The organism is Synechococcus sp. CS-1329 (genome assembly GCF_025128055.1).
GTDB lineage: Bacteria > Cyanobacteriota > Cyanobacteriia > PCC-6307 > Cyanobiaceae > Regnicoccus_A.
The window spans coordinates 1-54,732 of the sequence record NZ_JAHLYS010000022.1 but is presented as its reverse complement, the minus strand read 5'-3'; the positions used below and the strand labels follow the sequence as shown (position 1 = coordinate 54,732).

The window sequence follows — 54,732 nt, the reverse complement described above, 5'->3', positions numbered from 1 at the left end:
GGTTGGCGAGGGTGTACTCATGGGCGCACCAGACGCGGGTGGGTCCCGGCAGGGCCCCCAGCCGCTGCAGCGACTGGTGCATCTGTGCGGGGCTGCCTTCAAACAGGCGGCCGCAGCCGCCGGCGAACAGGGTGTCGCCGCAGAACAGCTCGCCCTGGCCGCCGGCCCGGGGCGGCAGATGGAAGGCCAGGTGCCAGCGGGTGTGCCCGGGCACCGCCAGCACCTGCACAACGCGCCCCAGCAGCTCCAGCTGGTCCCCGTCCCGCAGGGCCACGGTCTGCAGCGGGATGCGCTGGCGGTCGTCGCCCGAGGCCAGCACCGCCGCCGCGGGCCAGCGGCTCAGCAGCCCCGGCGTGCCATCGATGTGGTCCCAGTGGTGATGGGTCTGCAGCACCGCCACCAGCTCCAGCCCGCGCCGCTCCAACCAGCTGACCACCGGCTCCGCCACGCCGGGATCCACCACCACCGCCCGGGCTCCGTCGTGGAGCACCATCACGTAGTTGTCGCGCAGCACCGGGATCAGCTCCACCTCGCTGTGGCTCGCGTCCATCGGTACAGTCCAGGTTGCGGTGCAAGTCCATGATCACCGTCGCTCTGGCCAAAGGGGCCCTGCTGAAAGATTCGGTGCGCTGCTTCGCCGCCGCCGGCCTTGATTTCAGTGCCCTGCTCGATGCCGACAATCGCCAGCTGATGGTGCCCAGCCCCTGCGGCCGGGCCCGGGCCCTACTGGTGCGCAATGGCGATGTGCCTGTCTATGTGGCCTATGGCCAGGCCCAGCTGGGCGTGGTGGGCGACGACGTGCTGCGGGAGCACCAGCTGCCGGTGGCGCCGCTGCTGGATCTGGGCTTCGGTGGCTGCCGCATGGCCGTGGCGGTGAAGGAAAACAGTGGCTACAGCCGGGCGGCGGAGCTGCCGGCCCACTGCCGCGTGGCCAGCAAGTTTGTGCGCTGTGCCGAAACCTTTTTTGCCGGACTGGACCTGCCCGTGGAGCTGATCCATCTCACCGGCTCGGTGGAGCTCGGTCCGATCACCGGCATGTCCGAGGCGATCGTCGACCTGGTGGCCACCGGCCGCACCCTGCGCGAGAACGGCCTGGTGGCCCTCGATGAACTCTTCCACAGCACGGCCCGTCTGATCGGCAATCCCCTGGCCCTGCGCTTTGATCTCGGCGAGCTGCAGGACATCGTCGACCGGGTCGCCACCGCCACTGCCACCGCCACCTCCGCCGCTGCCGGCCCATCGGCTGCCGCGCTCCAGCGCTGATGGCTGCCCTCGACCGCCAGCGGCTCAAGCGCCTGCTGCCCTACCTCCGCTACGACCGCCGCCGCCTGATCCTGGTGGTGATTCTGCTGATCCCTCTGGCCCTGGCTGCTGCGATTCAGCCGCTGTTGATCGGACAAGCGATTGCTGTGCTGCGCGGGGAGCCCACCGCTGCCTGGCTGGCGGGGCAGAGCGTGTCCCAGGCGATGCGCACCCTGGTGCTGATCCTGTTCAGCGCGGTGCTGCTGCGGCTGGCCCTGCAGGGGGTCCAGTCGTACAGCGTTCAGGCGGTGGGGCAGCGGCTGACGGCCCGCATCCGCGACGACCTCTTTCGCCACGCCCTCGCCCTCTCCCTGCGCTTCCACGACCGCACCCCTGTGGGCAAGCTGCTCACCCGCCTCACCAGCGATGTGGATGCCCTGGCCGAAGTCTTCGGTAGCGGCGCTGTGGGGGTGCTGGCCGATCTGGTCACCCTGATCGTGATCGGCGTGACGATGGTGAGCATCGAGCCGCGCCTCGGTGCGCTGCTGCTGGCCAGCCAGGTGCCGGCCACCCTGGTGATCCTCTGGCTGCAGGGCCACTACCGCAAGGCCAATTACCGGGTGCGCGAGGAACTCAGCCAGCTCAACGCCGATCTGCAGGAGAACCTCCAGGGCCTGGAGGTGGTGCAGATGTTCCGGCGGGAGGCCACCAACAGCTCCCGCTTCTCGGTCACCACCAACGCCTACCGCCGCGCCGTCACCGGCACGATCTTCTACGAAAGTGCCGTCTCGGCCTTCATCGAATGGGTGGCCCTCACCGCCGTGGCGGTGGTGCTGGCCCTGGGGGGCTGGATGGTGATCGCCGGCAGCATCGGCCTCGGCACTCTCACCACCTTCATCCTCTTTTCCCAGCGCCTGTTCGATCCCCTGCGCCAGCTGGCGGAGCGCTTCACCCAGATCCAGGGCGGGCTCACGGCGGTGGAGCGCATCGGTGAACTGATGGAGCAGCCGATCGAGATCTCCGACCTCGACCATGGCCTGCGCAGCAGTGCCGCCCAGCGCTCGGGGCTGCTGCGCGCCAGTGCCGGTGAGGTGATCTTCGAGCGGGTGAGCTTCGCCTACCGCCCCGACGACCCGATCCTCAGCGAGCTGAGCTTCCGCATCGCCCCGGGGGAGCAGGTGGCCCTGGTGGGTCCCACCGGCTCCGGCAAGACCACGATTATCCGCCTGCTCTGCCGGCTCTACGAACCCCAGAGCGGCCGCATCCTGCTCGATGGCATCGACATCCGCGAGCTGCCCAGCGCCACCCTGCGCCAGCGGCTGGGGGTGGTCCTCCAGGACACCTTCCTGTTCAGCGGCAACGTGGCCGACAACCTGCGCCTGGATGCGCCGATCACCCAGCACGACCTGGAGCGCATCTGCGCCGAGCTGGGTCTTGACCCCCTGCTGCGCCGGCTGCCCGATGGCCTGGCCACCGAACTGCGCGAGCGGGGCGGCAACCTCTCCTCGGGTGAGCGCCAGCTGCTGTCGGTGGCGCGGGTGGCGATGCGCGATCCCTCGGTGCTGGTGATGGATGAGGCCACGGCCTTCATGGATCCCTCCACCGAGGCCACCCTGCAGCGTGATCTGGAGCGGTTGCTCAGCGGCCGCACCGCCATCGTGATCGCCCACCGCCTGGCCACCGTCGAGGCGGCCGATCGCATCCTGGTGCTGCGCCGGGGCCGGCTGATCGAGCAGGGCACCCACCGGGAACTGCGGGCCGCCGGCGGTCTTTACGCCGAGCTGGCCGATCTGCAGGAACGGGGTCTGGCCCGGCTCTAGGGATCAGGAGAAGGCAGCTGCAAGGGCAGCCGCTCCAGCCAGGCATCGATCAGGGCGGCCAGCTGGCGGGGACACTGCCGCATCGGCAGGTGACCGCAGTCGGGGATCACGGCCAGCTCATGGTCTGGGGCATAGCCGGCCAGGTGACGCACATAGCGGGGGGCCATCACCTGGTCCTGGCTGCCGGCGATCCAGAGGCTGGGCACCCGCAGGGCGGCGGTGAGCGCGGGCAGCTGGCTGACGGCGCCGCGGTTGGTGCTGCAGGCCAGCAGGCCCCGGGCCGCCCGCGCTTCGGCCAGCAGCGGGCTGCGGATCGCCTCGGTGCCCGGCAGTTCCGCCAGCCAGCCTGGACGGAAACGCAGGAACAGGGAACCGCCGCGTCTCACCCGGGCGAAGGCCCGGGGCTGGTACACCCCGCCGCCGGCGGCGATCTGGATCACCCCCCGCAGCTGGGGCCCCAGGCTGGTGGCCGCATGCAGGGCGATGCTCCCCCCCAGGGAGTGGCCCATCAGCACCACGGGGGCGTGGGGAGCGATCCGGCGGCAGGCCTCGCTCACCCAGCGCCCGTAGCTGGCCAGGCTCGGCTGCAGCCCCACCGGGCGCGGTTCCGCGCCGAAGCCGGGCAGATCAGGGCACCACAGCCGCCAGCGCTGCTGCAGTTCGGCGTTCAGCGGTTGCCACAGCCGGCTGGAGAGCATCCAGCCATGCAGCGCCACCAGCAACATCCCGCTCGAGTCGGGTTCCAGGGCCTGGGGGAGTCCAGCCAATCCCTTCACAGGGTCTGCCATCAGAGTTCCACTAAACGCCGCCGATCGGGCAGGATCGTGCCCATCCGTTGCCTCGGCCGTCTGGTTTGGATACAGACCCGCTTTTCTCCAGCTTCTACGGCCCCGGCTGGCGCCATTGTCCCAGCCCGAACCCCCAGCTGGAGCTGGTGCTCAGCCTGGAGCGGGAGATCGATCTGGTGGAACTGGAGCAGCTCTGTGATGCCGTCGGCTGGAGCCGCCGGCCGATCCGGCGGGTGCGCAAGGCCCTGCAGCACAGCCTGTTGCGGGTGGGCCTCTGGCGCCATGACCCGCGGGTGCCGCGCCTGGTGGGCTTCGCCCGCTGCACCGGCGATGGGGTGATGGAGGCCACGGTCTGGGATGTGGCCGTGCATCCCCTCTACCAGGGGGCCGGGCTGGGGCGTCAGCTGATGGACTACGTGCTGGAGCAGCTCAGGCTGATGGAGGTGGACCGGGTCAGCCTGTTCGCCGATCCCGAGGTGGTGGGTTTCTATCAGTCGCAGGGCTGGGAGCTGGAGCCGCAGCAGCGGCGCTGCGCCTTCTGGTATTCCCCCTGACGCCCCTGGTGGGGATCCTCAGGGATCCTCAGGGGCGTTCAGGGTTGGTAATAACGCGCCGCCAGGGCCGCTGGATCGGTGCCCCGGCGCCAGGCCTGGCGCAGCTGGGCATTGCGCCAGGCCGTTCCCCACACCCCCAGGCGCCGCCAGCGGCGCCCATCCACCCGCACCGGCAGTCCCAGGTCATGGATCGGGCCCAGCTGGCGCAGGCGCAGCACCAGATCGAGATCCTCCATTAGGGGCATGGCCCGCAGGCCGCCGGCCCGCTCCAGCAGGCGCCGCGGCAGCAGCAGTCCCTGGTCGCCATAGGGCAGCTGGCCGGGCCCACTGCGCAGGCGCACGCCCCACTCCACCAGGCGCAGGGCGAGGTCTGCCCCCTCGATTCCCAGGCGGAAACACCAGGGGGCCTCCGGGGCGGCCATGGCCCGCTGCACCGCCGACCACCACCCCTGTGCCAGGCGCAGGTCGGCATGGAGCAGCAGCAGCCAGGGGGCGCTGCTGTGGTTCACCCCCGCCGCCAGCTGGCAGCCCCGGCCTCCGCCCACCTGCAGCACCCGTGCGCCTGCCAGGGCCGAGAGCTGGGCGCTGCCGTCGCTGCTGCCGCCATCCACCACCAGGCAGCTCTCGATCAGAGCGGAAGGAGCCGTCGCCAGATCCGCCAGCAGGGCCGGCAGGTGTCCCGCCTCGTTCAGGGCCGGGATCACCACCGCCAGGGGGGCGCTGGCGGTGGGTGGTGCAGTCATGGCCTTCACCCCAGCCAGGGCTCCAGGTCCATGGGCCGATCGAGGTCGCTGCGCTGGGCCAGCAGGGCTGGCTCAAGGCCCAGAGCGGCGGCCCGCTCCAGGGTGCGGCGCAGCACAGCGGCGCTGCCCCAGGGGATGCCGCTGAGCAGGCTGGGCTGGGGCCTCCTCAGCCCGATCAGCCAGTAGCCCCCATCGCTGGCCGGCCCGAGCACCAGCGGCCGTTCGGCCAAGGCTGCAGACGCCGCCTCCAGATCGCCTTGGGCCAGCTGGGGCAGGTCGGTGCCGATCAGCAGCACCTGCTGAGCTCCTTCGCGGCAGGCCCGCGCCAGTTGCCGGGCCATGCGGCTGCCCAGACCGCCGTCCCCCTGCAGCACGGCCCGGTGGGCTCCGAGGCTGTGGCCCCAGCGCTGAGCCCCGCAGGGCCCCAGGCCGCTCACCGCCAGCACCAGCTCCGTGCCATCCAGCTGCCGTGCTGTCGCCAGGGTGTGCTCGCTCAGCCGCCGCTGGATCCGGGCGGCGGCCGCCAGGCCGATGCCGGCCCCCAGCCGACTCTTGCAGCGGCCCGTGGCCGGCCAGCGGGCCATCACCACCAGCTGCCGGCTGCAGCGCTTCAACGCCTGCGGGCTCACTCGCCGGAGCGCAGTTCCGCCGGCTCAAGGGTGACGGTGCTGCTGTCGCTGCCCCGCCTGATGCTGATCGCCAGCGGCTGGCCCACCTTGCCCTGATCGACGGCCACCTGCACTTCAGAGGGGTTCTTCACCGCCTTGCCGCCCACGTTTTCGATCAGGTCGCAGGGCTTCAGGCCCGCCTTGGCTGCGGGGCTGCCCTTGAGCACTTCCACCACCACCACCCCCTCGACCTCAGGCAGGCGGCATTCGCTGGAGGTGGCATTGATTTCCCGGGCCAGTTGGGGAGTGAGGGCCTGCAGGCGCACACCGATGTAGGGGTGGGAGGCGCGTCCCTTCTCCAGGATCTGGGCGGCGATCTGCTTGGCCAGGTTGATCGGGATCGCAAAGCTCAGACCCGCCCCAGGCGCCTGGCGGATGGCGGTGTTCACGCCGATCACCTGACCACGGTCATTGATCAGGGGACCGCCGCTGTTGCCGGGGTTCACCGCCGCATCGGTCTGGATGTACGGCACCCGCTGGCCTTCGCCGATGGCGTTGGTGCGCTGGATGGCGCTGATGATGCCCGCCGTCACGGTGTTGTCGAGGCCGAGGGGATTGCCAATGGCGATCGCCCATTCACCGGGTCGCACCTGGGAGGAATCCCCCAGGGGTGCCACCGGCAGCTTCTGGGCCACCACCCGCACCACGGCGATGTCGGTGAGGGGATCGGCGCCGAGCACCTTGCCGTTGAAGCTGCGGCCATCCGGCAGGGTCACCGACACCTCGGCGGTGCCCTCCACCACATGGGCGTTGGTGAGAATCACCCCATCGGAGCGGGTGATGAAGCCCGACCCCTGGCCCTGCTGCTGCTGGATCGATGGCCCACCACCGAACAGGCCCCCGAGCGGATTGATCACCCGTTTGACCGTGTCGATGCGCACCACGGCGGGCCCCACCTTCTGGGCCGCGTTGACGATGAAATTGTTTCCCGCCTGCAGCGGCGCGGCGGGGGGGGCGTCACTGACCCTGGGGCCGGGCGCGGCGGGTGCACGCCCGGGCATCCCCGGCAGGTTGGGCAGCGGCACCGTGCAACCACCCAGCAGCAGCCCACAGAGGCCGACGGCGGCCAGGGCCCGGCGGCGGAGCGACGGGAGGCCAGGGGCACGGTGGGGAGTCATGACGGGGGAGCCGAGCGGAGCCGCGAAGCGCTTCATTAAAGACGGTGCCGGTCGGGGGGGCTGCCTATATTCGGCCACTGGCTGAGTGGGGACTGGACGGTGCAGCAGGGTCAGGAGCTGTGGCACCGGGTCCAGGAGGCACTGCAGGCCAACCTCAGCAAGCCCACCTTCGAGACCTGGATCCGGCCGGCCCGCTGCACCGGTTACGCCGACGGTCAGCTGCAGCTGGAGGCCCCCAACAGCTTCGCCAGCGGCTGGCTGCGCAAGAATTACCTGGTGATGATCGCCGCGGTGGCCACCGATCTGGCCGGCCACGCCATCGCGGTGGAGGTGGGCACCGCCGCTGTCCAGGAGCTGGACGGCGCCATGAACGGCTCCACTCCGGCCGAGCGCCCCGGCGCCGCCCAGCAGAGTGGGCCCGGGGCCTCGCCGGGGGCGGTGCTGCGGGCGGCAGCGGGTCCCACAGGCCCCACCGCCAGCGGCGAGACACCCCGCCGCCCGGCTCCGGGGCTCAACCCGCGCTATGTCTTCAACCGCTTCGTGGTGGGGCCCAACAGCCGCATGGCCCATGCGGCGGCCCTGGCGGTGGCCGAGGCCCCCGGCCGTGAATTCAACCCGCTCTTTCTCTGCGGTGGTGTCGGGCTGGGCAAGACCCACCTGATGCAGGCGATCGGCCACTACCGCCTGGAGATCGATCCGGAGGCGCGGGTCTTTTATGTCTCAACCGAAACCTTCACCAACGACCTGATCCAGGCCATCCGCAAGGACGGCATGCAGAAGTTCCGCGACCGCTACCGCGCCGCCGATCTGATCCTGGTGGATGACATCCAGTTCATCGAGGGCAAGGAATACACCCAGGAGGAGTTCTTCCACACCTTCAATGCCCTGCATGAGGCCGGCCGTCAGATCGTGATTGCCAGCGATCGCCCTCCCAGCCAGATTCCACGGCTGCAGGAGCGGCTGATCTCCCGTTTCTCCATGGGCCTGATCGCCGACATCCAGGCGCCGGATCTGGAAACCCGCATGGCGATCCTGCACAAGAAGGCCGAGCAGGAACGCATGGCCCTGCCCCGCGACCTGATCCAGTACCTGGCCGGCCGCTTCACCTCCAACATCCGTGAACTGGAGGGGGCCCTGACCCGGGCGGTGGCCTTCGCCTCAATCACCGGTCTGCCGATGACGGTGGAGTCGGTGGCGCCGATGCTCGATCCGGTGGGCAACGAGGTGCCGGTCACCCCCCAGCAGGTGGTGGAGAAGGTGGCGGAGGTGTTCGGGGTCAGCGGCGAGGAGATGCGCAGCAGCAGCCGCAAGCGGGCGGTGAGCCAGGCCCGTCAGGTGGGCATGTACCTGCTGCGCCAGAGCACCGATCTGAGCCTGCCCCGCATCGGCGATGTCTTCGGCGGCAAGGACCACAGCACAGTGATGTACGCGGTGGAGCAGATCGAGAAGAAGCTGGCGATTGATCCCTCCCTCGCCCGCCAGTTGCAGCAGGTGCGTGACCTGCTGCAGATCGATTCACGCCGGCGCCGCTGAGCCTGCGTTCTGATCGGTGGCGTTGAGCTTCAGGTGAGCGGCAGGCTGGGGTCGAGACCCTCCACTTCGCCATGGAAGACGCGGCTGGCGGTGATGTCCTCGGCCTGGATCGTGATCAGATCCAGCTTGGTCAGACCCCGGCCCATGTGGTTGAAGAGCCGGTTGGCCTGACGCATGCGCGCCCGGTCGATGGCATTGCGGATCGAGCGGGCATTGGCGAAGAAGGGCAGCTGCATGCGCCGCTGGATGTAGTCGTAGAAGGCGGCCTTGGCCTCATCACCGAAGCGGTAGCTCTCGGCGGCCAGGATCAGCTGGGCAATGGCCAGCAGCTCCACGGCCGTGTAATCAGGGAAATCGATGTGGTTCGCCACCCGGGAGGAGAGGCCTGGATTGGATTGGTAGAAGATATCCATCTTGTCCTTGTAACCAGCGAAGATCACCACCAGATCATCGCGGTTGTTCTCCATCACCTGCAGCAGAATCTCAATCGCTTCAGCGCCATAATCACGCTCATTTTCAGGCTTGTAGAGGTAGTAGGCCTCATCGATGAACAGCACCCCGCCCATTGCTTTTTTGAGCATGTCGCGGGTTTTGGGTGCCGTGTGGCCGATGTACTGACCCACCAGATCATCCCGGGTCGCGGTCACCAGGTGGCCCTTGCGCACGTAGCCCAGCCGGTGCAGGATCTCGGAGATGCGCTCGGCCACCGTGGTCTTGCCGGTGCCAGGCCTGCCCGTGAACGACATGTGCAGGCTCGGGGCCGCGGTGGTGAGGCCCACCTGCTTGCGGGCCCGCTCCACCACCAGCAGTGCGGCGATCTCACGGATTCTGGTCTTCACCGGGCGCAGGCCGATCAACTCGCGATCGAGCTGGTCGAGCACCTCACTCACCCCGGTGCCGTCGTAGGCGGCGCGCAGATCGACGGGGGTGTCATCGGCGCTCACCCCGGTCATGGCAGCAGGGCATCGATGGCTGTGGCCAGAGCGTGGTCGAGCTCCTCGATCGGACCATCTTCCTGCTGGGGCCGCAGGGTCAGGTTCACGTAGGTGCGCCCGAAGCTGATGTCCGGATAGCGCTTCTCCTGCTCAGACCACTCATTGAGCCGCTCGAGGAAGGCTCGGGTGGTTTCGTAGTCGGCGAACTCGATGCGGCGCTCCAGCCGCTCGGGACGCTGCCGGTGGGTCCAGGGCTGATCCATGGCCGAAACTTAGCCCAGCCTGCCGCTGGCTCCAGGCTGGATCCGCTCGTCGGGGATCGGCTGCGAAACCAGGGATTCGCCGGCGGGAAGGCAGTCGATGCGGGCGATCCTGAGGCGCTCCACCCAGGCGGCGGCGTAGGCGCCGTTGGATTCGCGCTCGCCGGGGTCCCGGGTGCTGAGGGGATGGGGGAAGGTGCCGGCGATGGCCGCATTGGTGACGCAGAACATCGCCTTCTGGAAACTGGTGCAGAGTTTCACGTAGAGATCGCCCAGGCCCCGGCCCACTCCGGCGTAGTGGCGCTCCAGCTCCGGCGGCAGGTGGCGGCGCATGTCCTGCATCAGCAGGCTGGGGGGAATGCCGGCTCCCATGGTGGGCAGCGGGTCGGCGTAGAGGGCGCCGTAGGTGAACTGGCTCTGATCGTGGGGGATCTGGCGTGCCTGGGCGTTGAATGACACCGTGCCCAGAAAGGGGGTGCCCCGCAGAAACACCGCCTCCACATAGGGCACGGCCACATCCACCAGGAAGGTGAGGCCGGCCTCGGGGGGAAGGATCTCAAAGCTGGTTCCCCCCAGCTCCACGGCGTAGGTGATCGGAGCGGCGGCGGCCGCCACCAGGCCGTCCTGGATGAAGCGCACCACCATGGCGATGGAGCTCACCTCACCACTGCGCCTGGCGGCGGCCAGATCCAGGAACAGATCACTCATCACCCGCCAGAACTGGGCCAGGGCGCTGGCGGTGGCGGCGGAGCGGATCTGCTCCGGCAGGAACCCCGGGAAGAGCCGCTGCAGCAGCGCCAGCAACGGGTCATGGCGGCAGCGCTGCTGGATCACCCGCTCGCAGCTGGCCAGGAAGGCTTCGCCATCGAGATAGGTGTCGAGCCCGCCGGTGCCATGCCAGAGCATCGAGCGCTGGCAGTACTCGGCGTACTCGTAGTTGATCCGGTCATGGCGCAGGTGGCGCCACAGCCGCGCCGGGGTGATGGCGCCATTGAAGAAGCGGAACACCGGCAGCGGATTGAGGAATTCCCTCTGGGCCTGATGGACCAGGTTGAGGCTGTAGGCATCGAGGACATGGCCGTAGCTCTCGAGCACGGCCACCACCTCGAGCAGATGCTCGCTCGACTCCTCCAGCAGGGTGACACCACCCAGCAGGCGCTCGCGCAGCACCTGCCCCGGATCGACTCCGCTGCTGTTGGGCTGGTTCATCCCTGCTCCTGGCGGGCGCTGGCGATCAGCTGGGGCGGTGCGCCCAGGGTTGTGGCGCTCAGGGCGGCAGTGCTGCGCTCCATCAACGTGCCCAGCCCCTGGGGCAGCAGGCCGATCGCCAGGATCGCCACGGTCAGGGCCAGGGCCGGAATCTGACGGGCCAGGGGAATGGCCGGCAGCAGCTGCCGAGAAGCGGCTAGCGGTGTGTCGAGACGGCCGAAGAAGGCCCGGTTCACCAGCAACAGGAAGTACACCGCCGTCAGGCCTGAGCCCACCATGCAGAGCAGCGTCTGCAGGGGGAAGGCCACCAGGCTGCCGCGGAACACCAGAAACTCAGCCACAAAACCGGCCATGCCGGGAATGCCGGCGCTGGCCATCACGCCCACCACCATCAGCGAGCCGGTGAGGGGAAGCCCCCGCTGGGGATTGAGCAGCCCCCGCAGCACCGACATGTCGCGGCTGCCGGTGGCGCTGTAGACCACGCCCACCAGCAGGAACAGCAGCGCCGAGATCAGGCCATGGCTGATCATCTGGAACAGGGCCCCCTGCAGGCTCACCGGCGTGGCCGCCGCCGCCGCCAGCAGCACGTAGCCCATGTGGCCCACGGAGCTGTAGGCCACCATCCGCTTCATGTCCTGCTGCTGAATCGCCGCCAGCGAGCCGAACAGCACCGAGAGCGCCGCCCAGCTGGCCAGCCATGGGGCCAGCAGCTCCCAGGCCGCGGGGAAGAGACCGAGGCAGAAGCGCAGCAGGCCATAGGTGCCCAGCTTCAGCAGCACTCCGGCCAGCAGCACCGACACCGGCGTGGACGCTTCGGTGTGGGCATCCGGCAGCCAGGTGTGAAAGGGCACCAGCGGAATCTTGATGCCGAAGCCCACCAGCAGAGCGCCCAGCAGCAGCAGCTGGACCCCCAGATCCAGATCGTTGGCCAGCCGTGGGTTGAAGCTGAAATCGGCGCTGCCGCTGGCCAGGGCCAGGCCGAAGAAGGCTCCAAGGATCAACATCCCCGACACGGCCGTGAAGATCAGAAACTTGGTGGCGGCGTAGGCCCGGTTGCTCCCGCCCCAGATGGCGATCAGCAGCCAGAGCGGAATCAGCTCCAGCTCATAGAACAGGAAGAACAGTAGCGTGTTCTGGGCCAGGAAGGCCCCGTTCACCGCTGCGCTGATCAACAGCAGCAGGGCGTGGTACAGCCGCGGACGGCTGGTGTCGCTGGCCGTCACCGCCACGGCCACAAAGCTCAGCAGACCATTGATCAGCACCAGCGGCAGCGAGAGGCCATCCACCCCGAGGCGGTACTCGAGGCCCAGGCTGCCCACCCAGGGAGCCACCTCCAGCAGTTGCGGGCCGCTGATCGCAGGATCGAAGCGCAGCAGCACCGCCAGCGTCATCAGCAGTTGCAGCCCCAGCAGGCTCAGGGCCAGTGCCCTGCAGCGACCAACGCTGGGCTCCCCTGGCCAGATCAGCAGCAGCAGGGCCCCCAGCAAGGGGATCAGCAGCAGGGCGCTCAGCATCGGCGAGCTCCGCTGATCGTGGCCGTCATCGCACCACCCAGGAGAGGGAGGTGAGCAGCAGCACGATCGCCACCACTCCGGTGAGCACGTAGGTCTGCATCTGGCCGCTCACGCCCAGGCGCATTCCCTCGGCACTGGCCAGCGACAGCCTCCCCAGCCGGTTCACCAGACCATCCACCACGCGGCGATCGAACCAGTCGACCCACCAGGCCAGCCGAGCCACCAGGGCCACGACCGTGACCCGGTAGATGCGATCGGTGTAGAGATCGAAGGCCAGCAGGTCCTGCAGCACCCGCCAGAGGGGCAGGATCGGCCGCGACCAGGCCTTGTGCAGAGGGATCCGGCTGCCGATCACCAGCCCCAGCACGCTGCTGAGGATCAGCCAGGCCAGCACCTGGGGGGAGAAGGAGGCCAGGCCCGGCACTGGATCGATCCGGGCCATGATCCAGGGCGTCACCAGCACCAGCACGCTGAGGGCCACCATCGGCACCGCCATCGACCAGTTGGCTTCCGGGGTGCGCCGCGTCTTGGGCTGGGGCGCCCCCAGGAACACCAGCCTGTACACCCGGGTCAGGTTCACCAGAGTGAGGGTGTTGGTGACCAGCACGATGGCCGCCAGGGCCGGGGCGCTCTGGCCCAGGGCCTCCACGTTGAGGGCAAAGGCCCAGAAACAGCCCAGGGGCAGCAGGGCGGTGCTGCCGGCAGCACCCACCAGGAAGGCCAGCGTGGTGGCGGGCATGCGGCTGCCCATGCCACCGAGTTCCGAGAGGTCCTGGCAGTTGGTGGTGGCGATCACACTGCCCACGCTCATGAACAGCAGTGCCTTGGCCACCGCATGGGCGAAGAGCAGCAGCAGGGCGATGGCCGGCAGCTGCAGGGCGATGGCCACGAACACCAGGCCCATGTAGGCGCTGGTGGTGTACGAGAGGGTGCGCTTGATGTCCACCTGGGCGATCGCCACCAGGGATCCGCCCACGGCCGTGATCGACCCCAGCGCCACCAGCACCGCCAGGCTCAGCGGCGAGAGCTGCAGGATCGGCATCAGCCGCAGCAGCACCAGAGCACCGCAGGTGACCACCACCGAATTGCGCAGGATCGAGGCGGGGTTCGGCCCCTCCATCGCCTCATCCAGCCAGAGGTGCATCGGGAACTGGGCGCATTTCCCCAGGGGTCCGGCGATCAGACCAAGGCCCAGCAGGTTGCCGGCCAGGGGCGTGAGGTCGGCCGTGGGCACCCAGCGGTAGAGGTCTTCGAAGCTCATCACCCCGGCCCAGGCCGAGAGGGCCACCACGCCCATCAGCAGCAGCACGTCGCCCACCCGCTTGGTGAGGAAGGCATCACGGGCTGCTGTGACCACCAGGGGCTGCCCGTACCAGAACCCCACCAGCAGATAGGTGGAGAGGGTGAGCATCTCCAGCAGGAAGTAGGTGAGGAAGAGGGAGCTGGAGAGCACCACCCCGGCCATGGCCCCCTCAAAGAAGCCCACCAGTCCGTAGAAACGCGCCAGCGACCACTCCTTGTCGAGATAGCCCAGGGCAAACACCTGCGCCAGCAGGCTCAGCCCTGTCACCAGCTCCAGGCTGGCCAGGCTGGTGCTGGAGAGCTCGAAACTCAGCTGCAGCTGTAGATCAGCCGTCTGGAACCAGTCGTGGCTGAGGCTGTAACTGCCATCGCGCAGCACGATCAGCATCAGCAAGCTGCCATGCAGAAACGCCAGCAGCGTCACCAGGATGTTGAGATAGGCGGCTGGCCGCGGTCCGCTGAGGCGAAACCAGCCACAGGCCCAGGGCAACGACAGGCCTACCCCACAGAAGCCGTAGATCGGAATCAGCCAGGCCAGCTGAACAGGCAGGGGAAGGGCCGCGGACAAGGAGAACAGGCCGAACAGCTGGCGATCAATTCAAAGGCAGGGAGCGGGCCGAATCCAACTCCCGCACCCCAAACTCAGCCAATGCTCAGAACGTGACCCGCTGAGATGCCCACGAACGCTCCAGCCCGGCCAGATCCTGCACCCAGGCCTCCAGCTCATCGCCATGCTGAGATTCCTCCTGCCAGAGGTCGTGAAAGAACTGGGCATTGCCCAGGTCGCTCACCAGCAGGCAGAAGCGATTGGCCTCGGCGTAGTGCTGGATCAGTTCGTCCTCCTGCACGATGTTCAGGCGCAGCAGTCCGATCAGGTCGCGGGCGGCGCTCACGGGCTTGAGCTGGGAGGCCGCCGGCGCCACGCCGAGACGCAGCATCTGCTGCACCAGGCGCTCGGCATGCTGCATCTCCTCGACCGTTTCCTGGCGGAACCGCTCGGCGGATCCGCCATCGCCCCAGAGGGCGAGCAGGGAGGCCTGGGTCATGTACTGCTGAACCGCGGAGAGTTCCAGGCTCAGAGCCCGACCCAGGTAGCCCAGCACCCGAGGGTGAACGGTCTCCATGGCCCTCAGCTCCTGCGCTCAGCGCCGCTGAAGGCCAGCACCGGCTCCAGCTCACTGTGGGGGCGGGCAATGATGTGAGCGGCCACCAGTCCGTCGCCCACGCGCTCGCAGGCATCGGCGCCGGCGCGCACCGCGGCGTTGACGGCGCCGGTTTCGCCGCGCACCATCACGGTCACATAGCCGCCGCCCACGAATTCACGGGAGATCATCGTGACTTCGGCGGCCTTGGTCATGGCGTCAGCCGCCTCGATGGCGGGCACGAGACCACGGGTTTCGATCATGCCGAGAGCGATGCCGTGCGGAGTCGAAGCCATGGCTTGGGAAGAAGAGGGGGACTTGGAGGGAGGGGTGGTGCCACCGGAGCGGCCGCGGCTGGCGGCCACCGCTGTGGTGGAGGCAGGCTTGCTGCCACCGGTGGCGGATGGACCTGAGGCTGGAGGGGGGTCCACGGGTTTGTCCGCAGGGGAGGGGGTTGGGGTGGTGGCCGAGGCAGGAAGTGCCTTGGTGCCGGCAGCTTGGCTCACACCACTGCTGGCGCTGCTGCGCCGGGAGGTGGGTTGGCGGGAGGAGGGTGTGGCCATGGATCGAGCTGGGCGGACGGCAGAGAGGAGGGGGAGGGAGGGAGGATCAATCGTCTGGATCCCAGAGATCAATGATCCCAGCAATCGTCAGGTCGGTCTGGGTGTCGGGCTGGCCGGTGGCGAAACGGGCGGCTGAGCCGCTGGCGGTGAACACCCAGTTGCCCGGGGCGGCACCCACCGGGTCAACGGCCACCATCAACTTGCCTTTGGTGGAGCGCAGGATGCGCAGCTGCCAATGGAGCAGACCTTCCACCCGTTGGCTGCAGACCAGGGAGCCGGTGACTTCCATGATTTCCATCAGGCAGCACCTGCGGGTGACGGCGGATTGGGTTTGCCCGCCTCCGGATCCCAGTGGTCGATGATCCCCACGATCGTGAGATCGCTGGGGTACGACTTGCTGCCGGCGGCTTCACGGGCGGCGGAGCTGCCCACACAGATCACCCAGTCGCCGGGGATGCAGCCCACAGCGTCGACAGCCACCTTCTGGGAACTGCCATCCAGCACCACCTGCAGGTGCTTGTGCTCGAATTCGGGGATCCGGTTGGTGGACACCAGGGGTTTGAGAACTCGGCAGATCAGCATCTCAATGGCCTCCGCTGGTGTGCAGCTTGATCGATGAGCCGACCGTTTCAGCTGGAACGTGGCGGTCGCGATCGCGCACGCTCAGCAGCGTGTGCAGCAGACCGCTGTCCACCAGGTCGGGATAGCGGTTGCAGATGGCGTCTTCGGTGCGCTGGCAATAGAGCACGGCCCGCTCGCGCGCCCCCGGCACACTGCCGTGGTAATCGAAACGAATCACCACGGGGATCGGCAGCCCGCGGGATACGTTCAGACCCTTGAAGATCTTGACGCCCACGTCGAGATCAGCGGCCCCTTCCTCGACCGTGTCCATGTGGGCGAAATAGGTGAGATTGCGCAGGTGAATCTCCTTGAAGCCGATGCCCACACCGATGAAACGCTCGGCGTGGCCTGCATCGGCATAGGCGCCATCGTGATAAGCGCGCACAAAATCGATCTGGGAGATGTTGTGCTCGATCAGACGCGTGATGAGCCGCGCCATTCCGGGGTCAACAGCCCCATCGGCGATCGTGTCGCCGTTGCCTGAGCGGGCCGAGAGCACCAGTGCCAGCAGCCGGTCGCGGGCGGCCTCAGCGGGCAGATCCTGGGTGGCGGCATAGGCCTCGAGGGCATCGAGCCAGCGGTCCAGATCGGTGTGGCCGTTGACATCGGGCACGTGAACGCGGATGGCGTCGGTGTCGGTGTCGAGCCCGATCAGCAGCAGGTCAACGGAAGCTCCACAGCAGAAGCTGTTCTCCACGGCCTGCTGGAACTCCTGCAGGCGGCGCAGGCCGCCGGCGGCGGCGGCGGCGTCATTGGAGCCATGGGCGGCGCAGCCCTCGTGGCCGGGGTCGCGGGAACTGAAGTGATACACCACCACCTTGAGGTAGCGGGTGGGTTCATGGGCGCTGTTGGGCCGTGCTTCCCGGTAGCGCAGATGCTCGGTGCGCACCCAGCGATCCACCGTGTTCTCCACATCGAACATCGCGCCGGCGTGGGGCCGGCGGCGCACGGAGCCGAAAGGAAGACGCAGGGCGTAGGCGATGGCGTGGGCCAGACGGCCATCCGCGCAGGGGCTGACATCCAGCAGATGAAAGCCACAGGAGAGCAGGAAGGCGTTGAAGGCCTCGGCGCTCTCGCTGCCCTCCTGGCCCTGGAGCGGATCGTCGCGGAAGAAACCGGCGCTGACCTGCTCGTAGGCCTCGAACAGGCACCAGGCGAAGAGGCTGCGCATGTCGAGCTGGCTCACCCAGGCCGACTCGAGGATGGTGGGCGGCAAGCCATGGCCGAGCTCCTTGAGGGCATGGCGCTGGGCCTGCTCGACAAAGTCGTCATCGTGTTGCAGGGCCGAGAGCTGCTTGAGCACCGGCACGATGCGATCGAACGAGCGCTTCACCTCGCTTTCGTAGGCCTGCAGGCGTTCATTCGCCGCTGGATCGCTGAGCGGGTGAGGCTCCACGGCAGCAGGGAAACGTCCGGCTCTCCCCGGCGCTGAGCCGGAGAGGGAGAGGCTGGAGGGTGGGCGGCGGGCTGGGGCCGTGGGAGCCAGGGGCCTCTCGGCGGAGCCGTAGCGGCGGGGGCGGGGCAAGGTTCAGTGCTGCGACAGGGTGGAGGGGAAGGAGAACATCAGCCTCGAGCGCCGCCGGAGACGGTGATCAATGAGCCCCTGTCGGTGTTGCCGCTCGAGCCGGTGACACGGCTGATCGGTTGCATCACCTCTTCATTGCGCTTGAGCGGGATGGTGGCCATTGCCGTCATCGGCCCGGTGCGGGTGGGGTTGCGGCGGCGGGCCGAGGCCCCCTCCGTACCGGTGACGCGCTTGCCCCGGTCCCAGTCGTCGCCGGTGATGTTCAGGCCAGCGGAGATGCCTTCGCCGGTGACGCGACTGGTGGGCCGCGCCTCTTCATCGACGCTGATCGGGGCCATGGGCATGGGGGCTGCCGCCTGGGGGCGGGGGGGCAGCACGGAGGTCTGGCGCCGCACGGCAGGCAGCGGCTGGGGCTCGGGGCCGCGCTTGTCGAAGCGGGCGTGCTCGGTGCCGGTGACCTTGCCACCGGCCAGATCAAAAGGGCCGGTAATCCTGGCGCTGGTTTCGTAGCGGGTACCGGTGACCGCTGAGCTGCGCTCCCGTTGCTGATGGGCGGCCCGTGCCGGTGACTGCACGCTGAACTCCTGCCAGGGCTGGGTCTCCAGCGGCTGGGGAAAATCGGCTTCGTGACCCTGGGCGGCACTGCAGGCTTCGTTGTACTGATCGACGCCCACATAGGGGGTGCCTGATACGGGTTCGCAGGCTCCCTTGGAGGCGCCGGTCATCACCCCACCGATGCCCGGTTGCAGACCGCTCATGCGCGGCCCGGGGGTACCGGCGCGGGCCGGAGTGCGTTGGCGGATGCCGCGCACAGCCGAGGAATCGCACCAGGCGCTGGCCTGCTCAAGGCCGGCGTAGGGCGTGCCGGTGACGGCTTTGCAGGTGCCGGGCTCATCGCCGGTGACCTTGGAGGAGCGGCCGGTGTTGGTGCCCGAGACGATCAACTGCTTGTTGGTGAGGCTGAAGCCCACCTTGGCCGCTTCGGGCTCCGGGCGGCCGCCGCAGAAGTTCTGGTACTGCTGACTGCCGATGTACTCATCGCCGGTGACGCGACGGCAAGAGCCGGGCTCATCGCCGGTGACCTTGTCGCTGCGGCCCACCAGCGTTCCGGTGATGCCGGTGCCCCTCAGGGTCTGGACGCTGGCCACCTTCGGCGGGGCCATGCCGGGGGTGCTGATCGAATCGGAGCCCACGTATTGGGTGCCGGTGGGTTGGATGCCGGCTCCGTGCTCGTCGCCGGTGACCCGCTCGGAGCGACCCACCATCACACCCGATACAGGTCTGCCGGCCACGGTCTGGCTGTGGCCCACCTTGCGGGGGCTGACGGAGGTGGTGCCGCAATAGGCGGCCGCCTGGTTCGCCGAGATGTACTCGGTGCCGGTGACGGACTTGCAGGTGCCGGGCTCATCGCCGGTGACCTTCTCCGAACGGCCCACCTCATTGCCGGTGACGCGGTTGCCGTGGCTGGTGGCGGTGACGCGCACCTTGGCGGGCTGCAACGCCTCGGGCTCGCTCTGGCAGAACGTGCGGAAGATATCCGCACCCATGTATTCGGTGCCGGTGATCGGGCGGCAGGTGCTGGCCTCGTTGCCGGTGGTCTTCTCGGAACGATTGGCCTGGGTGCCGGTCACCACCTGACCGCGCACCGTTTCACTGGCCCCCACCTTCCAGCTGGCGTCCTGGGCGGCGGCGGCCATCCTGTCGGGCCCGCGCCGGGGACCAGTGGGACGGGTCACGCCGGTGCCGCGGCTGATGGCTCCGGCGCCGTTCTTGCTCTTGAGATCGCGGATGCGATGGGCCAGCTCCCGGCTGCTGATGTCGGGGTTCGATTGGCGCACCACGGCGGCGGTGCCGCTGGAGCTGTTGGTGGACGCCGACTTGCCGCGCTTGGAGAGGGCTTCGCGGCGGGCCATGACGATGGCGCGGCTGGGGTTGAACTGGGCGGAGCGCTTGGTCGTGGCCCGGTTGCCGTTGCTGCGGCGATCGCTGAGGGAAGCGGACGAAGGGGCGCTCAGGGAGAGAGCGGGACGGCTGGCGGCGGAAGGCGGTGCGCTTACCGGTGCTGGAGCTGGCGTGGCGACGGCGCGCAGGGCGCTGCTGTCGCGGCTGCGGTCCTTGCTGGTGTCGGCACGCTTGCCGCGCTTGCTCAGGGCTTCACGCCGGGCCAGCACCAGATCCCGGCTGGGATTGCTGATGGGGGCCCGACTGACCTGTTGGGGCGAGCTGGAGTGTCCGTGGCCAGCACTGCCGCTGAACAGGGGCTTGGTGGGCGCGTCGGCCTCACGGCTGACGGCTGCGGCCACCGGGGTGATCGAGCGAGTGGGGCGGGCCTCAGCGGCGCTGCGGGTGCGGTTGGCACTGTTGGCATACCTCTTCTCCGCCGTTTTTCCGGCCGTGGAGAGCGCCATCCGGCGCGCAAGGGCCGCTTCGCGACTGGATTGAGATGCCATGTCCGCCCTATGAAGAAACAACCTGAGAGGGGACAGCTGCGCAGAACTGAAGAAAGGAAGGCCTTGGGCCTGCCATTTCATGAGCCCTTCACGAGCCGTCGGATGAAATGAAAGAGGCAGCTAGCAGGTTCCGGAACTGGCCGGAACCTGCCGCTGCGATCAGCGTGCTTCGAAGACCACGAAGCAGGAACCCTGGCTCTGGGTGTAGGCGTCGTAGCCCACCAGACGCACGTGATGGTCGGGGTAAGCGCGGTGGCAGCCCTCGAGTTCACTGACGATCACGCCCAGGTCCTTCTCACCGAAGAAGGGAAGTTTCCAATACGACCAGTAGGTCGACATCGAACGGCTGGGGTGGACGTGCTCGATCAGCGGGCTCCATCCCTGGGCAATGATGTAAGCAATCTGATCGTAGATTTCGTCCTGAGACATCGGCGGGAGGAAGCCGAAAGTCTCCAGGGTGGCGACTGTTTGGTAGTCACCCACGGTGCTCTTGAAGGGCATGGGGATCCTTGTGGGGAATCAGGTGAATGGAAGAGGCGAATCGGATGGCTTGGTGGTGACAGAGGGGAGAGAGAAAGTCCCTCCCCCCAAAGTCGTCAGCGCCGATCAGTTGACGTCAAGTTTGTCGACGGTGTCGAACTCGAACTTGATCTCCTTCCAGGTCTCGAGAGCGATGGCCAGCTCGGGGCTGTGCTTGGCGGCTTCCATGAGGATGTCGCGGCTCTCCTTCTCGATCTCACGACCGGCATTGCGGGCCTTGACGCAGGCTTCGAGGGCCACGCGGTTGGCAGCCGCGCCGGCGGCGGAGCCCCAGGGGTGGCCGTGGGTGCCACCACCGAACTGCAGCACGGAGTCGTCGCCGAAGATCGCCACCAGCGCGGGCATGTGCCACACGTGGATACCGCCGGAGGCCACGGCGAAGACGCCGGGCATGGAGCCCCAGTCCTGGTCGAAGAAGTTGCCGCGGCTGCGGTCTTCGGGAACGAAGGATTCACGCAGCTGGTCGATGAAGCCCAGGGTGGTCTGGCGATCACCTTCGAGCTTGCCCACCACGGTGCCGGTGTGCAGCTGGTCACCACCGGAGAGGCGCAGGCACTTGGCCAGCACCCGGAAGTGGATGCCGTGCTTGGGGTGACGGTCGATCACCGCGTGCATGGCGCGGTGGATGTGCAGCAGCATGCCGTTCTTGCGGCACCACTTCGACAGACCGGTGTTGGCGGTGAAGCCACCGGTGATGTAGTCGTGCATGATGATGGGCTGGCCCAGTTCCTTGGCGAACTCAGCCCGCTCATACATCTCTTCGGGAGTGGAAGCGGTGCAGTTGAGGTAGTGCCCCTTCTTCTCGCCGGTCTCCTCCTGGGCCAGCTGAGTGGCTTCGGCCACGAACTCGAAGCGGTTCTGCCAGCGCTGGAACGGCTGGGAGTTGATGTTCTCGTCGTCCTTGGTGAAGTCGAGGCCACCGCGGAGGCATTCGTACACCACCCGGCCGTAGTTCTTGCCGGACAGACCCAGCTTCGGCTTGATCGTGCAGCCCAGCAGAGGACGGCCGTACTTGTTCATCCGGTCGCGCTCGACGCAGATGCCGTTCGGCGGGCCGGGGCAGGTCTTGATGAAGGCCATCGGGAAGCGGATGTCTTCCAGACGGAGATGACGCAGGGCCTTGAAGCCGAACACGTTGCCCACCAGGGAGGTGAGCACGTTGGTGATCGAACCTTCCTCGAACAGATCCAGCGGGTAGGCGATGAAGGCGTAGAACGACTCCTTGTCACCGGGAACGTCTTCGATGCGGTAGCAACGGCCTTTGTAGAAGTCGAGGTCGGTGAGGAGCTCGGACCACACGGTGGACCAGGTGCCGGTCGAGGATTCGGCAGCCACGGCAGCGGCCACTTCTTCCTTGGGAACGCCATCCTGGCCGGTGACCTTGAAACAGGCCAGCAGGTCGGTGTCCAGGGGGACGTAGTCGGGAGTCCAGTACGTGTCTCTGTACTCCTTGACCCCAGCGTCGTACTTCTTGCTCATGGGGAAAATCTCCTTGTTGGTCGGGTGGGAATGATGAGAGTGCTGCGCTCCTTCAGGGGCGCGTCAGGCATCAGTCCTTGGAACCCAGACCGAAACTGCTGTTCAGTGCCGGCTCGACTTCACGGTGGGGGCGGGCGATGATGTGGGCAGCCACAAGGCCGTCACCCACGCGCTCACAGGCATCGGCACCGGCGCGCACAGCCGCGTTCACAGCGCCGGTTTCGCCTCGCACGAGGACGGTCACGTAACCGCCACCCACGAACTCGCGGCCGATCAGACGCACTTCGGCAGCTTTGGTCATGGCGTCGGCCGCTTCGATGGCCGGCACCAGACCGCGCGTCTCGATCATGCCGAGGGCGATGCCCATGGTTTCATTCGCCATTGCCTACTCCGGAAAAGGGGGGGAGGTTCGATAAGGACCATGCTCGGCGGCATACCCCGCCGTCAAGCGATTCGGGGGCTTTGATCGATCACGGTTTGTGGGGGCTTTGATAAGGCCTGCTCATGTACGGCTGCGGACCAACAAGCACGCCTTGGTTATGAAGACCTGTAACGAAGTGGCGCCGGCAGGCGGCGGCCGCCTGGTTTCGACCTGATCCCGAAGACTTGTCAACAGCCGATGGTTTCCGCAGCCTGGTTGGCTAACCCGTAATGGATCACCGGTTCGCGCCCATGGCCCTGACGTCCACCCTTCCGCCCGTGCTGCGTGAAAGCGGGCAGCGGGAGGTGTTCTGCGGCCTCACCTCAATTGTCTGGCTGCACCGGCGCATGCCTGATGCCTTTTTCCTGGTGGTGGGCTCACGCACCTGCGCCCACCTGGTCCAGTCGGCCGCCGGGGTGATGATTTTTGCGGAACCCCGTTTCGGCACAGCGATCCTGGGGGAGCGTGATCTCGCCGGCCTGGCGGACGCCAACGAGGAACTCGACCGCGTGGTGGGTGACCTGCTGGCCCGTCGACCCGAGATCCGCATGCTCTTCCTGGTGGGCTCCTGCCCGTCGGAGGTGATCAAGCTGGATCTGGCCAAGGCCGCTGAGCGCATCAACACCCGCATGCAGGGTCGGGTGCGGGTGGTGAATTATTCCGGCAGTGGCATTGAAACCACCTTCACCCAGGGGGAGGACGGCGCCCTCACCTCCCTGGTTCCCCTGCTGCCCAGCAGCCCTGAACCGCAGCTGCTGATTGTGGGCACCCTGGCCGATGGGGTGGAGGAACGCTTCCTCTCCCTGTTTGCGCGCATGGGCCTTGAAACGGTGCGCACCCTGCCGCCACGCCAGTCCAGCGACCTGCCGCCGGTGGGTCCCGGCACCCACCTGCTGCTGGCCCAGCCCTTCGTGGCCGACACGGTGCGGGCCCTGGAGCGCCGCGGCGCCCAGCGCATCTCCGCCCCCTACCCGCTTGGGGTGGAGGGCAGCTGCGCCTGGATGGCGGCGGCGGCGGCGGCCTTCGGCATCGATCCCCAACGGGTGGCCGAGGTGCTTGACCCCCTGGCGGAGCGGGGCCGGCGCGCCCTGGAGCCCCTGCGCCGCAAACTGGAGGGCAAGCGTCTGTTCCTGTTGCCCGATTCCCAGCTGGAAATTCCCCTGGCCCGTTTCCTGAGCCGGGAGTGCGGCATGGAGCTGGTGGAGGTGGGCACCCCCTACCTCGACCGTCAGCTGATGGCTGAGGAACTGCCCCTGCTGCCAGCGGGCACCCAACTCAGCGAAGGGCAGGATGTGGAGAAGCAGCTGGAGCGCGTCCGTGCCAGCCGCCCTGATCTGGTGGTCTGCGGCATGGGTCTGGCCAATCCGCTCGAAGCCGAGGGCTTTGCCACCAAGTGGTCGATCGAGCTGGTGTTCAGCCCGATCCATGGCTGTGACCAGGCTGCCGATCTCGCTGAACTGTTCGCCCGTCCCCTCAACCGCCGGGAGTTGCTGCAATGGAACTGACCCTCTGGACCTACGAAGGCCCCCCCCACGTCGGTGCCATGCGCATCGCCGCCTCGATGGAGGGTGTGCACTACGTGCTTCACGCCCCCCAGGGCGACACCTACGCCGATCTGCTGTTCACGATGATCGAGCGGCGCGACCGCCGGCCCCCTGTCACCTACACCACTTTTCAGGCCCGCGATCTAGGCGGCGACACCGCTGAGCTGGTGAAACGCTCGATCCAGCAGGCGGTGGATCGCTTCCAGCCCGAAGCCCTGCTGGTGGGCGAAAGCTGCACAGCTGAGCTGATCCAGGACCAGCCGGGATCCCTGGCCCATGGCATGAATCTGGGCGTGCCGGTGGTGAGCCTGGATCTGCCCGCCTACTCGAAAAAAGAAAACTGGGGCGCCGCTGAAACCCTCTACCAGCTCTGCCGCGGGCTGCTCAAGGATCTGGTGCCCGCCCCCGGCACCGCCAAGCCAGGGCCCGAGCGCTGGAAGCAGGAGAACCGCCGACCGCGGGTGAACCTGCTGGGTCCCAGCCTGCTGGGCTTTCGCTGCCGCGACGACGTGCGCGAGTTGCGTGGTCTGCTGGCGGACCACGGCATCGACGTGAATGTGGTGGCACCGCTGGGGGCGAGGCCGGCCGACCTGATCCGCCTGCCGGCGGCCGACGCCAACCTCTGCCTCTACCCGGAGGTGGCCGGTCCGCTCTGCAGCTGGCTGGAGCGCAACTTCGGCACTCCCGTGGTCCGCACCGTTCCGATCGGCATCGGAGCCACCGCTCAGTTTCTGCGCGAGATTTCCGCCCTGCTGGGCCTGGAGCCGCCGGAGCTGCGCGAGGCCGACCGCAGCTCCAGGTTGCCCTGGTATTCGAAATCGGTGGATTCCACCTACCTCACCGGCAAGCGGGTGTTCATCTTCGCCGATGCCACCCATGCCATCGCTGCGGCCCGGATCGCTTCGCGGGAACTGGGCTTCACGGTGGTGGGCCTGGGCAGCTACAGCCGCGAGCAGGCCCGTGAGGTGCGCGCCGCCGCCAAGGAACTGGGCCTTGAGGCCCTGATCTCCGACGACTATCTGGCGGTGGAGCAGGCCATGGCCGATGCGGCACCGGAGCTGGTGCTCGGCACCCAGATGGAGCGCCACAGTGCCAAGCGGTTGGGGATTCCCTGCGCGGTGATTAGTGCACCGCTGCATGTACAGGATGTGCCCGCCCGCTATGCGCCCCAGATGGGCTGGGAGGGGGCGAATGTGATCTTCGATTCCTGGGTGCATCCTCTGATGATGGGTCTGGAGGAACACCTGATCGGAATGTTCCGCCACGATTTTGAATTCGTTGATGGCCACTTCAGTCATCTCGAAGGCGCGTCTGCTCCAGCGCTTCAGCCGCCCGCCGCTCCGGCTGGCGAGGCGCAGGAGGTCACACCGCTCTCCGCCACACCGGAAGGAGGCGCCCTGCGCTGGACGGCATCCGGTGAGGCTGAACTCTCACGAATCCCTTTCTTCGTGCGGGGGAAAGTGCGGCGCAACACCGAGGCCTATGCCAACGAACGCGGTGTGGCGGAGATCACGGAGGAAACGCTCTACGAAGCCAAGGCCCACTTCAGCCGTTGAGCGGGCCTAGGCGATGCGGGTGAGCATTTCAAGATCCCGATTGTCGTGATGTTTCGGTTTGAGCCAGAGCCAGCATCTGCCTGCCTGGCTGCACTTTGATGAATGCACTGCCGATGTCGACTCGGCCAAGGACGTGTTATGACCACAACTCTGCCGCCCAAGCAGACCACAGCTTCCGCCAAAGCCGGTGCCAGCGGCCATGAGGATGGCGAAGGCAGTCTTCAGGTGCATCAAGACTCCTCGATGAACATCGAGGAAGGTGCTCTGGTGATCGCTGTCTATGGCAAGGGGGGGATCGGCAAGTCCACCACCTCCTCCAACCTTTCCGCGGCGTTCTCGAAGCTGGGCAAGCGGGTGCTGCAGATTGGTTGTGATCCCAAGCACGACAGCACCTTCACCCTCACCAAGAAGATGGTGCCCACGGTGATTGACATCCTCGAGACCGTGGATTTCCACACCGAGGAACTGCGCCCTGAAGATTTCGTGTTCGAGGGCTACAACGGGGTGATGTGCGTGGAATCCGGTGGCCCCCCGGCGGGCACCGGCTGTGGCGGCTATGTCACCGGCCAGACAGTGAAGCTGCTGAAGGAGCACCATCTTCTTGAAGATACCGATGTGGTGATCTTCGATGTGCTGGGTGATGTGGTCTGTGGTGGTTTTGCGGCCCCGCTGCAGCATGCCAACTACTGCCTGATCGTGACCGCCAATGATTTTGATTCGATCTTTGCGATGAATCGGATCATGCAGGCGATCAACGCCAAGGCCAAGAACTACAAGGTTCGGCTCGGTGGTGTGATCGCCAACCGCTCCGAGGAGACCGATCAGATTGATCGCTTCAACGAGCGCACCGGCCTGCGCACCATGGCCCACTTCAAAACGGTGGATGCGATCCGTCGTTCCCGCCTGAAGAAATGCACCATCTTCGAGATGGAGCCCAGCCCTGAGGTGGAAGCCGTTCAACAGGAGTATCTCAGCCTGGCGCAGAAGATGCTCAGCAACGTGGAGCCCCTTGAGGCCGAATCGCTCAAGGACCGTGAGATCTTCGACCTGCTCGGATTCGATTGATCACAAGCCGGCCTGCGTGAGGCCGGCTGGGTTCAGATCTCGGCGGCGGCCCGCTCCACCAGGCGACGGGCCACCGCCTGAACGCCTGTGTGGGCGTAGGTGTCGGTGAAGGCATCGAGAAACACCGCCAGCTGATTCATGCGACCCTGCCACGGACCCAGGGTGGTTTCCAGGGCCTGCACAGCCCGCTGGCCGCTGAGCCCCAGCTGAGACACCAGTCCATCGGCCCAGCCCACCCATTGCTCCACTCCCCGGCGCACGAAACCCATGTGGGCCTGGTCGCCGCGGCCCGGCATCAGACCGGCCATGCGTCCGTAGGCCGGCAACTGGCGCAGCTGGCTCGCGCTGGCCTGGCCCAGCAGCCCATCCAGGCGCTGCAGCGCCTGATCTCCGAGGGGCAGCAGACCATCAAACGTGACCAGGGCGGCCATGCGCAGCCGTGCCTCCGAGCCGTAATCGGCCAGGGCGGCGGCGAAGTCAGCGAAGCTGTCGCCAGGTAGTCCATTCACCTGGGTGAAGGCCAGCAACTCTGCCGACACCTTCAGACCCAGGTCCACCGCCTGCAATGTGTCCCCTGGCGGCGTGAGATCGGCCATGCGTTTCAGCAGCGGCACGCCGGCACTCACTCCAGCCAGCACCCGCAATCCAGCCGTGGCGTGCTGGGAGCGATTGACGGCGTCGTAGACGCTCAGGGCCCGGCCATAGCCCTCATGGCGTGCACGGCTGAGCAGATCGGCCCGGGCCCGCACCTGGGCAATCAGGGTTGGATCGTTGCTGCCGATCACGGATTCGATCAGGGCCTCGGCGCTGGTGACGTTGCTCCAGCCACCGGGAACCAGCAGGCTCAGGCCCTGGAGAGAGAGCACGGTCAAGCCCCGCCGCGGCAGGCGCTCCAGGCGGGTGAGAACGGGGGTGCCCATGGCCTCAGCTGCGGGGGAGGACTGGAGTGGCCAAGGAGGCCAGCCCCTGAAGATCAAATTCCTCCAGCACATCGTGGCGATGGGCGGCATCCAGGGAGTTGCCCTGCTCGATCACCTTCACCTGAAAGCGATCAGCCACCAGCAGCGCGCTGGCATGGGGCCCCTGCTCCACCAGTGGCCAACCCTTGAGCTGCTCCCTGGCCTGCTCGAACTTGGCCAGGGCTTCCGGTGCAGTGATCGTGTCGGAGATGGCCAGCAGGGCAATCAGCTGATCTCCCTGTTTCAGGCGAGCCTCGCTGAACCCCCGCTTCTCCTGCGACATCGTCACGCGGAATACGGGATCCAAAGCTGGAAACAACTGGTTGAACGTGCTGCCGTTCACCACCTGCTGCAGCGGCACATCGCCGACTGTTCCACCGGGCAACCACTCGCTGAAGGGCAACAGCAACGCCCCCCCCAGCAGCAATCCACCGGCGAGCACCAGAGCGAGAACCCAGCGAAGCGGACGGGGCATCACCATCACACGGCCCTCAGGTGAGACCGACGAGTTTCATGGACAGGTCCCAGGTTTTAGCAGCGGTTTCGGGATCGCTGGCCTTCTCCGAAAGTTCCTGAATGAACTGTTGACCATTCGTCTTCTGGCGATTGCCCCAGCTCCAGTGCGCTCCCGAGACGGCGAAGTCTGGATCGGCCACCACCTGGGCCACCCGCTCCCCAGCCAACTCCTGGCTCACATATCCGCCGGTGATGTTCTTCTGGAACCAGGGGAAGATGGTCTGGAACGCCCTCGGGGTGTTGCGGAACAGGGGCGTGTCAGCCACGCAGCCGGGGTACAGAGAGCTGAAGATGATGCCCGTGGACCCGTGCAGCCGGCGGTGCAGCTCCTGGGTGGTGATCATGTTGCAGAGCTTGCTGTCCTTGTAGGCCTTGCCGGGCTTGAAGACCTTGCCACTGGCCATGCTGATCGGTGCCTTGAAGCCTGCCTCGAAGCCCGAAAGATCGCCCAGGTCGGCGGGGGCCGGGATCGGAATCTTGCCGCCCAGCTCCTTGGAGTTGGCCGTCACCGTCCCCAGGATCACCAGCCGGCGCGAGGAATGGCTGGACTTCTTCAGATCATCCAGCAGGGAGTGGATCAGCAGAAAGTGCCCGAAATGGTTGGTGGCCATCGAGATCTCGTAGCCCTGGGGTGAGAGCTCCGGTTGCTTCAGGCGCGGCTTGTAGACGGCGGCGTTACAGACGAGCGCATCAAGGCTGCGGCCGGTGGCATGAAAAGCACTCACCAGCTGGCGCACACTCTCAAGATCGCCCAGATCCACCTGCAGGTGGGTGAGGGAGCTCTCAGGGATCGCCAGGGAGCTGGCTGCCGCTCTGGCCTTGGTCAGATCGCGGCAGGCCATCACCACATGCCAGCCTCGCCGGGCCAGGGCTTTGGCGGCATACAGGCCCACTCCGGAGGAGGCTCCGGTGATCATCACAGTGCCGTTCTGGCCGGATTGGCCCGTCGCGGGGCCGGGGGCTGCTGAGGGGGTGGGAGCGCTGGAAGCTGACGCCATCGGGGCGTGGCAGGTCAAGGGGGCTTCAACCTACGGACATGGCCAGCAATCAGTGCCGGGAGCTGGCCGAAGGTCAACACAAGGTCATGTTCAACTTCAAGCCTGACCAGCGGGGTTCTGATCCGGCCAGTTTCCACAGGCCTGCGTGGCGCGCAACGCCAAACTGGTCGAAATCCTGAGCCTTCAGAATTCAGCGCTGAACCTGGGCAGGAACGGCCTGAGTGCTGACCAGGGGCCTCGTGGCTGGGGCCTGGGAGGGTTTGGCTTCGGCCGGTTCGTTCCAGACGACCCGCAGCCGGTTCGGGGCAATCCACTGATCCTGTTCGCGGATCAGCCGTTGTTCACCAGAGGTGACGAAGAGTTGATCGAAACGCTTCTGGGCTTTCTGCAGTTTGGCTTGCTCAATCTGAAGAATGGCGCTCAGTTCCTCGTGCTGGTTGAGCCGTTGCTGGTAAGCGCCAGCCAGGTGGAACAAACTGAGGCCGGCCAGCAGGGTCATGCCCAACTTGACGCTGAGGCCGATCACGCTGCAAAGCAGCTCCTGGCGGTCGGTTGAACCCTGGTGAAAGGCCACCGCCTCAGCCGCACTGACAGGAGCCGATGCGACGGACCGAGAGGCTGCCCGTCGCTTGGAGGCCGTCTGGCGCCTTGGGGCGGAGCCGGGGCTGAGCTGCTGCGCGGCGGACAAGGCGGAGAAGGAGAAGTTATGGCTCGCTTGTAGCAGGTCATGGATGACCTGCCAAGGGCGAGCCCTCGATTCAGGCCCGGTAGAGGCTGACGCAGAGACGAATCGCCAGAATGCCGGCATGGGCGGCGACCACCAGGGCGATCAGAACCTCTGCCTGGCTGAGTGTTGTGACCATGGCCAACGATGGGAAACAGATGTCGCCACCATTGTTCGGCTCCGCTCCGCCCGCAGTCACGTGATGGCTTCGGGCTGTCACAGCTCTTGATGGCCCAACCTCCCTCCAGCCTCTCCATTTCCGCCGAGAGTGTCCGCACCCTCGACCTCTCACCGCTGCATCCCTGGAGCACCTGTGCACCAGCCGATCTGCTCGCTGCCGCCGGAGCCCTGGACCTCACGTTCGACTGGCCTCGCCAGCCGGAGGATCCCCGCGAGCTCTCTGAACTGCCCGAACTGCGTCTCTGGAGTCTGAGGGCGGATGCCCTCCATCCCTGGCTGCCCCTGGTGCTCGACCGCAGCAGCGGCCAGCTCTGTCGCCACGTGGCCATGCTGCTGCCCCATGGTTTCAGCCGCAATGAGGGGATCCGTTTCGCGCCCGAAAGCCTTGAGCTCTGGATCACCCATCGCTTTTTTCTGTTGGATCACTGGAGCCAGGAGCGAGGACTGAATTGCCGTCAGGGGCTCGCTCAGATGGCTGCGGTGCTGGGTTTCGAGCTCGATCCCGGTTTCTGGGAGCCGATCAGCCCAGCAGCAGGCTGAGGGCGCGGCGACCGCTGTCGAGGGCCAGCAGCGCGGTGAGGCCTCGCAGCAGCTGCACCAGCAGGGTCTCCGGTACCCGATCCAGCCGCGCTGCCGACCAGCGGGCCGCCACCGCGGCCGCTCCCCCGAGGGTCAAGGCCATGGCCCCCTGGGCCTTGGCCAGGGCCAGGAAGGTCACCGACGCGGCCGAGGCGGAGCAGAGCACCGCCAGGGTGCTGAGACGGATCGCCTCGCGCACCGGCAGGCGCAGGCCGTTGATCATCAGGGGCACCATCAGCAGACCGCCCCCCACCCCCAGCAGCCCTCCGGCCAGGCCCGCCACGCTGCCCACCAGGGCCAGGGCCGGCCATGGCGGTGCCGCAACCACAGATTCGCCTGTCTCCAGCTCGCGGCGAGGCGAGATGGTGAGGGTCAATGTTGTGTACATCAGGGCCTGCAGGGCCAGCAGCTGCCAGCCACTGAGCAGCCCCCCCAGCTGGCTGAACAGCAGTCCGCTCAGGGCCGCACTCACGCCGATGGCCAGGCCCGCCGCCGGCCGCACCCGACCCTGGCGCAGGTGCACCCAGGTTCCCCCCAGGGTGGTGGGCACGATGGCCAGGGTGCTGGTGGCCAGGGCCTGATGGGGGGGAAGGCCCACCATCAGCAGCATCGGTGAGAACACCAGACCACCGCCGATCCCCAGCAGACCTGAAAGCAGTCCGGCCACCACTCCAAGGGGAACCAGCACCAGGAGGTCGCTCAGCATGATCGGGGTTGAATGGCAGCCCTCCGGTGGCACCAGCATCCCCCGCTGACACCCTGTTTCCGTCGAGCTGGCGCTGGATCCCACCCCTCTGCCTGCGCGGCGACTGGCAGATGGCCATCGACGACTGGCTGCTGGACCAGCTGCTGGACCAGCCCGGGCAGGGGGTGTTGCGCCTCTACACCTGGAGCACTCCGACCCTTTCGCTCGGCCACCATCAGCGGCTGATCGCGCCGGCCTGGCGCAGGGCGGCGCGGCAGGGACGCCTGACCCTGGTGCGACGGCCCAGCGGCGGTGGAGCCGTACTCCATGGCGGCAGCCTCACCTACGCCCTGCATTGGCCCGAGGCCCCCCGTCAGGGCCAGCGGGCCTACGGCCTGGTCTCCGCCTGGTTGGCGCAGGCCCTGGCGCCCCTGGGTCTGATCCTCACGCCGGGCCAGGAGGAGGCCACGGTTGCACCCGCCCACTGCTTCGCCAGCAGCACGGTGGCTGATCTGGTGGGACGCGACCACCAGAAGCGGGTGGGCAGCGCCCAGCTCTGGCGCCGGCGCCAGCTGCTGCAGCACGGCAGCGTGCTGCTCGACCCGCCGGCTCTGTTGTGGCAGGAGCTGTTTGCAGAGCCTCCACCGGCAGCGCCAAAAACGGCAACTGCGGATCTTTCAGCGACAGCATTGCAGCAGCAGCTGGGCTGCCGGGCCATCAGTGCCCTGGGGGGTGGAGCGCTGGTGGATCAGCCCCTGAGAACTTGGGAGTGGGCGGCGATCGACCGCCGTCGCCACCGCTTTCTCCTCACCTGAGCGCTGGCGGGGGGGCGGGCGGGCTCAGCCCTCACCGCTCTCGGCAATCCCCCTTGCCACCTGGGCCAGGGCCAGGCCGAGGGGATAGGTGCCCTGGCGCCGGGCGGCCTCCAGCAGCGGCGGCGGCAGCTTCAGCCCCAGGCGGGCTAAGACCACCTCCGAGAGTTCGGGGCGTTCCAGGGTGCCACTCGGAAGGCCCGCTGAACCCAGCACCAGCAGGCGATCGACGCCGGGCTCATCGAGCTGCAGGGCGGCCTGCCACAGCGGCGCGTCGTGCTGAATGCTCGGCAGGGTGTCGAGGGGCTCGATGTGGTCCAGCACCCGCTCCTGATCCCAGCGTTGAACAGGCAAGGTCTGCAGGGGGTCATCGCCGATCACCCCTTTCCAGCGCCCCCGTTCGCAGACCAGGACCCAGTCGGGATGGCCGTCGCTGTCGTCCTGACGCATCCGGGACAGCTCGCGCAGAGGTGCATCGCCCTCCAGCACCCGGAACCTTCGGCGGGAGGCCTCAGCCACCTTGAGGTCCTTGAGGGCTTTCTGCAGAGCCAGCAGCTGGACCTGATTTCTGGAGGTCCCCAGCCCGAACCAGCCGAGCATGATCAGCCAGAAAGCCCCCAGACCGCCGCCCCGCAGCAGCAGCAGGGTGCCCATGGCCACGGCCATCAGCGAAAGAAAACGGCCCATGGCGGCAGCCACCTGCACGCCCCGCCTCTGGCTGCCGGTCCACTGCCAGACCAGCGCCTTGACGATCAGGCCCCCATCCAGAGGCAGGCCGGGCAAGAGGTTGAACAGGGCCAGCACCAGGTTGAGGGCCCCCAGCTGGCTGACCATTTCACCCAGCAGCGGTGAGGCATGGGCCACTGTGTGGCTGCTGCCCAGGAACAGCCCGGCCAGCAGCAGGCTCACCAGGGGACCTGCGGCGGCCACCTGCAGGGCTGCCATCGCCGTGGCGCATTCCTTCTCGACGCTGGCCACCCCCCCCAGCATGAAGAGGGTGATGCTGCGCACTTTCACTCCATGGGCCATGGCCACCAGCGAGTGACCCAGCTCGTGCAGCAGCACCGAAACAAACAGCATCAAGGCCGTTGCCAGGGCCAGCAGCCAGAGGCCGAGGCTGGAGGTCTGTCCAGCCAGCTGGGCGCCATATTGCTGATGAAAGCCCAGGGTGGCGAGCACCAGGATCACGAACCAGCTCGGGTGGATGCGCAGCGGGATGCCGCGGATCTTGAGGAGCTGCCAACCTTCACCCACGCTCTGCTGTCCTGCCGATGTCCAGGCAGGTCCTGGACGTTCTTTGATCGATCCTAGAAAGGGCAGACCTGACCCTCCAGTGTTGCTCTCCCCCCTGTTGAAGATCTGCGGCCTGCGCCAGCCAGCCCAGGCCAGGGCGGTGGCCCAGATGGGGGTGGATGCGCTGGGGGTCATTGCTGTGCCCTCGTCACCCCGCTGGCTGGCCCCCGAGCAGCGACTGGAGCTGTTCCAGGCCATGAGCGCCGGCGGCCGCCGTTGCCGGGGGGTGCTGGTGCTGGCGGACCCGGGCGATGAGCTGGGCGCCCAGCTGGAGCCATCCCAGGGTCATCAAGTGCTTCAGCTGCATGGGAGGGAATCCCCAGGCCGCTGTCGGGAGCTGGCGGAACGCACTGGCTGCGCGATCTGGAAGGCGCTGCGGATTCGCTCCCCCGACGATCTTGAGCGGGCCGCCGACTACGGAGATGTGGTGGAGGCTCTGTTGCTGGACGCCTGGGTGCCGGACCAGCTGGGAGGCAGCGGTCGGCAGATCCCGGGCGCTTGGCTGCAGGGGTTCAGGCCCCGCCTGCCCTGGTGGCTGGCCGGGGGCGTTGGGCCCAGCAACGCGGCCGAGCTGGTGGCGGCCTTTCATCCCGATGGACTGGATGTCTCCAGCAGCGTGGAGCGCGCCCCAGGTGAGAAGGATCTCGACTTGGTGCGCGCTCTTGTGACTGTGGTGAGAGGAGCCGCCGCAGGGGCGAACTGAACTCAGGTGCTGAGGACGGCCTGCTGCTGCTTCACCAGCTCAAAGAACTCATGCTTGAGGCTGGGGTCGTGGCGGAAGTCGCCCCGGACTACAGAGTTGACCATGCTGGTCTGAGGTTCTTTGACCCCGCGCCACTTCATGCAGTAGTGCTGTGCTTTGACCAGGATTGCCAGACCCTGGGGCTTGCAGAGCCGCTCAATTTCATCGGCGAGGATCATCACGGCCTCTTCCTGGATGTGCGGACGGGAGAAGACCCAATCAGCCACCCGAGCGAATTTGGAGAGGCCGATCACGCGATCGCCGGGCTTGATCCCGATCCAGCAGTTGCCCAGGATCGGCACCAAATGGTGGGAGCAGGCCGAGCGAATGCTGATCGGCCCCACCGTGTAGATCTCGTCCAGATGCTTGACGTTGGGGAAGCTGGCGATCTTCGGCTGCTTGTGATAGCGACCCTTGAAGACCTCGTGGAGGTACATCCGAGCGACGCGCTCGGCGGTTTCTTCGGTGTTGTGATCGTTATCGATATCGATGACGAGGCTGCGCAGCATCTCCCGCACTTTCCCGGCCACCTCAACTTCCAACTGGTCGAGTTCTCCCTCGAGCAGGTGATCAGCAAGGTTGTCGTTGGCGAAGTAGGGAACGCCAGCCTGCATCAGTCGCTCGCGAATGCGCCCGCTGACAGGGCTTGGGGCCGCGTCGGGAGTGACCGACCTGGAGCTGGGGTTGGAGGGGATGGTGGATGTCATGAAAGACTCAGAAAGCGCCAGAGGCGGGCATGAGGGTCAGGTCCTCCACCACCTGGGACGGAGGCTGCTGAGCTAAGAACAGCAAGGCTTCCGCGGCTTGATCAACATCAAGCATGGCACGGCGATCGAAGGAACTGTGGACGGTTTCCGTCACCCACAGGGGGGTGTCAACCGCGCCGAGGGTGAGGGTGGAGACGCGAATGCCATGGCTGCGTTCCTCAGCGGCCAGGCAGCGGCTGAACGACTCCAAGGCCGCTTTGGTGGTGCAGTAGGCCCCCCATTCGGGGAAGGCATTCCGGGCGGCGTGGCTGCTGACGTTGATGATCAGGCTGGAGTCCTGTTGCCGTAATCCAGGCAGCACCGCCTGACAGACCTGGAAGACACTGGTGAGGTTGAGTTGAAGCAACCATTGCCATGAGTTGAGCTCCATGGTGGCCAGGGCACCGGTGTAAGCGGCTCCGGCGTTGTTGATCACCACGGAGGGCTGCAATCCACGGCCCAACAGTTCACTCAACTGGGCTGGAAGGCTCTGGGGATCGGTGAGATCCGCCACCACCCATTCCACTTGTCTGCCGCCGGCCCGCAGGGGAGCTGCAACAGCCTCCAGATCAGCTCCGGTGCGTGCCAGGAGCAGAAGGTCCCAGCCAGCAGCCGCAAAACGGCTGGCGGCGGCGGCTCCTAGGCCCCTGGAGGCACCGGTGATGAATACAGAAGGCAAACTGATCGCGTCTCGATACGAACCTTAAGGGTTGGCCACAGATTCTGTGGCCTCTGGATCGAGAATTCGCCCCATGCGCCGGAACTTGGCATAACGCTGCTCCAGCAGGTCGGCTTCACTGAGCTGGCCCAGGTCCTGCAGGTTCTGCACCAGGGCGGCGCGCAGGGTTTCGGCGGCCTGGAGCGGCGCCCAGTGGTTCCCGCCGGAGGGCTCGCTCAGCACTGCATCGATCACACCCAGTTGCAGCAGGTCGTTGGCGGTGATGCGCAGGGCAGCCGCAGCGGCCGGGGCCTTGGCCGCATCCCGCCAGAGAATGGAGGCGCAGGCTTCAGGACTGGCCACGGTGTAGACGCTGTGCTCGAACATCAGCAGGCGGTCGGCGACACCGATGCCGAGGGCACCGCCGGAGCCCCCTTCACCGATCACCGTGGCAATCACCGGGACCCGCAGGCGAAACATCTCGCGCAGGTTCACGGCAATCGCCTCACCCTGTCCCTGCTCTTCCGCGAGCACACCGGCGTAGGCACCGGGGGTGTCGATGAAGCAGAGGATGGGCAGGCGAAACCGATCGGCGTGCTCCATCAGCCTCAGGGCCTTGCGATACCCCCCCGGCGAGGCCATGCCGAAATTTCTGGCCACATTCTCCTTGGTGTCGCGGCCCTTCTGGTGGCCGATCAACACCACCCCCTGGTCACCGATGCGGCCGACGCCACCCACCAGGGCCTGGTCATCGGAGCTGCGGCGATCTCCATGCAGCTCAAACCATTCATCGGTGATCACCTGGATGTAATCCAGGGTGCTGGGGCGCTGGGGGTGGCGGGCCACCTGAATCTTCTGCGCCGGGGTGAGCGACTGGAAGATCTCCTCCCGCCGCCGGGCCGCCAGGGTTTCCAGCTGCAGCAGCTGCTGGCTGACATCCACTTCCGAATCCCTGGCCAGCTGGCGGATCTGATCGATCTGATCCTCCAGTTCCACCAGAGGCTTTTCGAATTCAAGCAGTGGGCGACGGGCCATGGTGAGGAAGGGAGGGTGGGTGGATCACACGGCCGCCAGCTGGGGCTGTGGCACCTGATTGAGGCCGATCGAGCGGAAGCCGTGGCGCAGGGAAGCGGCCCCGATCAACTCCATCTTGGCGAGGGTGATGTTGTTGCGACCCCAGCTGAAATTGGTGTGCAGGTCTTCAAACTCCAGCAGCATCGCTTCGGCGAAGCAGGCGAAGAGCTGGCGCTTTGGATTGTCCATCTCGGCCACTTCCATCATCTGCCAGCCGATGTCCTGCCAGAACTCAACGATGCCGCCCTTGATCACGTGCACACCGCCACCGGCCACCTTGGTGTCGAGATTCTTGGGGTAACCCCCATCAATCATCAGGCAGGGAGACCTGAGGCTGGCTGCATCGATGCTCAGGCCCTGGGGCAGGCTGGCCACCCAGACCACCACGTCGGCTTCAGGCAGGGCCTCCTCCAGGCTGAGGATGCGGCCGCCACCCAGCTCGGCCTGCAGATCCAGCAGCGGCTGGGGCTGGCGGGCCACCAACAGCAGCTCAGCCACGCCTGTCTTCTGGCTGAGCCAGCGGCAGACGGCGCTGCCGATGTCGCCGGTGGCTCCCACCACTGCCACCTTCGCCCTGCTCAGATCGATGCCGAGGGCCGGGGCATTGGTTTCAACCTGCTGGGCAATCACCCAGGCGGTGTGGGTGTTGCCGGTGGTGAAACGCTCCCACTCCAGGGCGGTGCTGCGGATCTGCTGGGCCTTCAGCAGGTTGAAATTCTCGAAGATGATCGAGGTGAAGCCACCCAGGGCGGTGATGTCGATCCCGCTCTTCTGGGCCAGCTCCATGGCGTTGAGTACTTTGCGCCGGGCTGTCTTGAAACGACTGAGCATCTCGGGCACGAACACCGAATCGATGTAGGCGCCCTCAATGGTTTTTCCGGTCAGACTGGTAACGCTGACCTGCTCCACCAGTTGCGGAGGAGCCACGCACCAGAGGTCAAGGTCGCCCTCGGCGTATTCGGGAAAGCCCAGCTCCAGAGCCTTGCTCCGAGCCTGCTCCAGGCTGGTTGAGTGACCAATCAGACCGAACATGCAGCTGGGGCGAGGCGGAATGGGCGCGGCCGGGGCCGACGACCCATCCTGCCATGGCTGAAGAGGCGACTCAGCCCAGCAGCGCGGCGGTGGCCATCCGGGCGATCTCCCGGGTGGTGAAACCGATGTCGGTGAGAGCCTCCTGATAGGAGGTCATGAAATCGGCCATCAGATCTTCCTGATCCATGTGCAGCACGGCGGCATCACCAGCCACCTGCTCCAGCATCTTGCGCACCAGCGGCAGGTTCACCCGGTTGGCCTGCTCCAGTTCGGCGCGGGAGGCCTCCAGGTTGGCTTTCAGCCATTCCTGGCCGTAATTCAGGTGCGTGTATTCATCTTTGACCACACCTTCGGTGATCTTGCGGGCGAAGGGATCGGCGACGGGGATATAGATGTGGTAAGCCGAGATGGCGAAAGCCTCGATCAAGATGGCCTGAATCAGCAGGCAGGTCACCACTTTCCCTTCGGCCAGGGCCGCCTGGAAGTTGCCGTGCAGGGGGGAGAAGAACTCCTTGGCGAAGTCCATGTCGGCAGTCACCGACAGGTTGTTGGCGCAGGCCGTGAATCCTTTCTTGTGCTTCAGCTCCATGCGGGCGAGCCGCGCCAGCTCTTCAGCCTGGTCGGGGATGAGGCTGCCGAGGGAGATGTAGTTGTCATGGGCTTCCTGCTCGCCCTCGATCACGATCGCGTTGATGCGGCTGTAAGCATCCTTGTAGGTGGAGCTGCTGAAATCAGGCAGCCCGACATCCTGCTCAGCGCTGTTGCCCACAGCAGTGGTGGCGGCAGCGGAAACGGCTGTGCTGGCGACGATGGTGGTCTCGAGGCTGGGCATGGGATTGCCGGCATGGGGATCAGTGTCGGTGACTGTAACCAGGCTGGCCGGAATTGGTTCAGGGGCCTGGCGGCCAGCTGCTCTTGAGCAGGTCCTCCAGCAGCGTCACCCAGCCATCCACCAGGGCTGTATGCAGGGCCTCGCCCAGGGCGGCATCGGCGCCCCTGGCATCTCCCACCACACCACTGGCGGAGAGATCGGCGGTCAGCCAGGCCGTGGGGACGGCCCCCTCCAGGCTCCAGCCCGCTGGCGGGGCTGGATCGGGTTGGCCTTCCCGGGGTCGCTGGGGTCCCACCAGCTCCGGGGCCAGATGCAGCATCAGGCTCGTTTCGGCCAGGGCCGCGTGCAGGCCCTCCCGGCGTTCCGGCTCGGGCAACAGTGCCGCCACCCCCGGCGGACCGCTCCAGAGGAAGCAGGGCATCACCGCCAGGCGGGGGTGGGCGGCCCGCAGCTGCCGCGCCGCCACCTGCAGCAGTGCGATCTGACCACCGTGGGCGTTGAAGAGCACCAGGCGCTGGAACCCGGCCCGGGCCAGGTCAGACCCCACGGCCATCACCACCTGCAGCAGCACCTCGGCCGGCAGGCTGAGGGTGCCGGGGAAGGCGCCGTGCTCGGGGGAAAAGCCCAGCTGGAACAGCGGCAGCCGCCAGATCGGCAACTCCGCAGGCAATCGCTCCAGCACGGCCTGCAGCACCCGTTCGGCAAAAATCGCATCGGTGCCCAGGGGCAGATGCGGGCCGTGCTGCTCCACGGCCCCGAACGGCCAGATCACCGTGCTTCCCGGCTGGGACGCGGCCTCCTGGGCCGCCATCCAACTGAGCCCTTCAAGGGCATGCATGCCAGGTGCTTCCATCCGCTCCACGGGCTGATCCTTACAGTGTGCTGCTGTCAGATCACCCTGGGCCATGGCTGGATCGCAGCGTCCCGTTCCTCCTGTTGGCCCCCGCTCCAAGCCGGCGGCTCCCACCCGGGTGGAGCCACCCCTACGCAAGCCTCCGCAGCTGATGTACCTCAGTCGCAAGGAGGAGGAGGAGGGTTCCCAGACTTCCGCCGCTGATCAAAACGAAACAACGCTGAGCCTGGCCACTCCGGCTCCGGCAGCGACCAGGCCAGTTTCGGCTCCCCAGGCCGCTGCTGTGAGCCGCAGCGATGACGAGCGCTTCGAAACGGCCAGCCTGGAGGGCCTGACCATGGCTGACCTGATGGGGGCGGCCGATGGCCCCTCCCGCCAGGGTCGCTCCAGCCGCTCCGCCGGCAGCGCCCCTGCCGCCGCCTCCTCCTCGAGGCCGGCCCGCACCGTCGACGACTTCGACTTCGACGAGGAGGCCTTCCTCGCTGCGCTCGATGAGAATGAGCCGGTGGGGGCCACCGGTGACGTGGTCACCGGCACGGTGATCAGCGCCGAGAGCGATGGGGTGTACGTCGACATCGGCGGCAAGGCGCCGGGTTTCATGCCCAAGGCCGAGGCAGGCCTCGGGGTGATCGGCAACCTCAAGGAACGCTTCCCCAAGGGTCAGCCGGTGGAGGTACTGGTCACCCGCGAGCAGAACGCCGATGGCATGGTCACGATCAGCGCCCGGGCCCTGGCCCTGCGCCACAGCTGGGAGAGGGTGAAACAGCTGGAGGCCGATGGCAAGGTGGTGCAGGTCAAGGTGAGTGGCTTCAATCGCGGTGGCGTCACCTGCGATCTGGAGGGCCTCAGGGGATTCATTCCCCGCTCCCAGCTCCAGAACGGCGAGAATCACGAGCAGCTGGTGGGCACCTCCTTTGCTGTGGCCTTCCTGGAGGTCAATGTCGACACGCGCAAGCTGGTGCTCTCCGAGAAACGGGCCGCCAGTGCCTCCCTGCTGGCGCAGCTGGAGGTGGGTCAGCTGGTCGACGGTCAGGTGGTCTCGGTCAAGCCCTACGGCTTCTTTGTGGACCTGGGCGGGGTGAGCGGTCTGCTGCACCAGTCGTCGATCACCGGTGTTCATCTGCGGGACATCCGCCAGGCCTTCACTCAGGGGGAGCGACTCAGGGCCCTGGTCACCCAGATCGATCCCTCCCGTGGCCGGATCGCCCTCAACACCGCCCTGCTCGAGACCCAGCCCGGTGAGCTGCTCACGGCCAAGGAGACCGTGATGGCCGAGGCCGAGGATCGGGCCAACCGGGCTCGCCTGCTGCTGCGTCAACACGAGCAGGAGGCGGGATGAATCAGGCCGCTCCCACAGCCCCTGGCAGCCAGCTCAGCCTCGACTGGGAACTGGATTTCTTCTCCCGCCCGGTGCTCGATCCCGGCGGCAAGAAGCGCTGGGATCTGTTGATCACAGCCACCCCCGTCGCTGAGGGAAGCCTGTCCCGCTTCCGTTGGGTGAAGAACTGTCCGGCCAGCACGGTCAATTCGGTCTGGCTGCAAGGCGCCCTCAACGAGGCGCTGGCGGCGGCGGCGGAACAGGGCCTGGGGAGCCCACGGCGGCTGCGCTGCTGGCGGGCGACGATGCGCACCATGGTGCAGCGGGCTGCTGAAGCCATCGGCCTTGAGGTGGTTCCCAGCCGCCGCTGCTACGCCCTGGTCGAGTGGCTGAGTGAGCGGGAACGGGACGTGTACCCCGCCGAGGAGGGGTACATGACCGGCCCCCTGGCGCCACCGCCCCAGCCGATGCGCTCCCTGCCCCTGCCGCTGCCCGAGGCTGCCCGGGGCGATTCCTGGGACTGGGCCTCCCTGCCCCTCGGCGCCCTGCGGGAAGCCTCCGAGTGGGAGATCGGCTTTGAAGGGCTGTTCCCCCTCCCCGATGATCTGCCTGATGATCTGGTGGTGCCCGGTCTGCGCCTGTTCAGCCGCACCCGCTCCCTGGCGATCGCCGGGTGGATCGCCGGCCTTGAGCCGGCCCGTCTGGAGATGGAGGGCAGCAACCTGGTGCTCGAAGCGGGTCTGGAGGACCGCTGGCGGCTGGCGACCCTGGCCGAGACAGAGGCCAGCGAGGTGGCCGAAGCTTTCGCGGCCGCCCGCACGGCCGCCGCTGGTCTGCAGTTCATCGCCGTGCAGAGCGAGGCGCAAACCGAGCGCTTCGATGGCTTCTGGCTGATGCGCGACATGCCCGATTGCTGAGGACGCTGTCCCGTGGCTGAAGCCGTCGATCCGCCCTTCGATCGCCCTGATCAGGGTTTCAACGCCCTCGACGGCTGGACCTGGGTGGGGACCTATGGCGGCTACTTCCTCCAGTGCGATCGGCTCTCGGAGTTCGAGCACGGGTTTTTCACCCGCCAGTGGAGTGGGCGCGGTCCCCAGGAGCTGGCCGCTGCCCTCAGTGCCGGTGTCTCGGTGCACCGCACCCGTCAGATCCACAGTCCCCTCGTGCTGGCTGCCAGCGAAGCGGCCGTTGAACCCTGGCCGGAGGGTGATGGGCTGGTGAGCGATGGCGCCGGTCAGTCGCTGTGGGTGTGTGGTGCCGATTGCACTCCGGTGCTGATCGCCGATCGGGCCCGGGGCTCGGTGGCGGCCTGCCATGCCGGCTGGCGGGGAGTGGCGGGCCGCATCCTGCCGGCTGCAATCGAAGCGCTGGAGCGCTCAGGCAGCCAGCGCCGCGACCTGCTGGTGGCCCTCGGTCCTGCCGTGGGTGGTGAGGCCTATAAGGTGCAGTTGGATGTGGCCCTGCAGGTGGGCAACGCCTGCTGCGTTCCGGGGGAAGACCCTGCCCAGAGTCTGATGGCGGCCGGAGCCCTGAAGCCCGATGGTTCGCCCGGCTCCCCAGGGGATCGTTATCGCCTCGATATTCGCCAGGCCGCCCGTACCCAGCTGCTCAACGCCGGACTGGGGCCCGAGCAGCTCAGCCTCTGCCCTCTGTGCACGGTGGCGGAGCCGCTGCTGTTTCACTCCTGGCGCCGCGATCAGGTCAAGGCGGTGCAGTGGAGCGGGATTGTGGCCCAGGGCTGAGCAGGCTGCAGGCCACCGCCTCCGCCACCCGGATGCCATCGATGCCTGCCGAGAGGATGCCACCGGCATAGCCAGCTCCTTCTCCGGCCGGGTAAAGGCCACGGGTGTTCACGCTCTGCAGGTCAGGCCCCCGCGGGATCCGCACGGGTGAGGAGGTGCGTGTCTCGACGCCGGTGAGCAGGGCCTCGGCCATGGCGTAGCCGGGAATGCTGCGCTCGAAGGCCGGGATCGCCTCGCGCAGGGCCAGCACGGCGAACTCCGGCAGGCAGGCGCTCAGATCAGCCGGGGTGGTGCCGGGGGCGTAGGAGGGCTGGATCGAGCCCGGCGGTCGGCTCAGTCCCTGGCCCGAGAGAAAATCATCCAGCCGCTGGACGGGCGCCCGGTAGCTGCCACCGCCCAGGGCAAAGGCCTTGGCTTCCCAGTGGCGCTGGAAGGCCACGCCGGCGAGGGGATCATCCGGGCCCTGGCCGTAGGAGAGCAGGTCCTCCAGCTCCAGACCCACGACGATGCCGCTGTTGGCATTGCGCTCGTTGCGGGAGTGCTGGCTCATGCCGTTGGTGACCAGGTGGCCGGGCTCGGAGGCGGCGGCCACCACCAGGCCGCCGGGGCACATGCAGAAGCTGTAGACGCTGCGGCCATCGCCCAGGTGATGCACCAGCTTGTATTCCGCCGCCCCCAGCCGGGGATGGCCGGCGCAGGCCCCCCAGCGGGCCGCATCGATCAAGGACTGGGGATGCTCCAGCCGCACGCCGATCGAGAAGGGTTTGGGCTCCAGGCGCACCCCGTCGCGCTGCAGGCTCTCGAAGGTGTCGCGGGCGCTGTGGCCCACCGCCAGCACCACATGGCGGGCCGCCAGGCAGGAGCCATCGGCGAGCACCACGCCGCAGATCCTCTGCCCGTCAGGGTCGGCCTCGGTGTCCAGGCGCACCACCTCGCTGCGGAAGCGGATCTCCCCGCCGAGGGCTTCGATGCGGCTGCGCAGCCCCCGCACCACCGTGGCCAGCTTGAAGGTGCCGATGTGGGGGTGGTGCAGGGTGAGGATCTCGGGATTGGCCCCGCAGGCCACCAGCTCCTCCAGCACCTTGCGGCCCAGGTGGCGGGGGTCCCGCACCTGGCTGTAGAGCTTGCCGTCGGAGAAGGTGCCGGCTCCGCCCTCGCCGAATTGCACGTTGGAGTGGGGATCGAAAGGCCGCTGGCCCTTCCAGAAGCCGAAGGTGTCGGCCGTGCGCTCCTTGATCGGTTTGCCCCGCTCCAGCAGCAGGGGCCGCAGCCCCATCTGGGCGAGCACGAGTGCGGCGAAATAGCCACAGGGGCCGGCGCCGATCACGATCGGGCGCTCCGGTCGCCGCACCGCTCCGGGCTCCAGTTGGGCCACGAAGCGATAGGTGGTGTCGGGGGATGGCCGCAGGTGGGGGTCCCGGCGCCAGCGCTGCAGCAGTCCCTTGGGATCGGCCACGTCAAGATCGAGGCTGTAGCTGAAGCGGATGGCGTCCTTGTGACGGGCATCAACGCTGCGCCTCACCAGCTTCAGGCCCCGCAGAGCCTGGGGCGGAAGCGCGAGCCGCTTCAGCACCGCCTGGCGCAGCTCGTCGTCGGTGTGGTCGAGGGGGAGCTTGAGTTCGCTCAGCCGCAGCACGGAGCCTGCCTGGTCCCTGGTGGGAGTGTCACTTCTGCCTGCATTCCAGCAGCCCGCCCCCACAGGTGCCTCAGGACTGTCAGGCTGGAGCCACGAACCATCTGTCTGAGTGATCGTTGTCCATGGGTCTTGCCCACTGCCCGCTCTGCGTTGCTCTGGCTGTGGTCAGCCTGGTCCGGGCCGGCTCGATGGGGTTGCTGCTCTGGCGGCTCTGCAGCAGCGAAAGCCAGCCACGGCTCCGTCTCAACACGGCCTAGGGTCTGGCCTCACAGCCGGTTTTGAGCCCACAAGCCATGGCATTGCAAGCCACCTATTTCGGCGCCAATGGCTGGCTGCTTGATTTCGGCGGCTGCCGCGTTCTGCTCGATCCCTGGCTGAGCGGCCCCCTGGAGTTCCCTCCTGGCCCCTGGTTCTTTCGCGCCGAGCTGAACCAGCCCTGGCCGGTGCCCGAGGGGCTCGATCTGCTCCTGCTCACCCAGGGACTTCCCGACCATTGCCATCCAGCCACGCTGGCGCTGCTGGACCCCAGCTTGCCGGTGCTGGGTTCAGCGGGGGCGGCCAGCAAGGCCCGTGACCTGGGCTTTGAAACTGTGCACAGCCTTGCCCCTGGCGAGCGCTTTGAGCACGGCGACCTGATCATCAGTGCCAGTGCAGGCGCTCCGGTGCCCCAGGTGGAGAATGCCTATCTGCTCAGGCATCCTGCCGGCAGCCTCTATGTGGAACCCCATGGCTTTCTCTGCCCTGAGCTGCCGGCTCAGCCGGTGGATGCGGTGATCACTCCGGTGCTGGATCTGGGCCTGCCGCTGGTGGGGGCCTTCGTCAAGGGGAGACAGGTGCTGCCCCAGTTGCTGGAACGTTTCCAGCCTGCGGTGGTGCTGGCCAGCACCAGCGGTGGGGATGTGAGCTACGCGGGGGCTCTGACCCGCATCCTCTGGCAAAAGGGCAGCCTCGAGGAGGCGGGCAGAGTCGCCGCGGCTGGTTCCCGTCTGATTGATCCGGTGCCTGGGGTCAGCTACGAGCTGTTGGCAGCCTGAGGCGCTCTGCGCTGTCGAGAACGGCCGCCAGACCTCCCGGAGTGACAGCCCTTTCGTGCAGCTGTTGTGCTCAGAGCAGGGGCTGGCCCTCCAGGCTGACCAGCATCGTTTCATTGGCTGCCGATGCGCGCACGGCAACCGATCGATCATCCTGAGGACAGTGCAGCAGCTTCCGCCTTGACCACCAGCGCCGATCCAGCCCGCAGCTCTGCGGTCCTCTCCGTCGCTGATCACGACCGCTTCGACCTGGTGGTGATCGGCGCAGGCTCCGGGGGACTGGCCGCCGCCAAGCGCGCCGCCAGCCATGGGGCCAGGGTCGCTGTGGTGGAAGGGGACCGGGTGGGGGGCACCTGTGTGATCCGCGGTTGCGTGCCCAAGAAACTGCTGGTGTACGGCTCGGCCTACCGGCACCTGCTGGCCGATGCGGCCAGCTACGGCTGGAGCGTGGGCCAGCACCACTGCGACCCCTCACAGCTGCTGGCGGCGGTGCGGGCTGAGGTGGATCGTCTCAATGGACTGCACATCGGTTTCCTCGAGCGGGCCGGGGTGGAACTGGTGAGGGGCTGGGGCCGCTTTCTGGATGCCCATCACCTGGAGGTGGGCGGGGGGCCAGGCCAAGCGGATGGTCACCGGCGTCTGCTGCGCGGTGAGCGTCTGTTGATCAGCGTGGGGGGGCGCCCGCATCGTCCCTCGATTCCCGGTGCGGAGCTGGGCTGGGTCAGCGATGACATGTTTCTGCTCGAACGCCTGCCCCAGCGGGTGCTGATCGTGGGCGGCGGCTTCATTGCCTGTGAATTCGCCTGCATCCTGCGCGGCCTGGGGGTGGAGGTGGATCAGTTCGTGCGCGGGGATCGCCTGCTGCGGGGCTTTGACCGGGAACTGAGTGCGGCGGTGCATGAGGGCATGGAGGCCGACGGCATCACCCTCCACTTCGCCCAGACCCTCACTGCCATCGCCGGTGAGGCCGGCCAACTCACCGCCACCACCTGCCAGGGCCGCCAGGAGCCCTGCGGCGGAGTGCTGCTGGCCACGGGCCGCCAGCCCTTCCTGGGCGGCCTCGATCCGGCGGCGGCGGGCGTGGCGGTGGAGGACGGCCGCATCCCGGTGGATGCCGACCAATGCACCAATGTTCCCCACATCTTCGCTGTGGGGGATGTCACCGACCGCATCAACCTCACCCCGGTGGCGGTGGATGAGGGCCGGGCCTTTGCCGACAGCGTCTACGGCGGGCGACCCCGCCAGGTGGATCACGATCTGGTGGCCAGTGCCGTGTTCAGCCAGCCGGAGCTGGCCACAGTGGGCCTGAGCGAGGAGGAGGCCGTGGCTCGCCTCGGTGCTGAGGGGGTGCGCCTCTACCGGGCCCGTTTTCGCTCCATGGCCCAGGCCCTGCCTCAGCGCTGCCCCCGCTGCCTGCTGAAGCTGGTGGTGGAGGTGAACTCAGGCCGGGTGCTGGGTTGCCACATGGTGGGCGAGCACGCAGCTGAGATCATTCAGATGGCAGCGATCGCCATCGGCATGGGGGCCACCAAGGCCGACTTCGATCGCACCATGGCCCTCCATCCCACCGTGGCGGAAGAGTTCGTGACAATGCCCGATTGAGGGACCACCAGCGTCAACCGCGCGGAACCTGGGTAACATTGGTCACATCAACTGGTCTCTCCTGCACGCCCAGAACCCCGGCAGGAGGCGCTTGGATGGTCTCAGGATTTTTCACCCTTCCAACAATTCTGTGAACGACACCTTCCCCTCGATCGAACCCTCCCTTGAGCGGGTCACCTGCCCGGTGATGACGACGGCCAAGTCGAAGGGAAAAGGCTGCAAAGCCAAGAAGTGCTCCAACTGGAAGGGAGGGCGCTGCCGCTGCGGCCGCGACTGACCTCCCCCTTCTCATCGAAGCGAGACCGGAACAGCCGGTCTCGCTTCAGCTTCACCCTGCCGCCGGCGTTGCTGCGGCGCTCAGGGATTGGTCAAGAATCATCAAGGCGCCGAAGTCGGGGCCGCAGTGACGCACCTGGGCCAGCAGATGGGCCACTTCACTCTCGGCGTCCACCTGGCTCTTGATCATGGGATCGAGAAAGATGGAACTGCGGTAATCGCCACAGCGCTCCGCCAGGCTGTAGAGCTGCTGCAACGACGTGGTGACCTCGGCCTCCATCTCGAAGGCGGACATCAGCACATCCTCCACATGGGTCCAGGTCTGCCGGGGCTGGGGCAGGGCCGAGAGCTCCACCGGCTGGGAGCGGGCCACCAGGTAATCCACGAAAAGGCGAGCATGGGCTCGTTCCCCATCGGACTCAGCCGTGGCGAAGGCGGCGAATCCATTCAGTTCCCGCTGGGTGAACCACACCGCCAGGGAGAGGTAGGTGTAGCTGGCCATCAGCTCCATCTGCAGGTGGTTGCAGAGGCCCTGGTGCAGTTCAGCCTCCATCTCCTGGGCCACTGGCCGCCGCGGCAGCAGCGGGGCTGCGTTCAGACTGGTGGCGCTGGTCGGATTGCTGATCACCATGGGGCTCATCACGTTGGCTTCAGCCTACAAAGGCAGCTGTGTTTTCTGAACGGGCACCAGTGGCCCCAGACCCCCTCCCAGCGCCGCCACCGAGACCCCGTAGGCTCTCTGCCATCGCGTCGTGATGCTGTTCCAGCACATGTCTGAGAACTGCTGCTCCACTGGCCGCATGCCAACGGATCTGACTTCCCTCACCCGCCTGTGCTGGTGCCTTGGGGTGCGCAGCCGCCAAGGGCTCCAGGCCCTCAGGAGTTGCTCCAACCCTCAGCTGAGGGCCAGGCTGGAGCACGATCTGCTGCATCTGCGTCTGCAGGCCGACAGCATCAGCCGCCATGTCGAAACGATGGCGGAACCGCTGGATCCGCTCCACTGGCAGGTGGAGTTGCTGCGTGAGCTGATCCACCGCAATCAGCGCCTGTTCGGTGTTTCGGCGATCAGCTGAGTTCCTGGCCAACCAAGGCCGTGGGAGGACGCCCACAGCCATTGTCGATGGGCCCCGGCGGGCCCTAGACAGGACAGGTGCGATCAGATGTCATGAGTTCCTCGAGCCCGGCGCAGCACCACCAGATCCTGATCGTCGGCGGCGGCGCAGCGGGGATCACGGTGGCCAGCCAGTTGCTGCTGGCCCGCAGCGGCCTTGACGTGGCCATTCTGGAGCCCAGCAGCGATCACTACTACCAACCCGGCTGGACCCTGGTGGGTGGTGGGGTGATGACAAAGGAGCAGACCCGCCGCGATGAGGCAGATCTGATTCCTGCCGGCTGCACCTGGATCCGCGCCGCCGCGGCTTCGTTTGAGCCGGAGGCCAACCGGGTGATCACCAGCACCGGCGAGGCCATCAGCTACGACACCCTGGTGGTGGCCACCGGCCTACAGCTGCGCTGGGAGCGGGTGAAGGGGCTCGAGAAAGCCCTCGGCCGCCATGGGGTCACCAGCAACTACTCCAAGGAGCACCTCCCCTACACCTGGGAGACGATCCGAGGGTTCAAGGGCGGCACCGCGATCTTCACCTTCCCCGAAACGCCGATCAAGTGCGCTGGGGCCCCGCAGAAGATCATGTACATGGCCGACGACATCTTCAAGGCCACCAGCGGCGTGGGCGTGAACACCCAGGTGATCTTCGCCACCGCCGGTCCCGGCCTCTTCGGTGTTCCGGTCTATGCCCGGGTGCTGAAGAAGGTGGTGGAGCAGCGGGGCATTCAGGTGCTGCTGCGCCACAACCTCAGGGAGATCAGGGCCGAGGAGCAGGTGGCGGTTTTCGAGGTCAGTGATGCTGAGGGCAACACCTCCTGCAAGGAGATTCCCTTCTCGATGATCCATGCGGTGCCGCCGATGTCGGCGCCGGAGCTGATCGCCCAGAGCCCGCTGGCCACCAGCGCCCCCGGGGGTTGGGTGGAGGTCGACAAATACAGCACCCAGCACGTGCGTTATCCCAATGTCTTCTCCCTCGGAGATGTGTCGTCGCTGCCCACCTCCAAGACCGCCGGTGCGGTGCGGGGTGAGGCACCGGTGCTGGTGGCCAACCTGCTGGCCCAGCTGGATGGCAAGCCGCTGCAGGCCCGCTACGACGGCTACAGCGTCTGCCCGCTGATCACCGGCTACGACAGGGTGGTGATGGCTGAGTTCGACTACGACCTCCAGCCCGTGAGCTCGTTCCAGATCGACCCCACCCGCGAGCGCTGGAGCATGTGGCTGATGAAGACCAGGGGCCTGCCCTGGATCTACTGGAACCGGATGCTCAAGGGGCAACCCCACGAGAGCCGTTATCTCAAGCCCTTCAAGCCGCTGGCCAAGGCCCTCGGGTTGGCCTACAAGGGCGAAGCGGTCGCCGGCTGATCAGCGGCTGCTGCGGGCCAGCTCATCGAGCTGCTCCTGCATCTCCGCCACCACCCGGGCGTAGCAGCTCTGCACGTAGTCGCGGTCGCGGCTGGCGGCATGGCCGCTGCGCTCGAAGCGGATCGGCCGGCAGACACGGGTGTGGATTCGAGCCGGCAGGGGCAGGTTGGGCAGCGGGCCCACGCCCAGACCCCAGGGCAGGCCGAGATAGAGGGGAAACACCTCCGGGTCGATGCCGAACAGCCAGGGCAGGCCGCGCTCATGCCAGCGCTGCATCGGTTCGTAGCAGTCTTCGAGCACGATCAGGGTGTCGTGGCTGCCCCAGGAGATCAGCGGCACGATCGGCACGCCATGCCAGAGGGCCAGCCGGATGAAGCCGGTGCGCCCCCTGAACTGGATGCTCTGGCGCAGGCGATGCGGCCGGAAGGCATCCTGGCCGCCGCCGGGGAACACCAGCAGGCTGTCGCCCCGCTCCAGCACAGCCATGGCCCCCCTCGGGTAGTAGGGGATCGCTCCCGTCTGGGCTGCCAGGTGCGCCACCTGGGGAAACACCTGCCACACCTTGGGATGGGCCAGGCCATACACCCGCCGCTCCAGACCGATGCGCCGGAACCAATCGAGCATCAGCATCGGCAGATCAGGGCTGGCCAGCCCGCCGTTGTGGGATCCCACCAGCAGCATCTGACCTTCGCCTGGGATCTGCTCCCAGCCACTGGTGCTCACCCGAAAATAGTGGCGGTAGAGCCAGTCCCAGAGCGGCATCAGCCGCTGGATCACCCGCGGATCCCGCTCGGCCCCGGGTTCAGGGCCCGCGCTTGGGCCTAGTGTCATGGAAGTGGTTTTTTAAGCGTGACCAGACCTTAGGGGCAGTCAGTCGCGCTGCCGGAACCAGCTCTGGCGCGGCACCCAGAGCAGCCGTTGCTTGCCATGACCGTATCCATCGATCGCGCCCTGCGCCTGCGGACCCTGTGGCTGGCCTGGCTGCTCTGCATGCTCTTTCACGTGGATCCGGGCCTGATGCCCCTCTTCCACGGTCTCTCACCGGAGATCGAGAGCCATGTGGGCCGGGAGCAGCTGCCGCTGCTGTTCAGCGGAATGCTGATCGACTTCCTGGTGCCGGTGGCGGCCTTGGTGTTGCTGGCCTACAGCGCCAGTGATCCCCAGCGCTGGCAGGGCTGGCGGCGGCTGCATTTCTGGCTGATCGGGCTGCTGATCAACTGGGAGGCCTGGCGCTGGTGGCGCGACTACCGCTCGACCGGGGCCAGGCCGGCGGCATCAAAGACCCCCTCGAACAGCACCGAGCTGAGGTAACGCTCTCCGGAGTCGGGCAGGACCACCACGATCGTCTTGCCGGCGAAGGCCTCCTCGGCCGCCAGCCTCAGGGCGGCCACGGTGGCGGCCCCGCAGGAGATGCCCGCCAGGATTCCCTCCTCACGCATCAGCCGCCTGGCCATGGCCACGGCCTCCTGGTCGCTCACGGCTTCCACCCGGTCGACGAGGGCGAGATCGAGGTTCTGGGGTACGAATCCGGCACCGATCCCCTGGATCTTGTGGGGCCCTGGCTGGGGCGGCTCACCGGCCCTGGCCTGGGCGATCACCGGGCTGTTCAGCGGCTCCACCGCCACCGAGACCAGCGCCTGGCCCCGGGTGGTCTTGAAGTAACGGCTGACCCCGCTGATGGTGCCGCCGGTGCCCACCCCAGCCACCAGCACATCCACCTGGCCATCGGTGTCATCCCAGATTTCCGGGCCGGTGGTGTCGTGGTGGATCTGGGGGTTGGCCGGGTTGGCGAACTGCTGCAGCAGCACGTAGCGCTCGGGATCGGAGGCGGCGATCTCATGGGCCCGGCCCACGGCACCGGTCATGCCGAGTTTGCTTTCGGTGAGCTCCAGCCTGGCTCCATAGGCGGTGAGCAGCTTGCGCCGCTCCAGGCTCATCGACTCCGGCATCGTCAGGGTGAGGGGGATCCCCCTGGAGGCGGCCACGAAGGCCAGGGCGATGCCGGTGTTGCCGCTGGTGGGCTCGATCAGCTCCTTGCCAGGACCGAGCAATCCATCCTTCTCGGCCTGCCAGATCATGGCGGCGCCGATCCGGCACTTGACTGAATAGGCGGGGTTGCGGCCTTCGATTTTGGCCAGAACGGTGGCGCGGCTGTCACCGACCACCCGGTTCAGCTTCACCAGGGGGGTGCGGCCGATGCTCAGGCTGCTGTCAGCAAAAATCGACGCCATCAACGACTCAGGACTTTCGGGCACCCTCGCACCCTCAGGCGGTGAAGATCAATTGCCCGCCCTGGCCTGAACGGTGGTCTGTCGCCAGTGCCGCCAGACCTGCACGGCCAGCAGCAGCACCAGGGCGGGAATGACCACCAGCAGGCTGAAGCTGCGCAGGGGTGAGGCCAGGGCTGGAATGGTGAGGGGAAGAATCTGCTCCACCAGGTAGAGCCCGTAGAGGCCCACAAGCAGTACCCCCTCTCTCCGGGAAATCACCCCGCCTGTCCAGAAGATGGGAAGCAGGGCCAGCGTGGTGGCCACCATGATCGGCAGATCGCGTTGGATCATGGCCGGGTCGACATTCAGACCGCGGGATCCTGAGATGAAGGCACAGCCTCCCAGGATCAACAACTGGTTGAGCAGGTTGCTGCCCACCACGTTGCCGATGGCCAGATCAGCCTTGCCCTTCAGGGCCGCCATGATCGAAGTGACCAGTTCAGGCATCGAGGTGCCGGCCGCCACGATCGTGAGGCCGATCAGGGTTTCACTCACCCCCAGGCTCATGGCGATGGCGGTAGCCCCCTTCACCAGGATCTGCGAGCCCCAGACCAGCAGGCCAAGGCCGGCCGCCAGCCTGATCAGGGCCGGTCCGTAGCCCCCTTCCGCGTCGGCTGGATCGATCTCGTCGCCGGTGGATTCACCTTCCTCGCGGGCCGTGCGGGTTTCCCAGACCGTGTTGATCACCACGGCGGTGAGCAGGGCCAGGCCGGCCTGCCAGGTCACCCGGCCTGCGGAAGCCATACCCCAGACGGCCATCGACACGGCCAGCAGCACCGGCACATCGCGGCGGATCAGGCGGCTGTGCACCCTCAACGGAAGGATCACGGCGCTGATGCCCAGCACCACGAGCACATTGAAGATGTTGCTGCCCACCACGTTGCCCACCGCCAGGTCATCGGCTCCCCTGAGCGTGGAGATCAGGCTGACGAACAGTTCGGGGGCGCTGGTACCCAGGGCCACCACGGTGAGACCGATCACGAGTTGGGGGACCCCCAGCAGCAAGGCCAGGGCCACCGATCCCTGGACGAACAGCTCGCCGCCTCCGAAGAGCAGGAGGATGCCCACCACCACCTCGATCACACTCAGCAAGGTGGGCTCCCCAGGGACTCCGATTCTGCCTTGTGATTGCAAGCCTGCCGAATCAGGCCCTGCCTGCGGGGGGCCCATGATCTTGGCCGGCAGCGCTGCTACCGGCTGGATCGATTGTCACAGCCTGGGCCTATTCGCCCTCAGGTCCTGATCTGAGACAGAACCCTCCCTTAAGGTTCGCCCCACCATTAGTAGGGATTGTGTGGCTGTAGCCCGCCCCATGAGCTGGTTGAACCAGATCAGTTCTCAGCACATCAAAGGTGATGTCTTCGGTGGTCTCACGGCGGCGGTGGTGGCCCTGCCCATGGCCCTCGCCTTTGGTGTGGCGTCCGGCGCCGGCGCGGTGTCGGGGCTGTGGGGCGCCGTGCTGGTGGGACTGTTCGCCGCCCTGTTCGGCGGCACCCCCACCCTGATCTCGGAGCCCACCGGACCGATGACGGTGGTGATGACGGCCGTGATCGCCAGCCTGACGGCGAAAGCCTCCACCCCTGAACAGGGCATGGCCATGGCCTTCACGGTGGTGATGATGGCCGGGGCGATGCAGATTCTGTTCGGCTATCTGAAGCTGGGCCGCTACATCACGATGATGCCCTACACGGTGATCTCGGGCTTCATGTCCGGCATCGGTTTCATCCTGATCATTCTTCAGTTCGGTCCCTTCCTCGGTCAGGCCATCCCCAGGGGCGGGGTGATGGGAACGCTCACGGCCCTGCCGCAACTGATCGCCGCCGCGAGGCTGCCGGAGGTGATATTGGCCGTGGTCACCGTGGCGGTCATTTGGTTCACGCCGGCCCAGGTGAAGCGCTTTGCCCCGCCCCAGCTGGTGGCCCTGGTGATCGGTACCGTGCTCTCGCTCACCCTGCTCAATGCCGATGCCGGCCCTGAGGTGGAGGGCATCCGCCGCATCGGCGAGATTCCGAGCGGATTTCCCCAGCTGGTGGTTCCCCACTTCGAGCCCGGCCTCTTCCAGCTGATGGTGGTTGATGCCCTGGTGCTGGGTCTGCTGGGTTGCATCGATGCCCTGCTCACCGCCGTGGTGGCGGACAGCATCACCCGCACGGAGCACAACTCCGACAAGGAGCTCATCGGCCAGGGACTGGGCAACATCATTTCCGGCCTGTTCGGTGGGATCGCCGGCGCCGGCGCCACCATGGGCACCGTGGTCAACATCCAGGCGGGAGCGCGATCGGCCCTCTCCGGGATCACACGAGCCCTGGTGCTGATGGTGGTGATTCTGGGGGCCTCGGGCCTGGCGGCCTCGATCCCGATGGCGGTGCTGGCCGGCATTGCCCTCAAGGTGGGCATCGACATCATCGACTGGAGCTTCCTGCTCCGCGCCCACCATGTTTCGATCAAAGGGGCGGTGATCATGTACGGCGTGATCCTGCTCACCGTGCTGGTGGATCTGATCGCGGCGGTGGGAGTGGGCATCTTCGTGGCCAATATCCTCACGATCGAGAAGATGAGCACCCTTGAGACCAAGTCGGTGAAGGCGATCAGCACCGCAGACGATGATCTCAACCTGCCGGAGAACGAAAAGGACCTGCTGGATCAAGGAGGAGGCAAGGTGCTGCTGTTTCAGTTGATTGGCCCGATGATCTTTGGCCTGGCCAAGACCATCTCCCGTGAGCACAATGCCATTCAGGAGTGTGAATCGATTGTGTTTGATCTCAGTGAGGTTTCTCACCTGGGGGTGACGGCGTCTCTGGCCCTGGAGAATGCCGTGAAAGAAGCTCTGGAGAAAGAGCGCAAGGTTTACGTGGTGGGCGCCCGCGGTGGCACTCTCAAGCGGCTCAGGAGCCTGAAGGTGTACAGCCTGCTGCCCCCTGAGCATGTGGAGATGAGCCGGGCGCAAGCCCTGGCAGATGCGGTGGGCTCGCGGGCTTAGGAGTTTGCTGAAAAACGAGCCCACGAGCCAGTTTTCCACAGGCATCAGTGGATTTCCGGCTCAAAAAGTCGGATCGGCGGCTATCAGAGCCGCAAACTGCCCGATTTCGGCATCGTTGGCCTCTCTGCAAGACAT

Annotated in this window: 58 protein-coding genes (1 of these 58 only partly in view); 22 read left to right on the top strand and 36 right to left on the bottom strand. The window is 67.0% G+C overall.

Going from position 1 to position 54,732, the window contains the following annotated elements; all coding sequences use genetic code 11:
• Positions 1 to 550 carry the 5' portion of a hydroxyacylglutathione hydrolase gene (gloB, locus tag KQ304_RS04300; RefSeq protein ID WP_259735881.1) on the bottom strand. It extends 212 nt beyond the left edge of the window, so 550 of the gene's 762 nt are visible here — the first part of the coding sequence; the start codon lies at positions 548 to 550; its stop codon lies off the left edge, out of view.
• A gap of 29 nt (positions 551 to 579) precedes the next feature.
• Between gloB and hisG the strand changes: the two genes are divergently transcribed.
• Positions 580 to 1,263 carry an ATP phosphoribosyltransferase gene (gene hisG, locus KQ304_RS04295; RefSeq protein WP_259735880.1) on the top strand — a complete coding sequence of 228 codons (684 nt, stop codon included), beginning with the start codon at positions 580 to 582 and terminating at the stop codon, positions 1,261 to 1,263.
• Entirely contained in the window at positions 1,263 to 3,062 is a 1,800-nt protein-coding gene (locus KQ304_RS04290; protein ID WP_259735879.1) for an ABC transporter ATP-binding protein, read from the top strand. Before hisG ends, KQ304_RS04290 begins: the two co-directional genes overlap by 1 nt.
• On the opposite strand, the gene KQ304_RS04285 is transcribed toward KQ304_RS04290, so the two are convergent.
• Complete coding sequence (locus tag KQ304_RS04285) at positions 3,059 to 3,850, bottom strand: alpha/beta fold hydrolase (protein WP_399228384.1); 792 nt, start codon at positions 3,848 to 3,850, stop codon at positions 3,059 to 3,061. The genes KQ304_RS04290 and KQ304_RS04285 overlap by 4 nt on opposite strands.
• 65 nt (positions 3,851 to 3,915) lie before the next feature.
• Between KQ304_RS04285 and KQ304_RS04280 the strand changes: the two genes are divergently transcribed.
• Positions 3,916 to 4,404 (top strand): GNAT family N-acetyltransferase, encoded by a 489-nt coding sequence (locus KQ304_RS04280; protein ID WP_259735878.1) that lies wholly within the window; start codon positions 3,916 to 3,918, stop codon positions 4,402 to 4,404.
• Positions 4,405 to 4,442: 38 nt separating this feature from the next.
• Here KQ304_RS04280 and KQ304_RS04275 read toward each other — a convergent pair whose 3' ends face one another.
• From KQ304_RS04275 to KQ304_RS04265, 3 genes are read right to left on the bottom strand one after another with little or no spacing between them, the layout of a single operon-like run.
• Positions 4,443 to 5,147, bottom strand: a complete 705-nt coding sequence (locus KQ304_RS04275; RefSeq protein WP_259735877.1) for a TIGR04283 family arsenosugar biosynthesis glycosyltransferase — start codon at positions 5,145 to 5,147, stop codon at positions 4,443 to 4,445.
• A gap of 5 nt (positions 5,148 to 5,152) precedes the next feature.
• Positions 5,153 to 5,731, bottom strand: a complete 579-nt coding sequence (locus KQ304_RS04270) for a TIGR04282 family arsenosugar biosynthesis glycosyltransferase (RefSeq protein WP_259735900.1) — start codon at positions 5,729 to 5,731, stop codon at positions 5,153 to 5,155.
• Between the two features lie 41 nt (positions 5,732 to 5,772).
• Complete coding sequence (locus tag KQ304_RS04265) at positions 5,773 to 6,933, bottom strand: trypsin-like peptidase domain-containing protein (RefSeq protein WP_259735876.1); 1,161 nt, start codon at positions 6,931 to 6,933, stop codon at positions 5,773 to 5,775.
• A gap of 99 nt (positions 6,934 to 7,032) precedes the next feature.
• Between KQ304_RS04265 and dnaA the strand changes: the two genes are divergently transcribed.
• A complete protein-coding gene (dnaA, locus tag KQ304_RS04260; RefSeq protein ID WP_259735875.1) occupies positions 7,033 to 8,466 on the top strand; it encodes a chromosomal replication initiator protein DnaA in 1,434 nt (477 codons plus the stop codon).
• A 29-nt stretch (positions 8,467 to 8,495) separates the two neighbouring features.
• Here the strand turns inward: dnaA and cbbX are convergent, their stop codons facing one another.
• The 14 genes from cbbX to KQ304_RS04190 form a co-directional block, all read right to left on the bottom strand.
• A complete protein-coding gene (cbbX, locus tag KQ304_RS04255) occupies positions 8,496 to 9,419 on the bottom strand; it encodes a CbbX protein (RefSeq protein ID WP_259735874.1) in 924 nt (307 codons plus the stop codon).
• Entirely contained in the window at positions 9,416 to 9,664 is a 249-nt protein-coding gene (locus KQ304_RS04250) for a 4a-hydroxytetrahydrobiopterin dehydratase (protein WP_259735873.1), read from the bottom strand. The genes cbbX and KQ304_RS04250 overlap by 4 nt, the downstream gene beginning before the upstream one ends.
• Positions 9,665 to 9,673: 9 nt before the next feature.
• Complete coding sequence (locus tag KQ304_RS04245) at positions 9,674 to 10,870, bottom strand: CO2 hydration protein (protein WP_259735872.1); 1,197 nt, start codon at positions 10,868 to 10,870, stop codon at positions 9,674 to 9,676.
• Positions 10,867 to 12,384, bottom strand: coding sequence for an NADH-quinone oxidoreductase subunit M (locus KQ304_RS04240; protein ID WP_259735871.1), 1,518 nt, complete (start codon positions 12,382 to 12,384; stop codon positions 10,867 to 10,869). Before KQ304_RS04240 ends, KQ304_RS04245 begins: the two co-directional genes overlap by 4 nt.
• Positions 12,385 to 12,409: 25 nt before the next feature.
• On the bottom strand, positions 12,410 to 14,254 hold the full coding sequence (locus KQ304_RS04235) for an NAD(P)H-quinone oxidoreductase subunit F (protein WP_259735870.1): 1,845 nt from the start codon (positions 14,252 to 14,254) through the stop codon (positions 12,410 to 12,412).
• Positions 14,255 to 14,339: 85 nt separating this feature from the next.
• Complete coding sequence (locus KQ304_RS04230) at positions 14,340 to 14,810, bottom strand: ferritin-like domain-containing protein (RefSeq protein WP_259735869.1); 471 nt, start codon at positions 14,808 to 14,810, stop codon at positions 14,340 to 14,342.
• A 5-nt stretch (positions 14,811 to 14,815) separates the two neighbouring features.
• Entirely contained in the window at positions 14,816 to 15,391 is a 576-nt protein-coding gene (locus KQ304_RS13670; protein WP_311133884.1) for a BMC domain-containing protein, read from the bottom strand.
• A 46-nt stretch (positions 15,392 to 15,437) separates the two neighbouring features.
• Positions 15,438 to 15,689: a carboxysome peptide B gene (locus KQ304_RS04220; protein WP_259735868.1), complete on the bottom strand. Its 252-nt coding sequence runs from the start codon at positions 15,687 to 15,689 to the stop codon at positions 15,438 to 15,440.
• A complete protein-coding gene (locus KQ304_RS04215) occupies positions 15,689 to 15,973 on the bottom strand; it encodes a carboxysome peptide A (protein ID WP_259735867.1) in 285 nt (94 codons plus the stop codon). Before KQ304_RS04215 ends, KQ304_RS04220 begins: the two co-directional genes overlap by 1 nt.
• A gap of 1 nt (position 15,974) precedes the next feature.
• The gene (locus KQ304_RS04210) at positions 15,975 to 17,537 is read right to left on the bottom strand and encodes a carboxysome shell carbonic anhydrase (RefSeq protein ID WP_259735866.1); all 1,563 of its coding nucleotides are present in this window, start codon (positions 17,535 to 17,537) and stop codon (positions 15,975 to 15,977) included.
• Between the two features lie 38 nt (positions 17,538 to 17,575).
• Positions 17,576 to 19,987 carry a CsoS2 family carboxysome shell protein gene (locus KQ304_RS04205; protein WP_259735865.1) on the bottom strand — a complete coding sequence of 804 codons (2,412 nt, stop codon included), beginning with the start codon at positions 19,985 to 19,987 and terminating at the stop codon, positions 17,576 to 17,578.
• 159 nt (positions 19,988 to 20,146) lie between these two features.
• Positions 20,147 to 20,488 carry a ribulose bisphosphate carboxylase small subunit gene (locus KQ304_RS04200; RefSeq protein WP_259735864.1) on the bottom strand — a complete coding sequence of 114 codons (342 nt, stop codon included), beginning with the start codon at positions 20,486 to 20,488 and terminating at the stop codon, positions 20,147 to 20,149.
• A gap of 105 nt (positions 20,489 to 20,593) precedes the next feature.
• Positions 20,594 to 22,006, bottom strand: a complete 1,413-nt coding sequence (locus KQ304_RS04195) for a form I ribulose bisphosphate carboxylase large subunit (RefSeq protein WP_259735863.1) — start codon at positions 22,004 to 22,006, stop codon at positions 20,594 to 20,596.
• Between the two features lie 70 nt (positions 22,007 to 22,076).
• Positions 22,077 to 22,388 carry a BMC domain-containing protein gene (locus KQ304_RS04190; protein WP_015107695.1) on the bottom strand — a complete coding sequence of 104 codons (312 nt, stop codon included), beginning with the start codon at positions 22,386 to 22,388 and terminating at the stop codon, positions 22,077 to 22,079.
• Between the two features lie 290 nt (positions 22,389 to 22,678).
• Here KQ304_RS04190 and KQ304_RS04185 point away from each other — a divergent pair, with 290 nt between their 5' ends.
• The 3 genes from KQ304_RS04185 to bchL all read left to right on the top strand — a co-directional run bounded on the left by KQ304_RS04185 (position 22,679) and on the right by bchL (position 26,592).
• Entirely contained in the window at positions 22,679 to 23,932 is a 1,254-nt protein-coding gene (locus tag KQ304_RS04185) for a ferredoxin:protochlorophyllide reductase (ATP-dependent) subunit N (RefSeq protein ID WP_259735862.1), read from the top strand.
• Positions 23,923 to 25,527 (top strand): ferredoxin:protochlorophyllide reductase (ATP-dependent) subunit B, encoded by a 1,605-nt coding sequence (locus KQ304_RS04180; RefSeq protein WP_259735861.1) that lies wholly within the window; start codon positions 23,923 to 23,925, stop codon positions 25,525 to 25,527. Before KQ304_RS04185 ends, KQ304_RS04180 begins: the two co-directional genes overlap by 10 nt.
• A gap of 138 nt (positions 25,528 to 25,665) precedes the next feature.
• A complete protein-coding gene (gene bchL, locus KQ304_RS04175; RefSeq protein WP_259735860.1) occupies positions 25,666 to 26,592 on the top strand; it encodes a ferredoxin:protochlorophyllide reductase (ATP-dependent) iron-sulfur ATP-binding protein in 927 nt (308 codons plus the stop codon).
• 32 nt (positions 26,593 to 26,624) lie between these two features.
• Here bchL and KQ304_RS04170 read toward each other — a convergent pair whose 3' ends face one another.
• The 3 genes from KQ304_RS04170 to KQ304_RS04160 are packed head-to-tail and all read right to left on the bottom strand — an operon-like array spanning position 26,625 to position 29,065.
• A complete protein-coding gene (locus KQ304_RS04170) occupies positions 26,625 to 27,512 on the bottom strand; it encodes a hypothetical protein (protein ID WP_259735859.1) in 888 nt (295 codons plus the stop codon).
• A gap of 4 nt (positions 27,513 to 27,516) precedes the next feature.
• Positions 27,517 to 28,026, bottom strand: a complete 510-nt coding sequence (locus KQ304_RS04165; protein WP_259735858.1) for a hypothetical protein — start codon at positions 28,024 to 28,026, stop codon at positions 27,517 to 27,519.
• Between the two features lie 16 nt (positions 28,027 to 28,042).
• On the bottom strand, positions 28,043 to 29,065 hold the full coding sequence (locus KQ304_RS04160; protein ID WP_259735857.1) for a protochlorophyllide reductase: 1,023 nt from the start codon (positions 29,063 to 29,065) through the stop codon (positions 28,043 to 28,045).
• Positions 29,066 to 29,210: 145 nt separating this feature from the next.
• Between KQ304_RS04160 and KQ304_RS04155 the strand changes: the two genes are divergently transcribed.
• Complete coding sequence (locus KQ304_RS04155) at positions 29,211 to 29,621, top strand: hypothetical protein (RefSeq protein ID WP_259735856.1); 411 nt, start codon at positions 29,211 to 29,213, stop codon at positions 29,619 to 29,621.
• 202 nt (positions 29,622 to 29,823) lie between these two features.
• Here the strand turns inward: KQ304_RS04155 and psaM are convergent, their stop codons facing one another.
• Positions 29,824 to 29,928 carry a photosystem I reaction center subunit XII gene (gene psaM, locus KQ304_RS04150; protein WP_037979659.1) on the bottom strand — a complete coding sequence of 35 codons (105 nt, stop codon included), beginning with the start codon at positions 29,926 to 29,928 and terminating at the stop codon, positions 29,824 to 29,826.
• A gap of 89 nt (positions 29,929 to 30,017) precedes the next feature.
• Here psaM and KQ304_RS04145 point away from each other — a divergent pair, with 89 nt between their 5' ends.
• Positions 30,018 to 30,509, top strand: a complete 492-nt coding sequence (locus KQ304_RS04145; RefSeq protein WP_259735855.1) for a CRR6 family NdhI maturation factor — start codon at positions 30,018 to 30,020, stop codon at positions 30,507 to 30,509.
• On the opposite strand, the gene KQ304_RS04140 is transcribed toward KQ304_RS04145, so the two are convergent.
• Positions 30,490 to 31,254, bottom strand: coding sequence for a sulfite exporter TauE/SafE family protein (locus KQ304_RS04140; protein WP_259735854.1), 765 nt, complete (start codon positions 31,252 to 31,254; stop codon positions 30,490 to 30,492). The genes KQ304_RS04145 and KQ304_RS04140 overlap by 20 nt on opposite strands.
• Positions 31,255 to 31,280: 26 nt before the next feature.
• Between KQ304_RS04140 and KQ304_RS04135 the strand changes: the two genes are divergently transcribed.
• Entirely contained in the window at positions 31,281 to 32,048 is a 768-nt protein-coding gene (locus KQ304_RS04135) for a lipoyl protein ligase domain-containing protein (RefSeq protein ID WP_259735853.1), read from the top strand.
• A gap of 24 nt (positions 32,049 to 32,072) precedes the next feature.
• Here the strand turns inward: KQ304_RS04135 and KQ304_RS04130 are convergent, their stop codons facing one another.
• Positions 32,073 to 33,299, bottom strand: coding sequence for a site-2 protease family protein (locus KQ304_RS04130; RefSeq protein WP_259735852.1), 1,227 nt, complete (start codon positions 33,297 to 33,299; stop codon positions 32,073 to 32,075).
• A gap of 79 nt (positions 33,300 to 33,378) precedes the next feature.
• Here KQ304_RS04130 and KQ304_RS04125 point away from each other — a divergent pair, with 79 nt between their 5' ends.
• The gene (locus KQ304_RS04125) at positions 33,379 to 34,041 is read left to right on the top strand and encodes a phosphoribosylanthranilate isomerase (protein ID WP_259735851.1); all 663 of its coding nucleotides are present in this window, start codon (positions 33,379 to 33,381) and stop codon (positions 34,039 to 34,041) included.
• Positions 34,042 to 34,043: 2 nt separating this feature from the next.
• Here the strand turns inward: KQ304_RS04125 and folE are convergent, their stop codons facing one another.
• From folE to KQ304_RS04095, 6 genes are all read right to left on the bottom strand, one after another.
• Positions 34,044 to 34,787: a GTP cyclohydrolase I gene (folE, locus tag KQ304_RS04120; RefSeq protein ID WP_259735850.1), complete on the bottom strand. Its 744-nt coding sequence runs from the start codon at positions 34,785 to 34,787 to the stop codon at positions 34,044 to 34,046.
• A 7-nt stretch (positions 34,788 to 34,794) separates the two neighbouring features.
• Positions 34,795 to 35,505: an SDR family oxidoreductase gene (locus KQ304_RS04115; RefSeq protein WP_259735849.1), complete on the bottom strand. Its 711-nt coding sequence runs from the start codon at positions 35,503 to 35,505 to the stop codon at positions 34,795 to 34,797.
• 24 nt (positions 35,506 to 35,529) lie between these two features.
• Positions 35,530 to 36,519, bottom strand: coding sequence for an acetyl-CoA carboxylase carboxyltransferase subunit alpha (locus KQ304_RS04110; RefSeq protein ID WP_259735848.1), 990 nt, complete (start codon positions 36,517 to 36,519; stop codon positions 35,530 to 35,532).
• 24 nt (positions 36,520 to 36,543) lie between these two features.
• Positions 36,544 to 37,590: a long-chain acyl-[acyl-carrier-protein] reductase gene (locus tag KQ304_RS04105; RefSeq protein WP_259735847.1), complete on the bottom strand. Its 1,047-nt coding sequence runs from the start codon at positions 37,588 to 37,590 to the stop codon at positions 36,544 to 36,546.
• A 70-nt stretch (positions 37,591 to 37,660) separates the two neighbouring features.
• Positions 37,661 to 38,422, bottom strand: coding sequence for an aldehyde oxygenase (deformylating) (locus tag KQ304_RS04100; RefSeq protein WP_259735846.1), 762 nt, complete (start codon positions 38,420 to 38,422; stop codon positions 37,661 to 37,663).
• A 58-nt stretch (positions 38,423 to 38,480) separates the two neighbouring features.
• Complete coding sequence (locus KQ304_RS04095; RefSeq protein ID WP_259735845.1) at positions 38,481 to 39,275, bottom strand: creatininase family protein; 795 nt, start codon at positions 39,273 to 39,275, stop codon at positions 38,481 to 38,483.
• A gap of 52 nt (positions 39,276 to 39,327) precedes the next feature.
• Between KQ304_RS04095 and KQ304_RS04090 the strand changes: the two genes are divergently transcribed.
• From KQ304_RS04090 to pgeF, 3 genes are read left to right on the top strand one after another with little or no spacing between them, the layout of a single operon-like run.
• A complete protein-coding gene (locus tag KQ304_RS04090; protein ID WP_399228363.1) occupies positions 39,328 to 40,614 on the top strand; it encodes a S1 RNA-binding domain-containing protein in 1,287 nt (428 codons plus the stop codon).
• Positions 40,611 to 41,510 carry a Tab2/Atab2 family RNA-binding protein gene (locus KQ304_RS04085; protein WP_259735844.1) on the top strand — a complete coding sequence of 300 codons (900 nt, stop codon included), beginning with the start codon at positions 40,611 to 40,613 and terminating at the stop codon, positions 41,508 to 41,510. Before KQ304_RS04090 ends, KQ304_RS04085 begins: the two co-directional genes overlap by 4 nt.
• A gap of 12 nt (positions 41,511 to 41,522) precedes the next feature.
• The gene (pgeF, locus tag KQ304_RS04080) at positions 41,523 to 42,335 is read left to right on the top strand and encodes a peptidoglycan editing factor PgeF (protein WP_259735843.1); all 813 of its coding nucleotides are present in this window, start codon (positions 41,523 to 41,525) and stop codon (positions 42,333 to 42,335) included.
• Here the strand turns inward: pgeF and KQ304_RS04075 are convergent.
• Complete coding sequence (locus tag KQ304_RS04075; RefSeq protein WP_259735842.1) at positions 42,295 to 43,971, bottom strand: NAD(P)/FAD-dependent oxidoreductase; 1,677 nt, start codon at positions 43,969 to 43,971, stop codon at positions 42,295 to 42,297. The two genes, pgeF and KQ304_RS04075, sit on opposite strands and share 41 nt — an antisense overlap.
• A 122-nt stretch (positions 43,972 to 44,093) precedes the next feature.
• Here KQ304_RS04075 and KQ304_RS04070 point away from each other — a divergent pair, with 122 nt between their 5' ends.
• The 4 genes from KQ304_RS04070 (at position 44,094) to KQ304_RS04055 (ending at position 46,881) form a co-directional block, all read left to right on the top strand.
• On the top strand, positions 44,094 to 44,228 hold the full coding sequence (locus KQ304_RS04070; protein WP_259735841.1) for a hypothetical protein: 135 nt from the start codon (positions 44,094 to 44,096) through the stop codon (positions 44,226 to 44,228).
• 36 nt (positions 44,229 to 44,264) lie between these two features.
• Positions 44,265 to 45,005: an MBL fold metallo-hydrolase gene (locus KQ304_RS04065; RefSeq protein WP_259735840.1), complete on the top strand. Its 741-nt coding sequence runs from the start codon at positions 44,265 to 44,267 to the stop codon at positions 45,003 to 45,005.
• A 177-nt stretch (positions 45,006 to 45,182) separates the two neighbouring features.
• Entirely contained in the window at positions 45,183 to 46,604 is a 1,422-nt protein-coding gene (gorA, locus tag KQ304_RS04060) for a glutathione-disulfide reductase (RefSeq protein ID WP_399228357.1), read from the top strand.
• 130 nt (positions 46,605 to 46,734) lie between these two features.
• On the top strand, positions 46,735 to 46,881 hold the full coding sequence (locus KQ304_RS04055; protein ID WP_259735839.1) for a hypothetical protein: 147 nt from the start codon (positions 46,735 to 46,737) through the stop codon (positions 46,879 to 46,881).
• Between the two features lie 51 nt (positions 46,882 to 46,932).
• Here KQ304_RS04055 and KQ304_RS04050 read toward each other — a convergent pair whose 3' ends face one another.
• Positions 46,933 to 47,520 carry a ferritin gene (locus KQ304_RS04050; protein WP_259735838.1) on the bottom strand — a complete coding sequence of 196 codons (588 nt, stop codon included), beginning with the start codon at positions 47,518 to 47,520 and terminating at the stop codon, positions 46,933 to 46,935.
• Between the two features lie 160 nt (positions 47,521 to 47,680).
• On the opposite strand from KQ304_RS04050, the gene KQ304_RS04045 reads away from it, so the two are divergent.
• On the top strand, positions 47,681 to 47,953 hold the full coding sequence (locus KQ304_RS04045) for a hypothetical protein (protein ID WP_259735837.1): 273 nt from the start codon (positions 47,681 to 47,683) through the stop codon (positions 47,951 to 47,953).
• A gap of 92 nt (positions 47,954 to 48,045) precedes the next feature.
• Positions 48,046 to 49,347 carry an FAD/NAD(P)-binding oxidoreductase gene (locus KQ304_RS04040; RefSeq protein WP_259735836.1) on the top strand — a complete coding sequence of 434 codons (1,302 nt, stop codon included), beginning with the start codon at positions 48,046 to 48,048 and terminating at the stop codon, positions 49,345 to 49,347.
• On the opposite strand, the gene KQ304_RS04035 is transcribed toward KQ304_RS04040, so the two are convergent.
• Positions 49,348 to 50,178, bottom strand: a complete 831-nt coding sequence (locus KQ304_RS04035; RefSeq protein ID WP_259735835.1) for a lysophospholipid acyltransferase family protein — start codon at positions 50,176 to 50,178, stop codon at positions 49,348 to 49,350.
• Positions 50,179 to 50,274: 96 nt separating this feature from the next.
• Here KQ304_RS04035 and KQ304_RS04030 point away from each other — a divergent pair, with 96 nt between their 5' ends.
• Positions 50,275 to 50,658 (top strand): hypothetical protein, encoded by a 384-nt coding sequence (locus KQ304_RS04030; protein WP_259735834.1) that lies wholly within the window; start codon positions 50,275 to 50,277, stop codon positions 50,656 to 50,658.
• Here the strand turns inward: KQ304_RS04030 and cysK are convergent.
• Entirely contained in the window at positions 50,592 to 51,578 is a 987-nt protein-coding gene (gene cysK, locus KQ304_RS04025) for a cysteine synthase A (protein WP_259735833.1), read from the bottom strand. The two genes, KQ304_RS04030 and cysK, sit on opposite strands and share 67 nt — an antisense overlap.
• A 48-nt stretch (positions 51,579 to 51,626) precedes the next feature.
• On the bottom strand, positions 51,627 to 52,709 hold the full coding sequence (locus KQ304_RS04020) for a calcium/sodium antiporter (protein ID WP_259735832.1): 1,083 nt from the start codon (positions 52,707 to 52,709) through the stop codon (positions 51,627 to 51,629).
• Positions 52,710 to 52,929: 220 nt separating this feature from the next.
• On the opposite strand from KQ304_RS04020, the gene KQ304_RS04015 reads away from it, so the two are divergent.
• Positions 52,930 to 54,597: a SulP family inorganic anion transporter gene (locus KQ304_RS04015; protein WP_259735831.1), complete on the top strand. Its 1,668-nt coding sequence runs from the start codon at positions 52,930 to 52,932 to the stop codon at positions 54,595 to 54,597.
• Positions 54,598 to 54,732 lie beyond the last annotated feature (135 nt).

Coding starts and splice junctions, on each gene's coding strand:
- hisG (WP_259735880.1), top strand. CDS start 580: ATGATCACCGTCGCTCTGGCCAAAGGGGCCCTGCTGAAAGATTCGGTG.
- KQ304_RS04290 (WP_259735879.1), top strand. CDS start 1,263: ATGGCTGCCCTCGACCGCCAGCGGCTCAAGCGCCTGCTGCCCTACCTC.
- KQ304_RS04285 (WP_399228384.1), bottom strand. CDS start 3,850: ATGGCAGACCCTGTGAAGGGATTGGCTGGACTCCCCCAGGCCCTGGAA.
- KQ304_RS04275 (WP_259735877.1), bottom strand. CDS start 5,147: ATGACTGCACCACCCACCGCCAGCGCCCCCCTGGCGGTGGTGATCCCG.
- KQ304_RS04270 (WP_259735900.1), bottom strand. CDS start 5,731: ATGGCCCGCTGGCCGGCCACGGGCCGCTGCAAGAGTCGGCTGGGGGCC.
- KQ304_RS04265 (WP_259735876.1), bottom strand. CDS start 6,933: ATGACTCCCCACCGTGCCCCTGGCCTCCCGTCGCTCCGCCGCCGGGCC.
- cbbX (WP_259735874.1), bottom strand. CDS start 9,419: ATGACCGGGGTGAGCGCCGATGACACCCCCGTCGATCTGCGCGCCGCC.
- KQ304_RS04250 (WP_259735873.1), bottom strand. CDS start 9,664: ATGGATCAGCCCTGGACCCACCGGCAGCGTCCCGAGCGGCTGGAGCGC.
- KQ304_RS04245 (WP_259735872.1), bottom strand. CDS start 10,870: ATGAACCAGCCCAACAGCAGCGGAGTCGATCCGGGGCAGGTGCTGCGC.
- KQ304_RS04240 (WP_259735871.1), bottom strand. CDS start 12,384: ATGCTGAGCGCCCTGCTGCTGATCCCCTTGCTGGGGGCCCTGCTGCTG.
- KQ304_RS04230 (WP_259735869.1), bottom strand. CDS start 14,810: ATGGAGACCGTTCACCCTCGGGTGCTGGGCTACCTGGGTCGGGCTCTG.
- KQ304_RS13670 (WP_311133884.1), bottom strand. CDS start 15,391: ATGGCCACACCCTCCTCCCGCCAACCCACCTCCCGGCGCAGCAGCGCC.
- KQ304_RS04220 (WP_259735868.1), bottom strand. CDS start 15,689: ATGGAAATCATGGAAGTCACCGGCTCCCTGGTCTGCAGCCAACGGGTG.
- KQ304_RS04215 (WP_259735867.1), bottom strand. CDS start 15,973: ATGCTGATCTGCCGAGTTCTCAAACCCCTGGTGTCCACCAACCGGATC.
- KQ304_RS04205 (WP_259735865.1), bottom strand. CDS start 19,987: ATGGCATCTCAATCCAGTCGCGAAGCGGCCCTTGCGCGCCGGATGGCG.
- KQ304_RS04200 (WP_259735864.1), bottom strand. CDS start 20,488: ATGCCCTTCAAGAGCACCGTGGGTGACTACCAAACAGTCGCCACCCTG.
- KQ304_RS04195 (WP_259735863.1), bottom strand. CDS start 22,006: ATGAGCAAGAAGTACGACGCTGGGGTCAAGGAGTACAGAGACACGTAC.
- KQ304_RS04190 (WP_015107695.1), bottom strand. CDS start 22,388: ATGGCGAATGAAACCATGGGCATCGCCCTCGGCATGATCGAGACGCGC.
- KQ304_RS04185 (WP_259735862.1), top strand. CDS start 22,679: ATGGCCCTGACGTCCACCCTTCCGCCCGTGCTGCGTGAAAGCGGGCAG.
- KQ304_RS04180 (WP_259735861.1), top strand. CDS start 23,923: ATGGAACTGACCCTCTGGACCTACGAAGGCCCCCCCCACGTCGGTGCC.
- bchL (WP_259735860.1), top strand. CDS start 25,666: ATGACCACAACTCTGCCGCCCAAGCAGACCACAGCTTCCGCCAAAGCC.
- KQ304_RS04170 (WP_259735859.1), bottom strand. CDS start 27,512: ATGGGCACCCCCGTTCTCACCCGCCTGGAGCGCCTGCCGCGGCGGGGC.
- KQ304_RS04165 (WP_259735858.1), bottom strand. CDS start 28,026: ATGCCCCGTCCGCTTCGCTGGGTTCTCGCTCTGGTGCTCGCCGGTGGA.
- KQ304_RS04160 (WP_259735857.1), bottom strand. CDS start 29,065: ATGGCGTCAGCTTCCAGCGCTCCCACCCCCTCAGCAGCCCCCGGCCCC.
- psaM (WP_037979659.1), bottom strand. CDS start 29,928: ATGGTCACAACACTCAGCCAGGCAGAGGTTCTGATCGCCCTGGTGGTC.
- KQ304_RS04145 (WP_259735855.1), top strand. CDS start 30,018: ATGGCCCAACCTCCCTCCAGCCTCTCCATTTCCGCCGAGAGTGTCCGC.
- KQ304_RS04140 (WP_259735854.1), bottom strand. CDS start 31,254: ATGCTGAGCGACCTCCTGGTGCTGGTTCCCCTTGGAGTGGTGGCCGGA.
- folE (WP_259735850.1), bottom strand. CDS start 34,787: ATGACATCCACCATCCCCTCCAACCCCAGCTCCAGGTCGGTCACTCCC.
- KQ304_RS04110 (WP_259735848.1), bottom strand. CDS start 36,519: ATGGCCCGTCGCCCACTGCTTGAATTCGAAAAGCCTCTGGTGGAACTG.
- KQ304_RS04105 (WP_259735847.1), bottom strand. CDS start 37,590: ATGTTCGGTCTGATTGGTCACTCAACCAGCCTGGAGCAGGCTCGGAGC.
- KQ304_RS04100 (WP_259735846.1), bottom strand. CDS start 38,422: ATGCCCAGCCTCGAGACCACCATCGTCGCCAGCACAGCCGTTTCCGCT.
- KQ304_RS04095 (WP_259735845.1), bottom strand. CDS start 39,275: ATGGAAGCACCTGGCATGCATGCCCTTGAAGGGCTCAGTTGGATGGCG.
- KQ304_RS04090 (WP_399228363.1), top strand. CDS start 39,328: ATGGCTGGATCGCAGCGTCCCGTTCCTCCTGTTGGCCCCCGCTCCAAG.
- KQ304_RS04085 (WP_259735844.1), top strand. CDS start 40,611: ATGAATCAGGCCGCTCCCACAGCCCCTGGCAGCCAGCTCAGCCTCGAC.
- KQ304_RS04070 (WP_259735841.1), top strand. CDS start 44,094: ATGGGTCTTGCCCACTGCCCGCTCTGCGTTGCTCTGGCTGTGGTCAGC.
- KQ304_RS04065 (WP_259735840.1), top strand. CDS start 44,265: ATGGCATTGCAAGCCACCTATTTCGGCGCCAATGGCTGGCTGCTTGAT.
- KQ304_RS04050 (WP_259735838.1), bottom strand. CDS start 47,520: ATGAGCCCCATGGTGATCAGCAATCCGACCAGCGCCACCAGTCTGAAC.
- KQ304_RS04045 (WP_259735837.1), top strand. CDS start 47,681: ATGCCAACGGATCTGACTTCCCTCACCCGCCTGTGCTGGTGCCTTGGG.
- KQ304_RS04040 (WP_259735836.1), top strand. CDS start 48,046: ATGAGTTCCTCGAGCCCGGCGCAGCACCACCAGATCCTGATCGTCGGC.
- KQ304_RS04035 (WP_259735835.1), bottom strand. CDS start 50,178: ATGACACTAGGCCCAAGCGCGGGCCCTGAACCCGGGGCCGAGCGGGAT.
- KQ304_RS04030 (WP_259735834.1), top strand. CDS start 50,275: ATGACCGTATCCATCGATCGCGCCCTGCGCCTGCGGACCCTGTGGCTG.
- cysK (WP_259735833.1), bottom strand. CDS start 51,578: ATGGCGTCGATTTTTGCTGACAGCAGCCTGAGCATCGGCCGCACCCCC.
- KQ304_RS04015 (WP_259735831.1), top strand. CDS start 52,930: ATGAGCTGGTTGAACCAGATCAGTTCTCAGCACATCAAAGGTGATGTC.